Annotated in this window: 37 protein-coding genes, 1 tRNA gene, 1 rRNA gene and 1 pseudogene (1 of these 40 cut by a window edge); 20 read left to right on the top strand and 20 right to left on the bottom strand. The window is 72.5% G+C overall.

All coding sequences use genetic code 11. From position 1 onward, the window contains the following. On the bottom strand, positions 1-13 hold the beginning of the coding sequence (locus ACGFMM_RS28310) for a response regulator transcription factor (protein ID WP_393649290.1). 692 nt of this gene lie to the left of the window's left edge; only the first 13 of its 705 coding nucleotides appear in the window; the start codon lies at positions 11-13; the stop codon falls past the left edge of the window. Between the two features lie 313 nt (positions 14-326). Here ACGFMM_RS28310 and ACGFMM_RS28315 point away from each other — a divergent pair, with 313 nt between their 5' ends. The 8 genes from ACGFMM_RS28315 to ACGFMM_RS28350 all read left to right on the top strand — a co-directional run bounded on the left by ACGFMM_RS28315 (position 327) and on the right by ACGFMM_RS28350 (position 6,814). Further along, complete coding sequence (locus ACGFMM_RS28315; protein ID WP_393649291.1) at positions 327-1,112, top strand: amino acid ABC transporter ATP-binding protein; 786 nt, start codon at positions 327-329, stop codon at positions 1,110-1,112. Positions 1,113-1,162: 50 nt separating this feature from the next. After that, positions 1,163-2,086, top strand: coding sequence for a glutamate ABC transporter substrate-binding protein (locus ACGFMM_RS28320; RefSeq protein ID WP_393649292.1), 924 nt, complete (start codon positions 1,163-1,165; stop codon positions 2,084-2,086). Positions 2,087-2,186: 100 nt separating this feature from the next. Continuing rightward, positions 2,187-2,834: an amino acid ABC transporter permease gene (locus tag ACGFMM_RS28325; protein ID WP_393649293.1), complete on the top strand. Its 648-nt coding sequence runs from the start codon at positions 2,187-2,189 to the stop codon at positions 2,832-2,834. Next, the gene (locus tag ACGFMM_RS28330) at positions 2,831-3,757 is read left to right on the top strand and encodes an amino acid ABC transporter permease (RefSeq protein WP_393649294.1); all 927 of its coding nucleotides are present in this window, start codon (positions 2,831-2,833) and stop codon (positions 3,755-3,757) included. Before ACGFMM_RS28325 ends, ACGFMM_RS28330 begins: the two co-directional genes overlap by 4 nt. Positions 3,758-3,920: 163 nt before the next feature. After that, complete coding sequence (locus ACGFMM_RS28335; RefSeq protein WP_393649295.1) at positions 3,921-5,645, top strand: FAD-dependent monooxygenase; 1,725 nt, start codon at positions 3,921-3,923, stop codon at positions 5,643-5,645. Positions 5,646-5,677: 32 nt separating this feature from the next. Continuing rightward, positions 5,678-5,764 (top strand): putative leader peptide, encoded by an 87-nt coding sequence (locus ACGFMM_RS28340; protein ID WP_341873998.1) that lies wholly within the window; start codon positions 5,678-5,680, stop codon positions 5,762-5,764. A gap of 82 nt (positions 5,765-5,846) precedes the next feature. Next, positions 5,847-6,419, top strand: a complete 573-nt coding sequence (locus ACGFMM_RS28345; protein WP_393649296.1) for a cysteine dioxygenase — start codon at positions 5,847-5,849, stop codon at positions 6,417-6,419. After that, complete coding sequence (locus ACGFMM_RS28350) at positions 6,410-6,814, top strand: rhodanese-like domain-containing protein (protein ID WP_393649331.1); 405 nt, start codon at positions 6,410-6,412, stop codon at positions 6,812-6,814. Before ACGFMM_RS28345 ends, ACGFMM_RS28350 begins: the two co-directional genes overlap by 10 nt. A gap of 63 nt (positions 6,815-6,877) precedes the next feature. On the opposite strand, the gene recX is transcribed toward ACGFMM_RS28350, so the two are convergent. From recX to ACGFMM_RS28365, 3 genes are all read right to left on the bottom strand, one after another. Continuing rightward, a complete protein-coding gene (recX, locus tag ACGFMM_RS28355) occupies positions 6,878-7,447 on the bottom strand; it encodes a recombination regulator RecX (protein WP_393649297.1) in 570 nt (189 codons plus the stop codon). A 4-nt stretch (positions 7,448-7,451) separates the two neighbouring features. Then, on the bottom strand, positions 7,452-8,588 hold the full coding sequence (gene recA, locus ACGFMM_RS28360; protein WP_393649298.1) for a recombinase RecA: 1,137 nt from the start codon (positions 8,586-8,588) through the stop codon (positions 7,452-7,454). 174 nt (positions 8,589-8,762) lie between these two features. Continuing rightward, a complete protein-coding gene (locus ACGFMM_RS28365) occupies positions 8,763-9,746 on the bottom strand; it encodes a GlxA family transcriptional regulator (protein ID WP_393649299.1) in 984 nt (327 codons plus the stop codon). Positions 9,747-9,822: 76 nt separating this feature from the next. On the opposite strand from ACGFMM_RS28365, the gene ACGFMM_RS28370 reads away from it, so the two are divergent. From ACGFMM_RS28370 to ACGFMM_RS28400, 7 genes and pseudogenes are all read left to right on the top strand, one after another. Next, the gene (locus ACGFMM_RS28370; RefSeq protein WP_393649300.1) at positions 9,823-10,740 is read left to right on the top strand and encodes a dienelactone hydrolase family protein; all 918 of its coding nucleotides are present in this window, start codon (positions 9,823-9,825) and stop codon (positions 10,738-10,740) included. A 107-nt stretch (positions 10,741-10,847) separates the two neighbouring features. Then, positions 10,848-12,851, top strand: a complete 2,004-nt coding sequence (locus ACGFMM_RS28375) for a calcium-binding protein (RefSeq protein ID WP_393649301.1) — start codon at positions 10,848-10,850, stop codon at positions 12,849-12,851. Between the two features lie 81 nt (positions 12,852-12,932). Then, positions 12,933-14,138, top strand: a complete 1,206-nt coding sequence (locus tag ACGFMM_RS28380; protein WP_393649302.1) for a sensor histidine kinase — start codon at positions 12,933-12,935, stop codon at positions 14,136-14,138. Then, positions 14,135-14,800: a response regulator gene (locus ACGFMM_RS28385; protein WP_393649303.1), complete on the top strand. Its 666-nt coding sequence runs from the start codon at positions 14,135-14,137 to the stop codon at positions 14,798-14,800. The genes ACGFMM_RS28380 and ACGFMM_RS28385 overlap by 4 nt, the downstream gene beginning before the upstream one ends. A gap of 164 nt (positions 14,801-14,964) precedes the next feature. After that, the gene (locus ACGFMM_RS28390; RefSeq protein ID WP_393649304.1) at positions 14,965-16,248 is read left to right on the top strand and encodes a cytochrome ubiquinol oxidase subunit I; all 1,284 of its coding nucleotides are present in this window, start codon (positions 14,965-14,967) and stop codon (positions 16,246-16,248) included. A gap of 12 nt (positions 16,249-16,260) precedes the next feature. Beyond that, the gene (locus tag ACGFMM_RS28395; RefSeq protein WP_393649305.1) at positions 16,261-17,040 is read left to right on the top strand and encodes a cytochrome d ubiquinol oxidase subunit II; all 780 of its coding nucleotides are present in this window, start codon (positions 16,261-16,263) and stop codon (positions 17,038-17,040) included. A 190-nt stretch (positions 17,041-17,230) separates the two neighbouring features. After that, positions 17,231-19,135, top strand: a pseudogene (locus ACGFMM_RS28400) (MMPL family transporter); the annotation flags it as partial. Between the two features lie 163 nt (positions 19,136-19,298). Here the strand turns inward: ACGFMM_RS28400 and ACGFMM_RS28405 are convergent. Together ACGFMM_RS28405 and ACGFMM_RS28410 are read right to left on the bottom strand one after the other, a co-directional pair. Beyond that, positions 19,299-20,432, bottom strand: coding sequence for an AI-2E family transporter (locus ACGFMM_RS28405; protein WP_393649332.1), 1,134 nt, complete (start codon positions 20,430-20,432; stop codon positions 19,299-19,301). A gap of 251 nt (positions 20,433-20,683) precedes the next feature. Further along, positions 20,684-20,878 (bottom strand): DUF3046 domain-containing protein, encoded by a 195-nt coding sequence (locus ACGFMM_RS28410; RefSeq protein ID WP_393649306.1) that lies wholly within the window; start codon positions 20,876-20,878, stop codon positions 20,684-20,686. A gap of 80 nt (positions 20,879-20,958) precedes the next feature. Between ACGFMM_RS28410 and ACGFMM_RS28415 the strand changes: the two genes are divergently transcribed. Then, positions 20,959-21,912, top strand: coding sequence for a hypothetical protein (locus ACGFMM_RS28415; RefSeq protein ID WP_393649307.1), 954 nt, complete (start codon positions 20,959-20,961; stop codon positions 21,910-21,912). 71 nt (positions 21,913-21,983) lie between these two features. Here ACGFMM_RS28415 and ACGFMM_RS28420 read toward each other — a convergent pair whose 3' ends face one another. From ACGFMM_RS28420 to ACGFMM_RS28430, 3 genes are all read right to left on the bottom strand, one after another. Beyond that, entirely contained in the window at positions 21,984-22,301 is a 318-nt protein-coding gene (locus tag ACGFMM_RS28420; RefSeq protein ID WP_393649308.1) for an AzlD domain-containing protein, read from the bottom strand. After that, the gene (locus ACGFMM_RS28425) at positions 22,298-23,035 is read right to left on the bottom strand and encodes an AzlC family ABC transporter permease (protein WP_393649309.1); all 738 of its coding nucleotides are present in this window, start codon (positions 23,033-23,035) and stop codon (positions 22,298-22,300) included. The genes ACGFMM_RS28420 and ACGFMM_RS28425 overlap by 4 nt, the downstream gene beginning before the upstream one ends. A 65-nt stretch (positions 23,036-23,100) precedes the next feature. Next, positions 23,101-23,940, bottom strand: a complete 840-nt coding sequence (locus tag ACGFMM_RS28430; RefSeq protein WP_393649310.1) for an AraC family transcriptional regulator — start codon at positions 23,938-23,940, stop codon at positions 23,101-23,103. Positions 23,941-24,037: 97 nt separating this feature from the next. Here ACGFMM_RS28430 and ACGFMM_RS28435 point away from each other — a divergent pair, with 97 nt between their 5' ends. The 3 genes from ACGFMM_RS28435 to ACGFMM_RS28445 are packed head-to-tail and all read left to right on the top strand — an operon-like array spanning position 24,038 to position 30,300. Beyond that, positions 24,038-28,690 (top strand): ATP-dependent helicase, encoded by a 4,653-nt coding sequence (locus ACGFMM_RS28435; RefSeq protein WP_393649311.1) that lies wholly within the window; start codon positions 24,038-24,040, stop codon positions 28,688-28,690. A gap of 18 nt (positions 28,691-28,708) precedes the next feature. After that, positions 28,709-29,503, top strand: a complete 795-nt coding sequence (locus ACGFMM_RS28440) for a DNA-formamidopyrimidine glycosylase family protein (protein ID WP_393649312.1) — start codon at positions 28,709-28,711, stop codon at positions 29,501-29,503. Between the two features lie 32 nt (positions 29,504-29,535). After that, on the top strand, positions 29,536-30,300 hold the full coding sequence (locus tag ACGFMM_RS28445; protein ID WP_393649313.1) for an SDR family NAD(P)-dependent oxidoreductase: 765 nt from the start codon (positions 29,536-29,538) through the stop codon (positions 30,298-30,300). Here ACGFMM_RS28445 and ACGFMM_RS28450 read toward each other — a convergent pair. From ACGFMM_RS28450 to ACGFMM_RS28490, 9 genes are all read right to left on the bottom strand, one after another. Then, a complete protein-coding gene (locus ACGFMM_RS28450; protein WP_393649314.1) occupies positions 30,248-30,517 on the bottom strand; it encodes a hypothetical protein in 270 nt (89 codons plus the stop codon). The two genes, ACGFMM_RS28445 and ACGFMM_RS28450, sit on opposite strands and share 53 nt — an antisense overlap. A 203-nt stretch (positions 30,518-30,720) precedes the next feature. Beyond that, positions 30,721-31,104 carry a helix-turn-helix transcriptional regulator gene (locus tag ACGFMM_RS28455; protein ID WP_318102754.1) on the bottom strand — a complete coding sequence of 128 codons (384 nt, stop codon included), beginning with the start codon at positions 31,102-31,104 and terminating at the stop codon, positions 30,721-30,723. A 109-nt stretch (positions 31,105-31,213) separates the two neighbouring features. Further along, complete coding sequence (locus tag ACGFMM_RS28460; RefSeq protein WP_393649315.1) at positions 31,214-31,723, bottom strand: CinA family protein; 510 nt, start codon at positions 31,721-31,723, stop codon at positions 31,214-31,216. Next, a complete protein-coding gene (pgsA, locus tag ACGFMM_RS28465; RefSeq protein WP_393649316.1) occupies positions 31,720-32,397 on the bottom strand; it encodes a CDP-diacylglycerol--glycerol-3-phosphate 3-phosphatidyltransferase in 678 nt (225 codons plus the stop codon). Before pgsA ends, ACGFMM_RS28460 begins: the two co-directional genes overlap by 4 nt. Continuing rightward, positions 32,394-33,878, bottom strand: coding sequence for a 30S ribosomal protein S12 methylthiotransferase RimO (rimO, locus tag ACGFMM_RS28470; RefSeq protein WP_393649317.1), 1,485 nt, complete (start codon positions 33,876-33,878; stop codon positions 32,394-32,396). Before rimO ends, pgsA begins: the two co-directional genes overlap by 4 nt. 95 nt (positions 33,879-33,973) lie before the next feature. Beyond that, positions 33,974-34,816 carry a RodZ domain-containing protein gene (locus tag ACGFMM_RS28475; protein ID WP_393649318.1) on the bottom strand — a complete coding sequence of 281 codons (843 nt, stop codon included), beginning with the start codon at positions 34,814-34,816 and terminating at the stop codon, positions 33,974-33,976. Positions 34,817-35,030: 214 nt separating this feature from the next. After that, positions 35,031-37,823 carry a DNA translocase FtsK gene (locus ACGFMM_RS28480; RefSeq protein ID WP_393649319.1) on the bottom strand — a complete coding sequence of 931 codons (2,793 nt, stop codon included), beginning with the start codon at positions 37,821-37,823 and terminating at the stop codon, positions 35,031-35,033. 126 nt (positions 37,824-37,949) lie between these two features. After that, positions 37,950-38,618 carry a two-component system response regulator gene (locus ACGFMM_RS28485; protein WP_393649320.1) on the bottom strand — a complete coding sequence of 223 codons (669 nt, stop codon included), beginning with the start codon at positions 38,616-38,618 and terminating at the stop codon, positions 37,950-37,952. A 327-nt stretch (positions 38,619-38,945) separates the two neighbouring features. Beyond that, positions 38,946-44,432 (bottom strand): HAMP domain-containing protein, encoded by a 5,487-nt coding sequence (locus ACGFMM_RS28490; protein WP_393649321.1) that lies wholly within the window; start codon positions 44,430-44,432, stop codon positions 38,946-38,948. Positions 44,433-44,715: 283 nt separating this feature from the next. Here ACGFMM_RS28490 and ACGFMM_RS28495 point away from each other — a divergent pair, with 283 nt between their 5' ends. Next, the gene (locus tag ACGFMM_RS28495) at positions 44,716-47,370 is read left to right on the top strand and encodes a SpoIIE family protein phosphatase (protein ID WP_393649322.1); all 2,655 of its coding nucleotides are present in this window, start codon (positions 44,716-44,718) and stop codon (positions 47,368-47,370) included. A gap of 128 nt (positions 47,371-47,498) precedes the next feature. On the opposite strand, the gene ACGFMM_RS28500 is transcribed toward ACGFMM_RS28495, so the two are convergent. Continuing rightward, positions 47,499-47,571 (bottom strand) — tRNA-Thr (locus ACGFMM_RS28500). A gap of 5 nt (positions 47,572-47,576) precedes the next feature. Beyond that, positions 47,577-47,669 (bottom strand): 5S ribosomal RNA (rrf, locus tag ACGFMM_RS28505); the annotation flags it as partial.

Below are 47,669 nucleotides of genomic sequence, written 5' to 3' on the forward strand. Positions count from 1 at the left end.
GCAGCAGTCTCATGGCCCCCCTCCGGTGGCGTGGCAGTGGTCGGTGATCAGGTGCCGGTGATCATGTGCCGGTGATCGGCAAGTGCATCAGCGGATGCATACCTATGTATCAGGCATGAACGCCGATCGTCGGTGTCACAGTCAAGTCTCCCCCTGTCAAGCCCGGCTTTCTGTTATGCACCCGGTACGCCGCCGGCCGCGCGGTTCACGCAGTGTGTCCGGTTGCGGCCGGATCGTTATGCTCAATTTCCGCTCAGATGTGATGACGCTCGTCGCACCGGGTCTCTAGTGTCCTCCCCAACCGAGGAGGACGGAGCAAAAAGCCGATGAGCGGAGTGTCAGTGACGAAGGGTTCGGCCGACGCCGTGCCGGCGGCCGACGACCTGGTCGTACTGTCCGACGTGAACAAGCACTTCGGCGCGCTGCATGTGCTCCAGGACATCGACCTGACCATCGCCCGTGGCGAGGTCGTGGTCGTGATCGGGCCCTCCGGGTCCGGCAAGTCCACGCTGTGCCGCACCATCAACCGCCTGGAGACCATAGATTCCGGAGCCATCACGATCGACGGAAAGCCGCTGCCCCAGGAGGGCAGGGAGCTGGCCCGGCTTCGCGCCGACGTCGGCATGGTGTTCCAGTCGTTCAACCTGTTCGCGCACAAGACGGTGCTCGAGAACGTGATGCTGGGTCAGGTCAAGGTCCGCAAGGCCGACAAGGCCGCCGCCGAGGCCAAGGCCCGCACCCTGCTCGACCGGGTGGGCGTCGGGACCCAGGCGGACAAGTACCCGGCGCAGCTCTCCGGCGGACAGCAGCAACGCGTCGCGATCGCACGGGCGTTGGCGATGGACCCGAAGGTCATGCTGTTCGACGAGCCGACTTCGGCCCTCGACCCCGAGATGATCAACGAGGTGCTCGAGGTGATGCAGCAGCTGGCGCGCGACGGGATGACGATGGTCGTCGTCACCCACGAGATGGGCTTCGCCCGCTCCGCCGCCAACCGCGTCGTGTTCATGGCCGACGGAAAGATCGTCGAGCAGGCGACGCCGGACGAGTTCTTCAGCAACCCGCGCAGCGACCGGGCCAAGGACTTCCTGTCGAAGATCCTGCACCACTGACGACGGTCCCCGAGAATGACCAACGACCTACGACACAAGGGATGTTCACCATGAAGCTCCGCAAGACCGCGGCCGTGGCCGCCGTTGCCGTGCTCGCGCTCACCGCGACCGCCTGTGGTGGCAAGGAGGGTTCGGCCGGCGACAAGCCGACGAACGTGAAGCCGGGCGAGTCGGGCGCCCCGCAGCTCCCGACCTACACCGTCGCCAAGGACGTGAAGCTGGAGTCCACGGTCTTCAAGGAGGCCCAGAAGCGCGGCAAGCTGATCATCGGCTCCAAGGCCGACCAGCCGTACCTCGGCTTCGAGGACCAGGCCACCAAGAAGCGCTCCGGCTTCGACATCGAGATCGCCAAGATGATCGCCGCCGACCTGGGCTTCTCCGAGGACAAGATCGAGTGGAAGACGGTCGACTCCAAGCTCCGTGAGACCGCGATCTCCACGGGCCAGGTCGACTACTACGTCGGCACCTACACGATCAACGACAAGCGCAAGGCACAGGTCGGCTTCGCGGGCCCGTACTACAAGGCCGGCGCCGACCTCCTGGTCCGCAAGGACGAGACCGCGATCACCGGCCCGGAGACCCTGAAGGGCAAGAAGGTCTGCTCCATCACGGGCTCCACCCCGCTGCAGGAGATCAAGAAGCCGCAGTACGGCGCCCAGACCACCGAGCTGGCGAAGTACTCGGACTGCGTGCAGCAGCTGCTGACCAAGCAGGTCGACGCGGTCACCACCGACGACTCGATCCTCAAGGGCTACGCGGCCGCCAACGCCGGCAAGCTCAAGGTCGTCGGCAAGCCGTTCACCGAGGAGCCGTACGGCGTCGGCATGAACAAGGACGACAAGGCGCTCCGCGACGCGATCAACACCTCGCTGGAGAACCACATCAAGGACGGCACGTACAAGAAGATCTACGAGGCGACCCTGGGCCTGTCCGGCTCCGCCTTCGTCGAGCCGCCGGCGATCGTCCGCTACTGATCACCGCCTCTGTGGAGCGCCCCGCACGACCGTGCGGGGCGCCCCTCCCCCTGCCCGCAAGCGTTGCCCGTAGGCCGCTGACCGCCGACGCGGAGTCCTCATGAACGTACTGCTCGACCATTTCCCGGAGTTCGTCGACGGGTTCATAGGAACCGTGTCGATCACCGCCGTGAGCACGGTCATCGCGCTGGTCCTCGGCGTCGTCGTGGCCGGCTTCCGGGTCTCGCCCGTGCCGCCGCTGCGCTGGTTCGGCACCGCGTGGGTGACGCTGCTGCGCAACACCCCGCTCACGCTGCTCTTCCTGGTGGCGATGTTCGTCGTCCCGGAGATCCTCTTCCCCGGCATGAGCGCCTTCGTGCTCGGCTCGCTCGCGCTCGGCTTCTACACCTCCGCCTTCATCTGCGAGGCGGTCCGCTCCGGCATCAACACGGTGCCGCTCGGGCAGGCCGAGGCCGCCCGCTCCCTCGGCATGACGTTCTCGCAGACGCTGCGCCTGATCGTGCTGCCGCAGGCCACCCGGACCGTGCTGCCGCCGCTGAGCTCGATCCTCATCGCGCTCACCAAGAACTCCGCCATCGCGGGCGCGTTCAGCGTCGCCGAACTCTTCGGCTGGCAGACCCTGATGAGCGAGCAGGGCTACGCGATCGCCCCGATCTTCCTCTGGGTGGCCGCCGCCTACCTGGTCATCACCTTCACCATCAGCGGCGTCTTCCGCCTGCTGGAGCACCGCCTGGAGGTCGCCCGATGAGCGCCAGCGTTCTGTACGACGCACCCGGCCCCAAGGCCCGGATCCGCAACCGCGTCTTCGCCGTGGGCGGCTCCGCCGTGATCCTCGCGCTGATCGCCGTCAGCATCATGCGCCTGGAGGAGAAGGGCCATCTCGCGTACGAGATGTGGGACATCTTCAACTACGCGGGCATCCGGCAGAACATCGCCGACGCCATACTCGCGACGCTGAAGGCGTTCGGCATCGCCGCGGTCGGCTCGCTGGTGCTCGGCGTGGTGCTGTGCGTCGGCCGGCTCTCCGACCACAAGGCGGTCAGCTGGCTGGCCACCGGCTTCATCGAGCTGTTCCGCTCGATCCCGCTGCTCATCACGATCTACGCGGTCTGGGTCGGCTTCCTCACCGACTACTCGATGTGGGCGCTGGCCATCGGCCTGTCGATCTACAACGGCTGCGTGCAGGCCGAGGTGCTGCGCGCCGGCATCAACTCGGTGCCCAAGGGGCAGCGCGAGGCGGCGTACGCGCTCGGCATGAGCAAGACGCAGGTCATGACGCACGTCCTGATGCCGCAGGCGATCCGGGCGATGCTGCCGACGATCATCAGCCAGCTGGTGGTGACCCTCAAGGACACCTCGCTCGGCTTCATCATCCTGTACCCCGAGCTGCTCCAGACCGCGCGTCTGATCGCCTCCAACACGCAGGTCAACGGTCAGTACCCGTACGTCTCGACGATCGTGGTGATCGGCTCCATCTACATCGCGATGTGTCTGGCGCTGTCGGGGCTCGCGACGTGGATCGAGAAGCGGGGGCGGCGGGCGAAGACGGGGATAGCCGTCGCGGACGCGACGCCGCCGGCCGCCGACGGCGCGGCGAACGCGGCGGGCACCGGAATCCTGCTGGCGAACGCCGACGCTCCCGGTGACGGGGGCGGCACAGCCGGGAACTGACGGCATGTGACATCATCCGGGGGCAGTGGCGGTCGCGCCGCTGCCCCCGTCGCTTGACGCATGCTTCCGCACTGGGTTGCATACGTTCTGTGACCAGACACCGGGCTCGCGCCACTCGCCTTCGTGCATTCCGCCTGACCGTACGGGCTTCTGGAGCAGCGCCGTGGACCCGGTGATCATCGTCGGCGCAGGGCCCGTGGGCCTTGCGCTCTCCCTTTCCCTGGCCGCCCAGGGCGTGCCGAGCGTCGTCCTGGACGAGGGCGACGGCACGGAGGAGCCGCGTCCGGCGCGCACGGTGGTGCTCCGCCCCGACATGGCCGCGCTGGTGGAACGCCTCGGCTGTGCCACCGTGCGTGACGAAGGGGTCAGGTGGGCCGGCTGGCGTTCCCTGCGGCGCAAGCAGCAGATGCGGCGGATCGAGCTCACCGGGGACAGCGGTCTGCTCGGCCCGCTGCACCTCCCGCAGCACGCCCTCGCGCGCGGGCTGCGCGCCGCGATCGCGGAGCAGCAACTGGTCCAGCTCGTCACCGGGGCGCGGCTCGACACGATCGAGCAGGACGGCGGCGGGGTGATCGCGCACACCCGCGGGCCCGGCGCGACCTGGTGGCGCGGCAGCCACCTGGTGGGCTGCGACGGCGCCCGCTCGACGGTGCGCAAGCTGCTCGGCATCCGGTTCCCGGGACGGACGGCGGTGGAGCGGTACGCGGTCGCCGCGCTCCGCACCGAACTGCCGTGGCACGGCGAGGCCCTGTTGCACCGGCAGCCGCCGTGGCGGGGCGGCGGGGAGGAGATCACCGCCCGTCCGCTGCCGGACGGGGTGTGGCGGATCGACTGGCTGCTGCCGCCGCGCGGCGAGCTGGTGACCCCGGAGACCCTGGTGTCGCGGGTCCGGGACACGCTGTCCGGCTGGTGCGACGACACGACGCCGCTGTACGAGCTCCTCGACACCGGCGTGCACACGCTGCACCACCGGCTGGCCCGGCGCTGGCGGGTGGACCGGGTGTTCCTGGCCGGCGACGCGGCGCATCTGCTGGGCGCGGTCGGCGCCCAGGGGGTCGACGAGGGGCTGCGGGACGTGGACAACCTGGCCTGGAAGCTGGCCCTGGCCTGGCACCAGGGCGGTTCGGAGGTCCTGCTCGACAGCTACCAGAGCGAGCGGCGGACGGCGGTGGCGTCCCGGCTGCGGGCGGCGGACCAGTCGCTGCCCGTGCTGCGGGGCGGCGGCGGGCTGCGCACGTATCTGCCGGGCAGCGCGCGCGGGCACGACAGTCTGCTGACGGACGGCCATCTGGGGCGCGGTCCGCTCGGCGCGCCCCCGTCCTACCCGCACTCCCCGCTCGCGCCGCAGGGCGATCTGGAGGGGCGGATCGCGGTGGGCACGGCCGACGGGGCGCCGGTGGACGACATCCGGGTGACGGCGCCGGACGGCACGACGGTACGGCTCCGGGACCGGCTCGGGCGCGGGCGGCTGCTCGTGGTGCTGGTCGCGCCGGGGACGGCGGTGTGGGACCGGCGGCACTGGCAGTCGGCGGGCGTGATGCCGCAGTTGGCGGCGGCGGTGGACGGGCTGCCGGCGCGGGCGGAGCTGCTGGTGACGGAGGCGTACCCGGGGGCGGCCGCGCACAGTGTGCTGCTGGTGCGGCCGGACGGGCATCTGGTCGCGGCGTTCTCGGGCGTGCGGTCCGAGGCGCTGCACGCGGCGGCGGACGCGGCGCGCGGCGGGGCGGGGCAGGGCGGTGCGGGACAGGGCGGTTCGGGGCAGGACGGTGCGAAGGAGTCCGGGCGGCCGGCGCTGGTGGCGAAGCAGGAGCGGGCGGAGCAGGACCCGGCGAAGCCGGAGGGGGCGGGGGCGCGGCGGGGCAGCGACCGTACGGCGGACGTCAATTGACCGTCGCGGGCGCGCGTGGTGTACTCCGGACCATGACCGGCACCGATGTGCGCCTGTGGCGGAGGGTCCATATGGACCTCGTCCGCTACGCGGGCTGCGTGTGTCGCCGTTCCTGCTGAATTCGCCCCTTCCCCTGCGTGCGCGCCCGGCCGTCGGCCGCTGCTGTCGCGCGCGTTCCCGCGAACTCCAGGACGGTTCTCCGTGTCCCCGCACACCTCTGCGCCCGCGCATTCATCGGCGTCTGCGCATACCTCGGCGTCTCCGCACGCCTCCGGGCCCTCGCGTCCCTCCGCGTCCGAACTCCTCGACTTCGTCCGCCGCACGGCCGCGGACTCCGCACTGATCGACTCGTTGCCCCTCGATCCGCAGGGCCGTACCTGGGTGCGGCTCGACGGGCCCGGCGGCAGCGAGGCCTGGCTGATCGGCTGGCCGCCCGGCACGGGCACCGGCTGGCACGACCACGCCGAGTCGCAGGGGGCGTTCGCCACCGCGCGCGGCGCGCTGCGTGAGAACGCGCTCGCGGCACGGCTCCCGGCGAGCGGCTGGAAGACCCTGGAACTGGCCGAAGACCTCGACCGGCAGCGCGAGTTGACGGTGGGCCAGGGCCGCGCGTTCGGTCGGCATCATGTGCACGAGGTGTACAACGCGTCGGAGACGGAGCATGCGGTGTCGGTGCACGCCTACCACCCGCCGCTGCCGCTGCTGCGGCGTTTCAGCCGGACGGGCGCGGTGCTCCGTCTGGAGCAGATCGAGCGGCCGGAGGACTGGCAGTGACCGGGATCGACGAGCGGCTGGAGCAGGTCCGGGCGGGCTTGAAGCGGATCGGACCGCAGGAGGCGTACAAGGCGTACGAGGCGGGTGACGCGCTTCTGGTCGACACCCGGTACGCGGCGCAGCGCGAGCGGGACGGGCTGGTCCCGGGCGCCCTGCTCGTCGAGCGCAACGAGCTGGAGTGGCGGCTCGACCCGCTGGGCAGCCACCGCCTTCCGGAGGCGGTCGACCACGACGTACGGGTCGTGGTGTTCTGCAACGAGGGCTACGCCTCGTCCCTGGCGGCGGACTCCCTCCAGCGCCTGGGTCTGCACCGCGCGACCGATCTGATCGGCGGCTTCCAGGGCTGGCGGGCGGCGGGCCTCCCGGTTCGGCTGCCGCAGGGCACGGCGGACTGAACCCGCGGGGCGCGTACGGCACGTGGCGCGCCGGACGCCGCGGGGTGCGCGCCCACGCCCGCCTCACCCGTACGGCTCGTCCAGGCCCTCCGGGTCCTCGCCCTCGGCCTCCAGGGCCTGGCGGACCACCCGGAGGGCCAGGCCCTCGGGGTACCCCTTGCGGGCGAGCATGCCGGCCAGGCGCCGCAGGCGGCGGTCCCGGTCGAGGCCGCGGGTGGCGCGGAGCTTGCGGTCGACGAGCTCGCGCGCGGTGGCCTCCTCCTGCTCGGAGTCCAGCCGGCCGACCGCTTCGTCGATCAGCTCCGCGTCGACGCCCTTGGTGCGCAGCTCCCGGGCCAGGGCGCGGCGGGCCAGACCGCGGCCGTGGTGCCGGGACTCCACCCAGGCGCCCGCGAACGCGGCGTCGTCGATCAGGCCCACGTCCTCGAAGCGGGAGAGGACCTCCTCGGCGACCTCGTCCGGGATCTCGCGCTTGCGCAGGGCGTCGGCGAGCTGCTTGCGGGTACGCGGGGTCCCGGTGAGCAGGCGCAGGCAGATCGCCCGCGCCCGCTCAGCCGGATCCTGGGGCGACAGCTCCTTCTCGGCCCTCGACGAGTCGGGGCTGTCACCCGGCCATTCGGTGCGACCGGTCACCGGGTCAGCTCTTGGCCGCGGTGGCCTTGGTCGCCTTGACGGCCTTGGTCGCCGGGGCCGGGACGGACTTGGCCGCCTCGTCCGCGGTCGCGGCGGGCGCCGTACCGGCTTCCGCGGCGGCGGGCTCGGCCGCGGGGGTCTCCGGGCGGACGCCGACGCCGAGCTTCTCCTTGATCTTCCGCTCGATCTCGTTGGCGAGATCGGGGTTGTCCTTCAGGAAGTTGCGCGCGTTCTCCTTGCCCTGGCCGAGCTGGTCGCCCTCGTAGGTGTACCAGGCGCCGGCCTTGCGGACGAAGCCGTGCTCCACGCCCATGTCGATCAGGCCGCCCTCGCGGCTGATGCCCTGGCCGTAGAGGATGTCGAACTCGGCCTGCTTGAAGGGCGGCGCGACCTTGTTCTTGACGACCTTGCAGCGGGTCCGGTTGCCGACCGCGTCCGTGCCGTCCTTCAGGGTCTCGATGCGGCGGATGTCGATACGCACCGAGGCGTAGAACTTCAGGGCCCGGCCACCGGTCGTGGTCTCCGGCGAGCCGAACATCACGCCGATCTTCTCGCGGAGCTGGTTGATGAAGATCGCGGTGGTCTTGGACTGGTTGAGCGCGCTGGTGATCTTCCGGAGCGCCTGGCTCATGAGGCGGGCCTGGAGACCGACGTGCGAGTCACCCATCTCGCCCTCGATCTCCGCACGCGGGACGAGCGCGGCGACGGAGTCGATGACGATGAGGTCGAGGGCGCCGGAGCGGACGAGCATGTCGACGATCTCGAGCGCCTGCTCGCCGTTGTCCGGCTGGGAGAGGATGAGATTGTCGATGTCGACGCCGAGCTTGCGCGCGTACTCGGGGTCGAGGGCGTGCTCGGCGTCCACGAAGGCGACCTGGCCGCCGGCCTTCTGCGCGTTCGCCACGGCGTGCAGGGTCAGGGTCGTCTTGCCGGAGGACTCCGGGCCGTAGATCTCCACCACACGGCCGCGGGGGAGGCCGCCGACGCCGAGGGCGACGTCGAGCGCGGTCGATCCGGTCGGGATGACCTCGATCGGCTCCTGGGTGCGGTCGCCCATGCGCATGACGGCACCCTTGCCGAATTGCCGTTCAATCTGTGCGAGCGCGGCGTCGAGCGCCTTCTCGCGGTCGGTTCCTGCCATGGGTTCCACCCGGGTTGCTTGAGTCGATCGCTTCATGGGAAAGACGCTAACCCCTGCCACTGACAATGGGCCCCGGCGTCTCTCCGACCTGTGGACAACGCGGCTTCGAGCCCGTGATTCCAAGGGCCGGCATCCCACCGGAAAATCCATGAGAATGGATGTTCGATTTTGGTGTCAAGCGCGCCACGCGCGGCGCCGGAACCGGGCCCGGTAGTCCCTCGGCCGCTGGCCGGTGTGCCGGACGAAGACGCCGCTGAAGGCCCCGGGGTCGCGGTAGCCGACGTCGGCGGCGATGCGCGCGACGGTCCGGTCGGTGGTCTCGAGCAGGTGCCGGGCCCTGCGCACCCGGGCGGTCTGCAGGTACCCGAGCGGCGTCTCGCCGGCCTCGTCGCCGAAGCGGCGGAGCAGGGTGCGCGTGCTGACGTGGAACTCCCGGGCGAGGGCGGACAGGTCGTATCGCTCCGCGAGGTTCCGGTCCAGCCACCGCTTGACGCCCAGCGAGAACTCCTCGCCCGCCGCCGGGACGAGCGCCGGGTCGGCGTACGGGGTCTGGCTGGTACGCGCGTCGTCGACGAGGGCGATCCGCGCGGTGCTTCGGGCGACGCGGGGGCCGTGCTGCTCGCCGATGAGCCGGAGCGCGAAGTCGTACATGGCGCTGAAAGCCGCCGTGGTGGTCACCCCCCGGTCAGACACGACCAGCTTCTCGGGGCGCAGCCGCACATCGGCGTACCGGCGGGCGAACCGGTCCGCGAACAGCCAGGACGTGGTCGCCTCCCGCCCGCCGAGCAGCCCGGCCTCGGCGACCAGGAAGGCGCCCACGCAGATCGAGACGACGGCGGTCCCCGCCGCCGTCAGGGCGCGGATCGCCGCCACCTCCGGTCCGAGGCGCGCGAGCGTCGCGTCGAGGTCGACCGCGGGCGAGAGTTCGAAGCCCGGCACGATCAGGACGTCCACCGGCCGCACCGCCGAGACGTCGAGGACCGGTCCGGCGGCCGCGACCACCCGCCGCCGGGGCGAGAGCACCGTCACCTCGTGGACCGCCGGAGCCGCCTGCGCCGCGGCGACGTGGGCCGCCATGGCCAGCAGGTCGGGAACCCCGTACACCTCCGACGCGAAGCAGCCGGGGTAGGCCAGCACACCGACGCGCAGCGGATCCATGGATGGCGAGATTACCCCCGTACCTGGCGATCTCGCCGCTTCTCGCCGGTGCCCGCCGCTCGCCATCATCCCGGTCATGACCACCACACGAGGGCAGCGCGACGACCACGACCCGACGGACGACACGCGGGACGACCCGATGGACGACTTCGTGCGGCGCACCGTCACCGTCGACGGCGCCGACAAGACCGTGTACGTCACCGGTTCGGGACCTGCGGTCGTCCTCATGCCCGAGATGCCGGGCATCAGCCCGGACGTCGCACGGTTCGGGCGCTGGCTGCGCGAGGCCGGCTTCGCCGTGTACCTGCCGTCCCTCTTCGGCGTCGACGGCGCCTATCCGCGCGCCGGGGCGGGCGAGGCCGTGGCGCGGCGCGCCTGCGTGAGCGAGGAGTTCCGGGCGTTCGCCGGCGGCGGGACCAGCCCCGTCGTCTCCTGGCTGCGCGGCCTCGCCCGCCTGGCGCACGCGGAGTGCGGCGGGCCGGGCGTCGGCGCCGTCGGACTGTGCTTCACCGGCAACTTCGCCCTGGCCATGGCCCTGGAACCCGCCGTCATCGCGCCGGTGGTCAACCATCCGTCGCTGCCGCTCGACGACCCCGGCGGTCTGGAGCTCGGCGCGGAGGACGCCGCCGCCGTGGCCGCACGCGTGGCCCGGGACGGTCTGAAGGTGCTCGCGTACCGCTTCGAGAACGACACCTGGTGCACGGGCCGGCGCTTCGCGGCGTACCGGGCGCTGCTCGGGGACGCCTTCGACGGCCGGGTGCTCGCCGCCGAGACGGGGAACACGAGCCCGCCGCCCTTCTTCCGGGACGTCGTCGGCTGCGCCCACAGTGTCGTCACGGCGCATCTGGTCGACGAGGCCGGTCACCCGACCGTGCGGGCCCGCGACGAGATCCTCGCCTTCCTGGCCGAACGGCTCCAGACCGGACGAGGACCCGGACCCGGACCCGGCCGGAACGGGGCTCACTCACCTGAGTGGCATCCCCTCACCCAGTAAGTCCAGTGCTGCGAGCCGCACCGCTCGCGCGCCGACGGCGGCCCGAAGCTGTAATCCGTCACTGACAGTGGTCGACTCCGGGCGGCCCGATGCGGAGAGTGAGCAGCATGTCCACCATCATTCGCGGTCGCGGAGGGCCATGGGGAGCCGCGCTCGTCGCGGGCGTCACGGGCCTCGCCCTGTCTCTCGTCCTGAGCCTGCCGGGCCTGGCGTCGGCCGCGCCGGGCGACCTGGATCCGACCTTCGGCGGGGACGGCAAGGTCACCGTCGACGTGGCCAACGCCGAGGGCAACACGGACGTGGTCGTCCAGGCGGACGGCAAGATCATCATGCTCGGCAGCGGCTCCGACTTCGAGAGCCCGTACGACTTCATCCTCGTGCGGCACAACGCCGACGGCAGCCGGGACACCACGTTCGGCGGCGACGGCGTCGTCTTCACCGACTTCGGCGAGGGCACCCAGGACGAAGCCCGGGCCCTGATGCTGGACGGCCGCGGCAAGATCGTCGCGGTCGGCAGCAGCGCCGCGATCGACGGCCCGTCCCAGGTCGCACTGGCCAGCTACAACCTGGACGGCTCGCTGGACACCACCTTCAGCGACGACGGAAAGCTCGTCACCGGACTCGGGGAGACCGCCGCGAGCGTCGCCAACACGGTGATCGCGGGAACCGACAACCGCATCATCATCGGCGGCTCGCTGGGCGGCAACGCGATGGTGGCCGGCTTCACCCCCACCGGGGTCTCCGAGAGCCCCTGGGGCGACGACGGCTCGGGCAAGACCGTCTTCACGTACGCGGGCGGCAACTCGGCGGTCTACGACCTGACGCCGTCGGGCGGCGGGTTGTACCTCGCGGCCGGCCGCAGCCCCGCCGGCTTCGGGCTCATGCGCTTCGACCAGGAATTCGGTGCCACAGACGCGGGGTTCGGCGACAACGGCAAGGTCGCCACCCCGTTCGGCAACGAGATCGTGAGCATCGAGCAGGTGGTCGGCGGGTTCGTCGCCGCCGGATCCAGCGGCAGCGGGACGGGGTCCCGCTTCGCCGTGGCCCGCTACGACGGGGACGGAACCCTGGACCCGGCGTTCGGCGGCGGCGACGGCACCGTGACCACCGCCTTCGGCGCGAACAGCGCCATCGCGCACGACATGGCCCTCCAGGAGGACGAGAAGATCGTCGTCGTGGGCGGCGCCGCCCTCGACTTCGCGGTCGCCCGCTACAACACCGACGGCTCCCTGGACACCACGTTCCACGGCGACGGCCTGGTGACCACCGACATCTCGACCTTCTTCGACGAGGCCTACGCCGTGGCGCTGCAGACCGACGGCAAGATCGTCGTGTCCGGCCAGGACGGCGACAACCAGGCCGTGGTCCGCTACCAGGTCGCCGGCACCCCGCCGCCGCCCACCGTGGACCTCTCCGTCGCCAAGACCGGTTCGACCACCGTCAGCCTCGGCGACCAGGCCACCTACACGATCACGGTGACCAACACCAGCACCACGACCACCGCCACCGGCGTCTTGGTCGCCGACAGCATCACCGGCGGATCAGGCACGATGATCGCGGCCACGCCCAGCCAGGGCGGCCCCTGCACCCTCACCGCCACCACCGCCACCTGCCCCCTCGGCACCATCGCCCCGGGCGCCTCGGCCTCCTTCACCCTGCGGGTCGAGCCCCGGGCCACCGGCACCCTCTGGGACGGAGCCGCGATCGGTGCGGTGGACCAGGACGACACCGACCCCTCCGACGACAGCAGGGTCTTCGCCACCACCGTCAACAACGCCCGCGGCTGCACGATCGTCGGCACCAGCGGCTTCGAGACGATCAACGGCACCTTCGGCAACGACGTGATCTGCGCGCTCAGCGGCCACGACACCGTCAATGCCGGCGGCGGCAGCGACACCGTGTACGCCGGACCCGGCAACGACCTCGTCAACGGCGGCAACGGCAACGACCGGCTGATCGGCCAGACCGGCAACGACCGCCTCAACGGCGACGCCGGCAACGACAACCTCGACGCCCGCGACGGAGTCGCCTCCAACGACGCCGCGTACGGCGGCTTCGGCTTCGACACCTGCTCCACCGACCCGGGCGACTTCCGCAACAGCTGTCCGTGACCCTTCCCCACGCGTGAGCGCCGAGGCCCGCCCGGGCCGCGGCGCTCACCTGTCTCACCGGCCCGGCCTATCCTTCGTGGCATGGCCCTCCCCTCCCGTCCCCGCGGCGGCCGTGTGTCCCCGCGGGCGGCCGACGCCGCCGTGGCGCTCGTCGTGGCACTCGTGGTGGTGGTCTGGACGCTGGTCCGGATGCGGTACGAGACCGAGTCGACGGCCCGCGCCTCGCTCGGCTGGGCCCTGACCGCGGTCGGCTGCGGCGCCCTGTACTTCCGCCGCCGGGCGCCCGTCACGGTCGCCGTCGTGACGCTGGCGGTCTGCGCGGTGTACTACCCGCTGAGCGCGTACGACGGACCGCTGATGATCGCCTTCGCGATCGCCCTGTACACCACGGCCGCCGAGGGCCGCTTCGCCGCGGCCGTGGCGCTGGCCGCCGTGACCCTGCTCGCCGTCGGCCTCGGCGAGATCCGGCAGCAGCCCGGCCACCGGCAGATCGACGACACCTCGATGGCGATGCTGGCGGGCTGGCTGATCAGCCTGGTCGCGGTCGGCCGCGCGCAGCGCACCCGGACCGCCTATCTGCACGAGGTGGAGCAGCGGGCGCTGGCCGCCGAGCGCGAGCAGGAGGCGCGGGCCCGGCAGAGCGCGACGGAGGAACGGCTGCGGATCGCCCGCGAGGTGCACGACGTGCTCGGGCACAGCATCAGCCTGATCAACGTCCAGTCCGGGGCGGTGCTGCACCGGATGGGCAAGAAGCCGGACCCGGAGATCGCGCTGGCGGCCGCCGAGGAGGCGCTGCAGGCGGTCAAGGCGACCAGCAAGGACGCGCTGCGCGAACTGCGGGCCACGCTCGGGGTGCTGCGGCAGGCCGACGAGGCCGCGCCGACCGCGCCCGCGTCCGGGCTCGGGCTGCTCGGGGAGCTGGTGGCGCGGGCCGGAGCGGCCGGCATCGACGTACGGACGGAGGTGGCGGGCACGCCCGTGCCGCTGCCGCCGCCCCTTGACCTGGCGGCGTACCGGATCGTGCAGGAGTCGCTGACGAACGTCGCCCGGCACTCCGGGGCCCGTACGGCGCTGGTGACGGTCGGCTGGGCGCCGGGCGAGCTGCGGCTGCGGATCGAGGACGACGGCGGGGGCGCGCCGGAGGACGAGCCGCTGGGCAGCGGCATCCGGGGCATGGCCGAGCGGGCCCGCGCCTTCGGCGGCGAACTGACCGCCGCGAACACCGACGGCGGCTTCCGGGTGGACGCCCGGCTGCCGCTCACCGTTTCCGAGGGGGACCTTCGATGATCCGTGTCGTGCTCGCCGACGACCAGACGCTCGTCCGGGCGGGCTTCCGTTCCATCCTGGCCGACGAGGACGACATCGAGGTGGTCGGCGAGGCGGCGGACGGCGAGCAGGCCGTCGCGCTGGCCCGCGAACTCCGCCCGGACGTCGTCCTGATGGACATCCGGATGCCCGGTCTGGACGGTCTGGAGGCGACCCGCCGGATCACCGCCGACGAGCGGCTCGAAGGGGTCCGGGTGGTCATCCTGACCACCTTCGACGTGGACGACTACGTGTACGGGGCGCTGCGCGCCGGCGCGTCCGGCTTCCTGGTGAAGGACACCGAGCCGATGGAACTCCTGCACGGCGTACGGGTGGTGGCGCGCGGCGACGCGCTGATCGCGCCGGGCGTGACGCGCCGTCTGATCGCGGAGTTCGCGGGCCGCTCCAAGCAGCCCGACCCGAGCCCGCGGCTGAACGCGCTCACGGACCGGGAGCGCGAGGTGATGGGCCTGGTCGGGGCGGGGCTGTCCAACGACGAGATCGCGCAGCGGCTGGTGCTGTCCCCGGCGACCGCGAAGACGCATGTCAGCCGGATCATGACGAAGCTGGACGTGCGCGACCGGGCGCAGCTGGTGATCCTGGCGTACGAGTCGGGGATGATCACCCCGGGCTGGCTGGCCTGAGCGCCGGGGCACCCTGAGACGGCGGCCCCGGGCCCGTAGGGGTACGGGGGCCCGCGCCGCAACTCCCGGGGTACGTCCGGGGCGGCCGGCGCAACCGCCGGGGTACGCACGCTGACCGCTGCGGGCCGACGCGGCGCCCGGAGTCGTACGCCGACGCTGGCAGCGTGAATGACGACGTCCTCGATCTCGCGCGGCTGCAGTTCGCCCTCACCGCGGGCGGCCACTTCCTCTTCGTCGCCCTGACCCTGGGGCTCGCGACGGTGGTGGCCGTGCTGCAGACCAGGGCCACCGTGAGCGGCAAGGCCCTCGACGCCCGGCTGGTGCGGTTCTGGGGCCAGCTGTACGTGATCAACTACGCGGTCGGCATCGTCACGGGCATCGTGATGGAGTTCCAGTTCGGGATGAGCTGGAGCGGGCTGACGCACTACGCCGGCAATGTCTTCGGCGCCTCGCTCGCGGTGGAGACGATCGTCGCCTTCTTCGTCGAGTCGACGTTCCTGGGGCTCTGGATCTTCGGCTGGCACCGTTTCAACCGCTGGGTGCATCTGGCGGCGATCTGGGTGGTCACGCTCACCGCGTACCTCTCCGCCTACTGGATCCTCGTCTCGAACGGCTTCCTCAACCACCCGGTGGGACACCGGACCGAGGACGGCGTGCTGGTCCTGGACGACCCGGTCGCGGTGCTGACCAATCCGTCGGCGCTGCTCGCCTTCGGGCACATCCTGGGCGGCGCGCTGCTGACGGCGGGCTTCTTCATGGCCGGGGTCAGCGCGTACCACCTGTTCCGGCGCTCCCCCGAAGAGGAGTTCTTCGGGCGGAGTCTGCGGATCGGGGTGTGGCTGTCGGCGCCCGCGCTGATGGTGACGGCGGTCCTGGGCGGGCTGCAGTTCTCGGTGCTCCGTGACTTCCAGCCCATGAAAGCAGCCATGTTCAGTCAGAAGACGACTGAAATAGCGCAGATCCAGGCGGACATGGTCGCCCGCTTCGGGCCTGGGGACTATGTGCCCTCCGAGGCGTGGACCCGCGGCGGCGGTCTGGTCATGCTGATCGCCTTCGCGCTGATGATGTACCTCAGCCTCGGCGGCGCGGTCCTGGCCTGCTTCAGGAAGGTCGTCCACCGCTTCCGGCTCTGGCACCTGATCCTGATGGCCGCGGTGCCGCTGCCGTACCTCGCCATGATCGGCGGCTGGGTGTTCCGCGAGGCGGGCCGGCAGCCCTGGGTGGTGTACGGGCTGCTGCGCACCGAGGACGCCGTCTCCGACCTCTCCCCCGGCACGATGCGCGTCTCGCTGACCGTCTTCACCACGCTCTTCGCGCTGCTCGCCGTCCTCAACGCCTGGCTGCTCGCCCGGCACGCCCGGCGCGGCCCGGTCGACGCCGGACTCGGCCACGACGACCGCGCCGAGGACGACGACCCCGCCGACGCCCTGCCCGCCGCGCGCTACTGAGGAGCGACCACCGTGGAGACCCTTGCCCTCGCCCTGCTCGCTTTCTTCGCCACCGGCTACTTCGTGCTCGCCGGAGCGGACCTCGGCACCGGGATGCTCCTGCCGTACCTCGGCCGGGGCGACCGCGAACGGCGGCTGGTCATCGCCTCGTTCGCGCCGTTCTTCCTCGGCAACGAAGTGTGGCTGATCGCCACGGCCGGCGTGCTCGTCGGCTGCTTCCCGGACCTGGAGGGGGAGTTGCTGACCGGCCAGTTCCCGGTCCTGGTCCCGCTGCTGACCGGCTGGATCGTCCGCGACCTCGGTCTGTGGTCGCGCGGCCGCGGGCCGGGCCCGCGCTGGCGGGCGCTCTGCGACGGGGCCGTGGTGTGCGGCAGCTGGACGGTGGCCCTGGCCTGGGGCCCGCTGCTCGCCGGACCGCTCACCGGGACGCCGTACGCCCCCGCCGGCGGGCTCGCCGCCGTACTGACCGCCCTCGCCACGGCCGCGCTGTTCGCCGCGCACGGCCTCGGTTTCGCCGCGCTGCGGCTGACCGGAGCGCCGTACGGGCGGGCCCGCCGGCTCGTCGGCCGCACCGGCGGCTCCTGGCAGTCCTTCGCCTTCACCGGCGTGCTGCTGGCCGTGCCGCCCCTGCTCGCCGGGGCGGCCCTCTCCCCCGCGGAAGCCTCGGCCGACGGGGCGACCCTCGCGCTGCTCGTGCCCACGCTGCTCGTCGTCACCCCGCTGCTGGTCGCCGCCCAGGCGTGGACCTGGTGGACGTTCCGGCACCGGGTCACCCGCCCCTCCTACCTGTAACCCCCCACCTCTATCCCTCACTGCCGAAGGAGTACCGATCATGACCGTCACACGGGAAACGGGCCGCGCGCCCGAGGCGGACGCACGGCGCGGAAGCGTCTTCGAACGCCTGGCGGCGTTCTCGTACCGCCGGCGCTGGGGCGCGGTGCTGCTGTGGATCGTGGTGGTGGCCGGGATCACCGCCGCCTCCATGGGCGTGGGCAGCGCGTACCACAACGACTTCTCGCTGCCCGGCACCGATTCCCAGGCGGCGCTGAGCGTGCTCGAACGGCACGGCTCGGCCCAGGCGGACGCGACCCTCCAGATCGTCGTCCGCGACGAGGACGGGGTACGCGCCGCGCCGGTACGGGAGCGGGTCGAGGGCCTCCTCGACGAGGTGGCCGGCCTCCCCGGCGTCACCGCCGTGCGCAGCCCGTACGAGGACGGTGCCGCGGTCTCCGCGGACGGCGCGGTCGGCTATGCGACCGTCACGCTCGACGGACAGGCCGAGGACGTCCCCCGCGAGGACGTCCTGAAGATCATCGACACGGTGCGGGACGCGCGGGGCGACGGTCTGACCGCGGCCGTCGGCGGGGAGGCGGCCCGCGGCGCGGAGGAGGGCGGCGGCGGGGCCGCCGAGGGCGCGGGCATGCTCGGCGCGCTGGTGATCCTGGTCTTCCTGTTCGGCTCGCTGGTGGCGGCGAGTCTGCCGGTGGTCACCGCGGTGTTCGCGGTCGCCGGGTCGATCGGCCTGATCGCCCTGGCCTCGCACCTGGCGGACGTCGCCGACTTCACGCCGCCGGTCATGATGCTGGTGGGACTCGGCGTGGGCATCGACTACGCGCTGCTGATCTTCTCCCGCTACCGCGGCGAGCTGCTGGGCGGCGCGGAGCCCGAGCGGGCGGCCCGGACCGCCCTGGACGCGGCGGGCCGCACGGTCTTCTTCGCCGGCTGCACGGTGATCATCGCGTTGATGGGCCTGGTGGCGCTCGGCCTCGGCTCGCTGCAGGGCGTGGCGCTGGCCGTCGCGCTGACCGTGCTCGTCACGATGGCCGCCTCGCTGACGCTGCTCCCCGCGCTGCTGGCCCTGTTCGGGCGGCGGATCCGGCGCCAGGTGGTCCGGCGGGCGGCGCGGTCCGGACGGGTCGAAGGGGCGCGCTGGCGGCGCTGGGCCACCGGCGTGCAGCGGCGGCCCTGGGCGGCTCTGCTGGTGTCCCTGGTGGCGCTCGGCGCGCTCGCGGCCCCGGCGCTCGACATGCGGCTCGGCTTCGCGGACGCCGGCAACGACGCGCCGGCCACGTCCAGCCGGCAGGCGTACGACCTGCTCGCCGAGGGCTTCGGACCGGGCTTCAACGGCCCGCTGATCGTGGTCGTGGACGGGGCGGAGGCGGCCGGCGCCCAGGCTGCGGCCAAGGTCCGGGCGACGCTGGAGGCCACCGACGGCATCGCCGCCGCGACCGGGCCGATCCCCACGAAGGACCCGTCCGTCGCCACCGTGATCGCCTTCCCCGAGTCCGCCCCGCAGGCCGAGGCGACCTCCGGGCTCGTCGACCGGCTGCGCGACGGCGTGCTGCCGCCGCTGGAGCGGGAGACCGGGGCGGAACTGCTGGTCGGCGGCCCGACGGCGGCCACCGAGGACTTCGCGGCGACCGTCTCCGAGCGGATGCCGCTGTTCGTGGCGATCGTGGTCGGACTGTCCGCCCTGCTGCTACTCCTGGTGTTCCGCTCGGCGCTGATCCCGCTCAAGGCGGCGCTGCTCAACCTGGTCAGCATCGGCGCGGCACTCGGCGTGGTCACGCTGGTGTTCCAGCACGGCTGGTTCGGTGTGCAGCCCGGCCCCGTCGAGGCGTTCATCCCGGTGATGATCTTCGCGATCGTCTTCGGGCTCTCGATGGACTACGAGGTCTTCCTGCTCTCCCGGATCCATGAGGAGTGGGAGGCGACGAAGGACCCGCAGGGTGCGGTGCGCGAGGGGCTGGCCGCGACCGGCAAGGTGATCACGGCGGCCGCGGCGATCATGATCGTCGTGTTCGCGGCCTTCGTGCTCAGCCCGGACCGGATGCTCCAGCAGTTCGGCCTCGGTCTCGCGGTGGCGATCCTGCTCGACGCGGTGGTGATCCGCTGCCTGATCGTGCCCGCGGTGATGCAGCTGCTCGGCCGGCGCGCGTGGTGGCTCCCGGGCCCCGCTGGCCCGGCTGCTGCCGGCCGTCCGCCTCGAGAAGCACTGAGCGGACACCCGTACGGCACGGGGCGTACGGCCCGGGGCCGTACGGGACGGATCAGGCGTCGTCCGGCGGCGGCGCCTGGTTCCGGCTGTTCAGCGCCCGCTGGAGCCGGGCCACCACCGCCTCGCCGTAGCCGCGGTGGCCGTGCACCCGCGGATCGTCGGTCACGTCGTACCGCTTGACGTACGCGCCCAGGAACGCCTGGAGCGTGGCCACCGCCGGGATCGCGATCAGCGCGCCGACCGCGCCGAGCAGGGCCGTGCCGGCGACCACCGAGCCGAAGGCCACCGCCGGGTGGATGTCGACGGTCTTGGCGGTGAGCTTGGGCTGCAGCACGTAGTTCTCGAACTGCTGGTAGAAGACGACGAAGGCCAGCACCCACAGCGCGTACCAGGGGTCCACGGTGAACGCGATCAGCATCGGCAGCGCGCCCGCCAGGTAGGTGCCGATGGTCGGGATGAACTGCGAGACCAGACCCACCCACACGGCGAGGGCAGGCGCGTACGGCACGCCGAGGATCTCCAGGAGCACGTAGTGCGCGACGCCGGAGATCAGCGCCATCAGTCCGCGCGAGTAGAGGTAGCCGCCGGTCTTGTCGACCGCGATCTCCCAGGCCCGCAGCACCTCGGCCTGGCGGGCCGGCGGCAGCACGGAGCACAGGGCGCGGCGCAGCCGGGGGCCGTCGGCGGCGAAGTAGAACGAGAACAGGAAGATCGTCAGCAGCCGGAACAGCCCGCCGAGGACGGTCGCGGAGACGTCGAGGACGCCGGTCGCGCTGTTCTGGACGTACTTCCGCAGCCAGTCCGAGCGCAGCACGCTGTCCTGGACCTCGACCCGGGACAGCTCGGTGTGGAAGGTCTGGTTGATCCAGTTGATCAGCGAGTCGAGGTACTGCGGGAAGTCCTCGACCATCTCGACGATCTGGCCCGCCAGCATGGAGCCGAGCAGCACGACGAAGCCGATGCCGACGACCGCGACGCCGATGAAGACCAGGAAGGTCGCGAGGCCGCGCCGCATGCCGCGGGCCGCCATCCGGCCGACCGCCGGCTCTATGGCCAGCGCCAGGAAGAAGGCGATCAGGATGTTGACGAGCAGCCCGACGAGCTGGTGGAAGGCCCAGCTGCCGAGCTGGAAGCAGGCGTAGAGGGCGAGCGCGAGGAGCATGGCCCGGGGCAGCCAGCGCGGCATCCGCGCGGACACCGCCGGGGCGGGCGTCGGCGGTGCCGCGGCCGGCGGGGCGGCCGGCCGCGGGGACGTCCGATCCGTCGCGGGTCTCGTGCCGTCGTCGACGACGACGGGCGCGCTCACGCCCGCGTCGGTGCCGTGGGGGTTCTCGGGGGTCTGCCGTTCGTTCCGGTCGGTCTCGTCAGTCGGGGCCACCACGCCAGTCTCGCGCACCGCTCGGACATTCGGCCGCCGCCCCCGCGGACCGTCCGGGATCAGCGCTTGTCGGCGGGGACGTCCATGGCGGTGCAGACCGCCCGCCAGACGTCCTTGGCCTCCCAGCCGGCGTCCAGCGCCTCGCGCACCGTACGGCCGCCCAGTTCGGTCATCACATGGTCCCGGGAGAAGGAGTCGGCGTACGACGCACCGAAGTGGTCGGCCATCCGCTCCCAGAAAATCGTCAACCGCATGCCACCAGTATCCCGCTCCTGAGAGTGCAGCCTGCGACGCAAAGGGGTCGCCGGGGGTCGATCGGTCCTACGGTCGGACCATGGCTGGAAATCCCTCCGCGGCTCCGCTCGGCACTGCGCCCGGCGTCCCCCTCGGCACCCCGCTCGCCCGCGCCGAGCAGTTCGTCTGGCTGACCGCCCGCGTGCTCGAACAGCGGCGGTTCGCCTACCACTTCCTGCGCGGCGGCGCCGAGCCGGTCGAGGCCGCGCTCAACGCGTACCTCAACGAGGACGGCGGCTTCGGCCACGCCCTCGAACCCGATCTGCGGGGCCCGGTCAGCCAGCCGCTGCACACCGCTCACGCCCTGCGCGTCCTGGACTCGGTCGGCCGCTGCGGCGGGCTGCGGGTGGAGCGGATGTGCCGGTACCTGACCGACGTGTCCACCCACGACGGGGCGCTGCCCGCGGTCCACCCGTCGCAGCGCGGCTACCCGGCCGCGCCGTTCGTCCCCGTGACCGACCGTCCGCCGAGCTCGCTGCTCGCCACCGGGCCGGTGGTCGGGCTGCTGCACCGCAACCAGGTCTGGCACGCCTGGCTGTTCCGCGCCACGGACTTCTGCTGGGCCGCCGTCGAGAACCTCCGGTCCTCCCATCCGTACGAGGTACAGGCCGCGGTCGCCTTCCTGGACGGAGTCCCGGACCGCTCCCGCGCCGAGAGGGCGGCCGACCGGCTGGGCCGGCTCGTACGGGAGCAGCGCCTGGCCGTGCTCGACCCGGAGCGCCCGGAGGCGTACCCGGTGGCCCCGGGCTACGCGCCGGGCGAGCACCACTACCCGCACGACTACGCGCGGGTGCCCGACTCGCTGGCCCGGCGCTGGTTCACCGACGAGGAGCTGAGCCGCTCGCTGGACGTCCTGGAGGCGGCCCAGCAGGACGACGGCGGCTGGCCGCTGCTGTGGCGGGAGTGGGCGCCGGGCTCGGCCCTGGAGTGGCGACCGGTGGTCACGATCGAGGCGCTGCGCACCCTGCGGGCGCACGGCCGGAAGGTGGACTGAGAGGGTTTGGCCGCGGCGCGGCCACTGAAGGCACGCGCCGCGGCCGGGTCACTGAAGGCACACACCGCGGCTCAGCCGCCCAGGGCGCGCACCCCGGCGGTGACGGCGACGGCCGCGGCGACCACGACCAGGAACGGGGCCCGCAGCACCAGCGCCACGGCCGCCGCGCCGACCCCGGCGGCCCGGGCGTCGAGCACCAAGGCGCCCTCGGCGCTGAAGGTCTGCTGCGCGGTCAGGGCGGCGAGCAGCGCGACCGGCATCAGGGCGGCCAGCCGGCGGACCAGCGGCCGCTCCAGGGTGTGGGCGGGGACGAGCAGGCCGAGCAGCTTGACCAGGTAGCAGCCGGCGACGGTCAGGCCGATGGCGATCCAGACGGTCGTGGGATTCATCGCGCGTCCTCCCGCTTCTCCCGGGCCGCCGCGCGGCGGCCCTGCGCCCACAGCACCGCCGGCGCGGCCAGCGCCGCGACCAGGACCGGCACGCCGGCCGGCAGCACGGGCAGCAGCCCGAGGCCCAGCAGCACGGCGAGCCCGGCGGTGGCGCGCTCGGTGGTGGTGCGCAGCATCGGCGCCAGCAGCGCCAGGAAGACGGCCGGGCCCGCGGCGTCCAGGCCCCAGGCGGCGGTGTCGCCGATCGCCTCCGCGCCGAGGGCGCCGAGCAGGGTGGTGAGGTTCCACAGCACGTACAGGGCGAGGCCGGTGACGGTGAAGCCGAGGCGGGCGGTCCGCCGGTCGGGCTGGGCGAGGGAGACGGCGGTGGTCTCGTCGATGACCCAGTGCGCGGCCAACGGCTTCACGGCGCGCGGCAGGGCGAGCAGCTGGGAGAGCCGCAGCCCGTAGAAGGCGTTGCGGGTGCCGAGGAAGAAGGCCCCGGCGGCCGCCGTGAACGGGTTGCCGCCCGCGGCGAGCGCGCCGACCAGCGCGAACTGGGACGCCCCGGTGAACACCAGAAGGCTGAGCGCGCAGGTCTGGAGCAGGGTGAGTCCGGCGCCGGCCGAGGTCACGCCGAAGGCGAAGCCGGAGAGCCCCACGGCCACGCCGACGCCGAGGGCGTCGCGGACGACCGCGGAGTCCGGCTTGGTCTGCTGCTCCCGTATGACGGGGGGTGCTGTCTGTTCTGCCACGCCGGCGACGTTACGGACCCGTCCGGCCCGTGGTCTTGTACGTTCTTGCGCCCCGGCCCGGCCTCTCAGCCGCGTGCGCTCCTGATGCCGCGCTCCCGCTGGTACGCCCCCGGCGGGACGCCGACGCTGCGCGCGAAGTGCCGGTTCAGATGCGGCTGGTCGGTGAAGCCGACGGCGACGGCGGCCTCCGCCGGCGGCGTGCCCGCGTCGAGGAGCCGCCGGGCGCGCCGTACCCGGGCGTCGGTGAGCCAGGTGTGCGGCGGCATGCCGTACGTCTCGCGGAAGGCCCGCAGCAGCGCGAAGGGGCTGGTGCCGAGTTCGGCGGCGAGCCGCTCCAGGGTCGGCGGTTCGGTCATCCGCTCCTCCAGGAGCGCCCGGGCGCGGGCCGCGTCGCGGGCCCCCGCGGAGCGCGGCGGGCGCAGCGGCTGCGCCAGGCCGCCGTGGCTGCGCAGCATCCGGGCGGTGACAAGCCGCAGCAGGCTGTCCGCGGCGAGGGCGTTGCCCTCCTCGGCGGCCCGGTGGACGCCGACGACGAGCTGGGCGGCGTACGGGTCGTCGACGACGGGCTGGGTGAAGCCGACCGCGCCGCGCACGGGCAGGATGTCCGCGGCGATCGACTGGACGAGGCCGGCGTCCGGGTAGATCGTCCGGTACGTCCAGCCCTCGGGGACGCCGGCGTGGCCGGTGTGCGGGGTGTCGGGATTGACCAGGGCGAGCTGGCCGGGACCGGCGCTGACCAGCTGGTCGCGGTAGTGGAAGTCCTCCACGCCCTCGGTGATCGCGGCGTAGACGAAGGTCTCGTGGGTGTGCCGGGAGAACGTCTTGCGGATGTAGTGGGCGTGCAGCAGGTCGACGCCGGGCAGCTCGGCGTACTGCCAGTACCGTGCCCGCTCGCGTGCCGCCATGCCTCCATTCTGCGCCACGGGGCCGCCCGCGAGCCTGGCGGCCCGGCGTTTGCGCAGGTCCGGACGGTTGTCGGTGGCGGGGTGCAGGATGGGGGGCATGGCCGGCTCTGCGCTCGACTCGTTCTCTCCCGCGACCCGCGGTTGGTTCACGGGGGCGTTCCACGCGCCCACCGCGGCGCAGGAGGGCGCCTGGAACGCGATCGGCGAGGGCTCGGACGTGCTGGTCGTCGCGCCGACCGGTTCGGGCAAGACGCTGGCCGCGTTCCTGGCCGCCCTCGACCGGCTGGCGTCCACGCCGCCTCCGGCGGAGTCGAAGAAGCGCTGCCGGGTGCTGTACGTGTCGCCGCTGAAGGCCCTCGCCGTCGACGTGGAGCGCAATCTGCGCTCGCCGCTGACGGGGATCCGGCATGAGGCGGTCCGGCTGGGGCAGCCGGAGCCGGAGGTACGGGTCGGGATCCGGTCCGGCGACACCCCGGCGGCGGAGCGGCGGGCGCTGGCGACGCGGCCGCCGGACATCCTGATCACCACGCCCGAATCGCTGTTCCTGATGCTGACCTCGGCGACGCGGGAGGCGCTGGCCGGGATCGAGACGGTGATCCTCGACGAGGTGCACGCGGTCGCCGGGACGAAGCGCGGCGCGCATCTGGCCCTGTCCCTGGAGCGGCTCGACGAGCTGCTGCCCCGCCCGGCCCGCCGGATCGGCCTGTCGGCGACGGTCCGGCCGGTCGACGAGGTGGCCCGCTATCTGTCGCCGCAGCGCCGGGTGGAGATCGTCCAGCCGCCGTCCGGCAAGGAGTTCGACCTGTCGGTGGTCGTCCCGGTGGAGGACCTGGGCGAGCTGGGAGGCTCGCCGGCCTCCGAGGAGCGGGAGGGCGGCGAGAAGCCGTCGATCTGGCCGCATGTCGAGGAGCGGATCGCCGACCTGGTGCAGTCCCACCGCTCGACGATCGTGTTCGCCAACTCGCGCCGGCTCGCCGAGCGGCTGTGCAACCGGCTCAACGAGATCGCGTACGAGCGGGCCGTCGGTACTGCGTTTGATTCGCGCGGCTCCGCCACGACACTCCCCGAGGGCACGCCGCCCGCCGAGATCATGGCGCAGTCCGGGGCGGCGCAGGGCGCGCCCCCGCTGCTGGCCCGGGCGCACCACGGCTCGGTGTCCAAGGAGCAGCGGGCCCTGGTGGAGGAGGACCTGAAGGCGGGTCGGCTGCCCGCGGTGGTGGCCACGTCCAGCCTGGAGCTGGGCATCGACATGGGTGCGGTGGATCTGGTGGTCCAGGTCGAGTCGCCGCCGTCGGTGGCCTCGGGCCTGCAGCGGGTGGGCCGCGCCGGCCACCAGGTGGGTGCGGTGTCGACGGGCGTGGTGTTCCCGAAGTACCGGGGCGACCTGGTGCAGGCGGCGGTGGTGACGGAGCGGATGCGGACGGGCTCCATCGAGTCGCTGCGGATCCCCGCCAATCCGCTGGACGTGCTGGCGCAGCAGCTGGTGGCGATGGTCGCCCTGGACTCCTGGCAGGTGGACGACCTGCTGGCGCTGGTCCGTCGGGCCGCGCCGTTCGCCGCGCTGCCGGAGTCGGCGTTCACGGCGGTGCTCGACATGCTGGCCGGCCGCTATCCGTCGGACGCGTTCGCGGAGCTGCGGCCGCGGGTGGTGTGGGACCGGGTCACGGGGACGGTCACGGGGCGGCCGGGCGCGCAGCGGCTCGCGGTGACCTCGGGCGGCACGATCCCGGACCGCGGCCTGTTCGGGGTGTTCCTCGCCGGGGCCGACCCGAAGAAGGGCGGGGGCCGGGTCGGGGAGCTCGACGAGGAGATGGTGTACGAGTCCCGGGTCGGGGACGTGTTCACCCTGGGCACCACCTCGTGGCGGATCGAGGACATCACGCGTGACCGGGTGCTGGTGTCGCCCGCGCCCGGGGTGCCGGGACGGCTGCCGTTCTGGAAGGGCGACCAGCTGGGCCGGCCGCTCGAACTGGGGCGCGCGGTGGGCGCGTTCCTGCGCGAGGTCGGTTCGCTGAGCGAGGAGGACGCGCGGCTGCGGCTGCTCGCCGCGGGCCTGGACGCCTGGGCGGCGGACAACGTGATCGCGTACCTGGACGAGCAGCGCCGGGCCTGCGGCCATGTCCCCGACGACCGGACGATCCTGGTGGAGCGGTTCCGCGACGAGCTGGGCGACTGGCGGGTGGTGATCCACTCCCCGTTCGGGGCGCAGGTGCACGCCCCGTGGGCGCTGGCGCTGGGCGCCCGGCTGTCCGAGCGGTACGGCATGGACGCCCAGGTGATGCACGCCGACGACGGCATCGTGCTGCGGCTGCCGGACGCGGATCTGATGGGCCTGGACCTGCTGGACCAGGACCCGGTGCACCTGGACTCCACGTACGACTCCGAGCAGGCCCCGGTCGGGGCGGCGGACGTGGTGTTCGACAAGGGCGAGGTCTCGCAGATCGTCACCGACCAGGTCGGCGGCTCGGCCCTGTTCGCCTCCCGGTTCCGGGAGTGCGCGGCGCGCGCCCTGCTGCTGCCCAAGCGGAACCCCGGCAAGCGGACGCCGCTGTGGCAGCAGCGCCAGCGGGCGGCCCAACTGCTCCAGGTGGCGAGCGAGTTCGGCTCGTTCCCGATCGTCCTGGAGGCGGTGCGCGAATGCCTCCAGGACGTCTTCGACGTGCCCGGACTGACCGAGCTGATGGGCGACCTGGAGTCGCGCCGGGTCCGCCTGGTCGAGGTCACCACCCCGGAGCCCTCCCCGTTCGCCCGTTCGCTGCTCTTCGGGTACGTCGCCCAGTTCCTGTACGAGGGCGACTCGCCGCTGGCCGAGCGGCGGGCGGCGGCCCTGTCGCTGGACTCGCGGCTGCTCGCCGAGCTGCTCGGCCAGGCAGAGCTGCGCGAGCTGCTCGACGCGGACGTGCTGGCCGAGCTGGAGCGCGAGCTCCAGTGGCGCACGGACGACCGCCGGGTCAAGGACGTGGAGGGCGTCGCCGATGTGCTGCGGGTCCTCGGGCCGCTGACCGACGCCGAACTGGCCGAGCGGGGAGCGGAGTCGGACTGGGCCACGGAGCTGTCCCGGGCCCGCCGGGCGATCCGGGTGCGGATCGCGGGCGAGGAGCACTGGGCGGCGATCGAGGACGCGGGCCGGCTGCGGGACGCGCTGGGCACGGCGCTGCCGGTCGGCGTGCCGGAGGCGTTCACGGAGCCGGTGAAGGACCCCCTCGGCGACCTCCTCGCCCGGTACGCCCGGACGCACGGCCCGTTCACCTCCGCGGCGGCCGCGGCCCGCTTCGGCCTGGGCGCGGCGGTCACCGACGGGGCGCTGCAGCGGCTGGCCGGCTCCGGCCGGGTGGTCCAGGGCGAGTTCCATCCGTCCGGGATCGGCCAGGAGTGGTGCGACGCGACGGTGCTGCGCCGGCTGCGCCGCCGTTCGCTCGCGGCGCTGCGGCACGAGCTGGAGCCGGTGCCGCCGGCCGCGCTGGCGACGTTCCTGCCGCAGTGGCAGCATCTGGGCGGCGGGGGGCTGCGCGGGATCGACGGACTGGCCCGCGCGATCGAGCAGTTGCAGGGCGCGCCGGTGCCGGCCTCCGCCCTGGAGAAACTGATCCTGCCGTCCCGGGTCGCCCGCTACGACCCCGGGATGCTGGACGAACTGACCACCACCGGTGAGGTGCTGTGGGCGGGCGCGGGCGCGCTGCCCGGCAAGGACGGCTGGATCTCGCTCTATCTCGCCGACGCGGCCCCGCTGCTGCTCCCTCCGCCGCATCCGCTCGAACTCACCGGGCTGCACGAGTCGGTGCTCACCACGCTGGCCGGGGGCTACGGCCTGTTCTTCCGGCAGATCGCAGACCAGGTGCGGGCCACCACGCATCCGGACGCCACCGATCCGCAGCTGGCCGACGCCCTGTGGGACCTGGCCTGGTCCGGCCGGCTCACCAACGACACGCTGGCCCCGCTGCGTTCGCTGCTCGGCTCCGGGCGCACGGCCGGCTCGACGGCGCACCGCGCCCGGCGCACGGTGCCCCGCGGCCGGTACGGCACGCTGACCGCGGCCGCCCGCCCGGCCTCGCGGTCCGGCCCGCCGACGGTCAGCGGCCGCTGGTCGCTGCTGCCGCCCGCCGAGCCCGATCCGACGCACCGCGCCCACGCGCTGGCCCGCACCCTGCTCGACCGGCACGGCGTGGTCACCCGTGGCGCGGTGGCGGCCGAGGGCGTCGAGGGCGGGTTCTCGGCGACGTACCGGATCCTGTCCGCCTTCGAGGACAGCGGCCAGGCCCGCCGCGGCTATGTGGTGGAGGGCCTGGGCGCGGCCCAGTTCGCGATGGACGGCGCGGTGGACCGGCTGCGGGCGGCAGCCACGGCCCGCGACCGCGGCGCGGAGGCCGGCGACGGCCCGCGCGCGGTGGTCCTGGCGGCCGCGGACCCGGCCAACGCGTACGGGGCGGCCCTGTCCTGGCCGGAACAGCCGACCGGCGCGGGCCACAAGCCGGGCCGCAAGGCCGGCTCGATGGTGGTGCTGGTGGACGGCGAGCTGACGCTCTACATGGAGCGCGGCGGCAAGAGTCTGCTGTCCTGGCCCGCGGAACCGGACGACCCGGCGCTGACCGCCGCCGCGCAGGCGCTGGCGGCGTCGGCGCTGGCCGGGGCGCTGGGCACGGTCACGGTGGAGCGGATCAACGGGGCGGCGGCCCTGACGTCGCCGCTGGCCCGGGCGCTGGAGGCGGCCGGTTTCCACGCCACTCCGCGCGGCCTCCGGCTGCGCCCTTAGCGGGGACGGGAGGAGGCAGTGCCTGAGGGAGACACCGTCTGGCAGACCGCCCGCCGGCTGCACGAGGCGCTGGCCGGCCGGGTGCTGACCCGGTCCGACCTGCGCGTCCCCCGGTTCGCGACGGCCGACCTCACCGGCCGCGAGGTCCTCGACGTGACCCCGCGCGGCAAGCATCTGCTGACCCGGATCGACGGCGGCCTGACCCTCCACTCGCATCTGCGGATGGACGGGGCGTGGCAGGTGTACGCCCCCGGGGAGCACTGGCGCGGCGGCCCGTCCCACCAGATCCGGGCGATCCTCGGCAACGCGGAGGCGGTCGCCGTGGGCTACCGGCTGCCCGTCCTCGCGCTGCTCCGCACCGCCGACGAGCCGGAGGCGGTCGGCCATCTCGGCCCCGACCTGCTGGGCCCGGACTGGGACCCGCGGGAGGCGGTGCGCCGGCTCACCTCGGACCCGGCCCGCCCGCTGGGCGAGGCCCTGCTGGACCAGCGCAATCTCGCCGGGATCGGCAACGTCTACAAGTCGGAGCTGGCGTTCCTCGCCGCGACGAGCCCGTGGCTGCCGGTCGGCGAGCTGGACCCGGACGTACCGGCACGGCTGGTCGCCACCGCCCACCGCCTCCTGGAGGCGAACAAGGACCGCCCCGACCGCCGCACCACGACGACCCGCTCGGGCAGGACGCCGCTGTACGTGTACGGCCGCGAGGGCCGCGCCTGTCTGCGCTGCGGCGGGGCCGTCCGCAAGGACGAGTCCGGCGAGCGCGTCACGTACTGGTGCCCCGGCTGCCAGCCGGGCCCGCCACCGACCAATTGACGATCCGTCAGATCCGGTCGTACGGTCCGCTCATGTCCCTCTCCGCGTACGACCTCACCGGCCGCACCGCGTTCGTCACCGGCGCCGCGAGCGGCATCGGCCGCGCCACCGCCGTCCTGCTCTGTGAGGCCGGGGCGGTGGTGCACTGCGCGGACCTCGACGAGGTCGGCCTGCAGAAGACCGCCGCGCTCGTCTCCGGCCGGGGCGGCACGGCGGCCGTACACGTCCTGGACGTCACCGACGCCGCCGCCGTGGACGCGGCGGTCCGCTCCGCCGGTCCGCTGCACGTCATGGCCGCGATCGCGGGCATCATGCACACCAGCCCGGTCCTGGAGACCCGCGAGGAGGACCTCGACCGGGTGCTCGCCGTGAACTTCAAGGGTGTCTTCCACGCCGCCCGCTCCGCCGCCGCCTCGATGATCGACACGGGCGTCCGCGGCTCCGTCGTCACCATGGCCTCCGGGGCCATGGACACCGCGAGCCCGGGCCTGCTCTGCTACAGCGTCGCCAAGGCGGCCGTCGTCCAGCTGACGAAGACCCTGGCCGCCGAGGTAGGCCGGCACGGCATCCGCGTCAACGCGATCGCGCCCGGCTGGATCCGCACGCCGATGACCGACCGTCACGAACCGGCCGCCCAGGAGCAGGCCGAGGCGGCCATGGTCCGGGTCTCCCCCCTGGGCCGGGTCGGCGAACCGGAGGACATCGCGCACGCGGTCCTCCACCTCGCCTCCGACGCGTCGTCGTTCACGACGGGTCAGATCCTCCGCCCCAACGGCGGCGTCGCGATGCCGTGGTGACCCGCCCCCGCGCGGCCCGGCCCCCCGGCCGCGCACGCTCCTCAGGCATTCCCGCCACATGCACCGGCAGCAGACTCAGCCCCCAGCCGCCGGCCGCGACAGCCCCCTCCACGAGCCCCGCCTGACCCGGCGCCAGCAGCAGCCGCAGCACCGCCCAGAACCACAGGCAGCCCAGCGTCACCGCGAGCACCGTCAGCGGAACCCGTCGCCGTACCATGGCCGCCTCCTCCGGACGACGCTAAACCGCCCCGCCCGCCCGGGGGCAGGGCGCACCGGAAGCACCCACGGGCGCACTACCGGCACACTGCGGGCTTCTCAAGGCCAGTCTCGCCCGGGTCCGCACACGCCGCACGTCCGAAGAGAAAAGCCCCGGCCGCGGCCCTGTTCGGGCGGCGACCGGGGCGAATCCCCTGTCACGGATCAGGCGGCGACGACGTCCACCGCCTCGGCGGGCGCCTTGATGGTCACCCGCTCGGTCGGCACACCTGTCACCGACGTCACCGACACGGAGTTCAGCATGGGGCGTACCGGTGCGGGCACCGGCTCGCTCGACGCCGCAGACTCGGCCAGTTCGGCCAGCGACAATTCGTCGCTCACTTCCCGCATGAGCTCGGACATCCGTACGTCAAGCGCGTCGCAGATCGCGGAGAGCAGTTCGGAGGACGCCTCCTTCTGCCCCCGCTCCACCTCGGAGAGATAGCCGAGCGATACTCGGGCGGACGAGGAGACTTCGCGCAGAGTACGGCCCTGGCGCTGGCGCTGCCGACGCAGCACGTCACCCAGCAGGCGACGGAGCAGAATCATCGGTGGCTCCCTCCTCGGACCGCGTAGCCGCATCCTTCACGCCCCACCGTACCGCCTTGCGCCGCGGCCGTGCGGGGAGCGATGTCGTGTTCACTCAGGGCTGCAAACATCAATTCCCCCCGTTCTGTTCCGTATCCTGTGCCCGCGCATTTCCGGAGAGTTCGCCGTCGAGCAGTTCCAGCACGCTCCGTACACTCTCTCTACGGATTTCCGCACGATCGCCGTTCAACCGCAACGAGGCCACTTTCCCCGCCCCGAACGGGCCGGCGACGGCCACGTGGACGGTGCCGACGGGCTGTCCGTCCTGCGGCTCCGGGCCCGCGACGCCCGTGGTCGCGATCCCCCAGTCGGCGCCGAGCCGGGCCCGCACACCGGCCGCCATCTGCAGCGCGACCTCGGGGTGGACCGCGCCGTGCTCCGCCAGAAGGGTGCCGTCGACGCCCAGCAATTGCTCCTTCAGGGCCGTGGCGTACGCCGTGACGGACCCGCGGAACGTTCTGGACGCCCCAGGTACCCCGGTGAGCTCCGCGGCCACCAGACCGCCCGTGAGGGACTCGGCGACGGCCAGCGTGCCGCCACGCTCCGCGAGCAGCGCCAGGACCCTCGCGGCCACGCTCACGCCCGCTGTCCCGCCTTCGCGGCGGCCTCGGCGCGCTCCTCGGCCAGTCCCCTGCGGCGCAGCACCACCGCCTGGCGCACGTAATCCAGACCGGTGACGACCGTCAGCAGGACGGCCACCGCCATCACCCAGAAGCGGAGTGTGGCGAGCCCGCCGGTCAGCATCAGGACGTACATCCCGACCGCGGTGCCCTGCGCGAGGGTCTTCATCTTGCCGCCGCGACTGGCCGGAATCACTCCGTGCCGGATCACCCAGAACCGCATCAGCGTGATGCCGAGCTCCCGGAAGAGGATCACGCCGGTGACCCACCAGGGCAGGTCGCCGAGGGAGGACAGGCAGATCAGCCCGGCCGCCATGATCGCCTTGTCGGCGATCGGGTCGGCGATCTTCCCGAAGTCGGTGACCAGGTTGTACGCCCGGGCCAGGTGCCCGTCGAAGACGTCCGTGATCATCGCGACGGCGAAGGCCGCCCACGCCCAGGCGCGCCAGACCGGGTCGTGCCCGCCGTCCTGGAGCAGCAGCACCACGAAGGCCGGCACGAGGACCAGCCGCACCATGGTCAGGATGTTGGCGATGTTCCACAGGCTGGCCTGATCGACGGCCGCAGTGCCCAGCTTGCCGCGGGGCACCGGCCTACCGGTCCCGCCCGCCGCGGATGCCGGCACTCCGGTCATCTGCCCGCCTCCTCGTCAAGACACTCGGCCACCAGGTCGACGCCCTCGGTGTCGACGACCTTGGCCCTGACCATACGGCCGGGCGCGAGATCGACGCTGCCGACTGTGGTGAGCACCACCTGGCCGTCGGTCTCGGGCGCCTGGTGGGCGGCCCGGCCGAGCCAGCCGTCCTCCTCGTCGAAGGACTCCACCAGCACCTCCAGGGTCTCTCCCAGGCGCTCCTCCGCGCGCTGCGCGGTGAGCTCCTCGACGAGCCGGGACAGGTGGGCAAGGCGTGAGTCGACGACCTCCTGGTCGAGCTTGTGCTCGTACGTGGCGGCCTCGGTGCCGTCCTCGTCGGAGTAGCCGAAGACACCGATGGCGTCGAGCCGGGCGTGCGTGACGAAGCGTTCCAGCTCGGCGAAGTCCGCCTCGGTCTCGCCGGGGAAGCCGACGATGAAGTTGGACCGGGCGCCGGCCGTCGGGGCCTTGGAGCGGATGGTCTCCAGAAGCTCCAGGAAGCGGTCGGTGTCGCCGAAGCGGCGCATCGCCCGCAGTACGTCGGGCGCGCTGTGCTGGAAGGACAGGTCGAAGTACGGGGCGACCTTCTCGGTCGAGGTGAGCACGTCGATCAGGCCGGGGCGCATCTCGGCGGGCTGCAGGTAGCTGACCCGGATCCGCTCGATCCCGTCGACGGCCGCCAGCTCGGGCAGCAGCGTCTCCAGGAGACGGATGTCGCCGAGGTCCTTGCCGTACGAGGTGTTGTTCTCGGAGACCAGCATGATCTCCTTCACGCCCTGCTCGGCGAGCCAGCGCGTCTCGCCGAGCACGTCCGAGGGGCGGCGGGAGACGAAGGAGCCGCGGAAGGACGGGATGGCGCAGAACGAGCAGCGGCGGTCGCAGCCGGAGGCCAGCTTCACGGAGGCGACGGGGCTGGTGTCGAGCCGGCGGCGCAGCGGGGCGCGCGGGCCGGAGGCCGGGGCGACGCCCTCGGGGAGATCGGCCGGCGCCTCCGCGGGGGCCTCGACCGCTCCGTGACCGGGCAGGGCCACGTCGGCGGCGGCCTTCTGGCGCTCCACCGGGGACAGCGGCAGCAGCTGGCGGCGGTCGCGCGGGGCGTGGGCCTCGACGCTGCCGCCACTGAGGATGGTCTGGAGGCGGCCGCTGATGTCGGCGTAGTCGTCGAAGCCGAGCACTCCGTCGGCCTCGGGCAGGGCGTCGGCCAGCTCCTTGCCGTACCGCTCGGCCATGCAGCCGACGGCGACGACGGCCTGGGTCTTGCCGTGGTCCTTCAGATCATTGGCTTCGAGCAGGGCGTCGACGGAGTCCTTCTTGGCGGCCTCGACGAAGCCACAGGTGTTGACGACGGCGACGTCCGCATCCTCGGCGTTCTCGACGAGCTCCCAGCCGTCCGCTGCCAAGCGGCCTGCGAGCTCCTCCGAGTCCACCTCGTTACGGGCGCAGCCAAGAGTGACAAGGGCGACGGTACGGCGTTCGGGCATGGACTCAAGACTACTTCGTCCCGGCCGCTCCCCCGCCGCGCAGGGTTCACCCGCGCGACGGGTCGGGACGGTCCGGCGCTCACCCGCGTCCGGACTCAGCCGGCCTCGGGGTCTCCCTTGCTGTACGACAGGCGCTCGACCGCGCCCTCCTCGAAGGAGTCCTCGATCTTCTTGCCGTTCACCCAGAGCTCGATCGGGCCTGCGTTGCCGAGGACCAGATCGATCTTCTCGTCGTCCTGGAAGGTCTTCTTGTCGCCCTTCTCCAGGAAGCCGTCGAAGAGCGTCTTGCCGTCGTTGCCCTTCGCCGAGATCCAGCTCTTGGCGTCGGCGACCAGGATCACGGTGACCTTGTCCGCCGGGACGGCGGCGATGGCGCTCTCGGACGGGACCGGCTTGGGGTCGACGGCGGGCTTGGTCGGGGTGGGCTTGGTGCTGGTCTTCGCCGGGGCCGGGCCCTCGGCGACGGTTCCGCCAGTGGCGCCGCTGTCCTCGCCGCTGAACAGGGTGAAGCCGACGAAGCCGGTGACGGCGACGATGGCCGCGACCATGGCGGCGGTCCAGTTGGGCCGGCGCGGTTCGGGCCGGATCCGCTCCGCCTCGAACAGCGGGGCGGCGGGGGTCGGCGCGGGCCGGCCGCCGTGCCCGGCGTCGTACCGGTCGACCAGCGGGGCGGGATCGAGACCGACGGCGCGGGCGAGCGTGCGGATGTGACCGCGCGCGTACACGTCGCCGCCGCAGCGGGAGAAGTCGTCCTCCTCGATCGCATGCACGATGGGGATCCGGACCCGCGTCGACGAGCTGACCTCGTCGACGGTGAGACCGGCCGCGATACGGGCCTGCTGAAGCACCTGACCGATGGAGGGCCGGTCGTCGACCGCCGGATTCGGGTCGTCTGCCGGCGGGTTCCGGTCTTCTTCGGGGGAGTTGCCGATGGACACGAGAGCGCCTTTCGAGCGTGTAGCCACCTGCTGGACGTTCAGTCTATGGGTGGTACGAAAGGGTGGGGCAACCGGGCGGCCGCGATCTGTACGCCATCGGAATGGCCGAGCGCGCCCGCCTGAACGGTGGTGGGACGGGGGATGAGGGGGTGGCGTTCCTGTCCACCCCTCCAACTGGACGTACGGGCAAGGGAAACGGTTGCCCTGCGAACCCTTACGAGTGAGACTCCCCGCGGATCTCGGCCAGCACTCCGTCCAGCTCGTCCGGTTTGACGAGGACGTCCCGTGCCTTGGAGCCCTCGCTGGGGCCGACGATGTTGCGGGACTCCATCAGGTCCATCAGCCGGCCGGCCTTGGCGAAACCGACGCGCAGCTTGCGCTGGAGCATCGACGTGGAGCCGAACTGCGTGGTGACGACCAGTTCGGCCGCCTGGCACAGCAGATCGAGGTCGTCGCCGATCTCCTCGTCGATCTCCCTCTTCTGCTTGGAGCCGACCGTGACGTCTTCCCGGAAGACCGGCGCCATCTGGTCCTTGCAGTGCTGCACGACGGCGGCGATCTCGTCCTCGGTGACGAACGCACCCTGCATACGGGTCGGCTTGTTCGCGCCCATCGGCAGGAACAGGCCGTCGCCCTTGCCGATCAGCTTCTCCGCGCCGGGCTGGTCGAGGATGACCCGGCTGTCGGCGAGCGAGGACGTCGCGAACGCGAGCCGGGAGGGCACATTGGCCTTGATCAGACCGGTGACGACGTCGACCGAGGGCCGCTGGGTGGCGAGGACGAGATGGATGCCGGCGGCCCGGGCGAGCTGGGTGATGCGGACGATCGCGTCCTCCACGTCGCGCGGGGCGACCATCATCAGGTCGGCCAGCTCGTCGACGATGACCAGCAGGTACGGGTATGGCTGGAGCTCGCGCTCGCTGCCCTCGGGCAGCTTCACCTTGCCGTTGCGGATGGCCTCGTTGAAGTCGTCGATGTGCCGGAAGCCGAAGGCGGCGAGGTCGTCGTAGCGCAGGTCCATCTCGCGCACCACCCACTGCAGGGCCTCGGCGGCCCGCTTGGGGTTGGTGATGATCGGCGTGATCAGGTGCGGGATGCCCTCGTAGGCGGTGAGCTCGACCCGCTTGGGGTCGACCAGCACCATCCGGACGTCCTCGGGGGTCGCTCTTATCATGATCGACGTGATCAGGCAGTTGATGCACGAGGACTTTCCGGAGCCGGTCGCGCCGGCGACCAGGACGTGCGGCATCTTCGCCAGGTTGGCCATCACGTAGCCGCCCTCGACGTCCTTGCCGAGCGCGACCAGCATCGGGTGCTCGTCGCCGGCCGCGTCCGCGAGGCGCAGCACGTCGCCGACGTTGACCATCTCCCGGTCGCTGTTCGGGATCTCGATGCCGACCGCGGACTTGCCGGGGATCGGCGAGATGATCCGCACGTCCGGGGAGGCGACCGCGTACGCGATGTTCTTCGTCAGCGCCGTGATCTTCTCAACCTTCACGGCGGGGCCGAGCTCGACCTCGTAGCGGGTGACCGTCGGGCCCCGGGTGAAGCCGGTGACGGCCGCGTCGACCTTGAACTCGGTGAAGACGTTGGTGAGCGAGTCCACGACGGCGTCGTTGGCGGCGCTGCGGGTCTTGCCCGGCCCGCCGCGCTCCAGCAGGTCCAGGGAGGGCAGCGCGTACGTGATGTCGCCGGAGAGCTGGAGCTGCTCGGCGCGCGGCGGCAGGTCGGTGGGCTCGGGGGCGGGCTTGGTGAGGTCGGGTACGCCGCCGGGGCGCTCGGCCCCGCGGGCCGGCGGCACAGCGCGCTCGGCCCGCCCGGCCTCGGCGTCCGGGTCGGCCTGTGCGGCGGCCTCGGCCTCGGCGGCCATCGCGACGGCGCGCTCCCGGTCGGCGGTGACGTCACGGGTGAGGCCGGCGACCAGCGGGGACGGCGGCATGCCGTTGAGCACGGCCCCGTCGAGCGCGGCGGCCGCGGCGGCGGCGACGTCCACCGCGTCCATGGGCCGGTCGAACGCGGGCTGGACGGAGCCGCGGCGGGTCCGCTTGCGGCTGCTGAGTGCCTCCTCCTCGGCCCGGTCGGCGTCCTGCGCCGTCTCGGAGCCCGCGCCGCGGCGGCGGCCTGGGCGGGCGCGCCGGGCCTCGGACTCGCGCCAGGCGTCCTCGTCGTACGCCTCCGCGTCCTCGGGGGCCGCCTCGGGCTCTGCCAGGCCGAGCCGCTCGCCGAGGGCGCGCAGCCGCTGCGGGATGGCGTTGACGGGGGTGGCCGTGACGACGAGCAGGCCGAAGACCGTGAGCAGCACGAGCAGCGGGACGGCGAGGACCTCGCCCATCATGAAGATCAGCGGCTGGGACGCGGCCCAGCCGATCAGTCCTCCGGCGTCCTGTATCGCGTCGCTGCCCTGGCCTCGGCCGGGCGAGCCGCAGGCGATGTGGACCTGGCCGAGCACGCCGATGACGAGCGCGGACAGTCCGATGACGATGCGCCCGTTGGCCTCGGGCTTCTCCGGGTACAGGATCAGCCGGATCGCGATGGCGCCGACCAGCAGCGGCACGAGCAGGTCGAGCCGGCCGAACGCGCCGGTGACCAGCATCTCGACGAGGTCTCCGACGGGCCCGCGCAGGTTGGACCAGGTGCCGGCGGCGATGATCAGCGCGAGGCCGAGCAGCAGCAGCGCCAGACCGTCCTTGCGATGGGCCGGGTCGAGGCCCTTCGCGCCGCGCCCTATGCCCCGGAACATCGCCCCGACCGCGTGCGCGAGGCCGAGCCAGACGCCGCGGGCGAGCCGGTACACGCCCCCGGTCGGGGACGGGGCGGGCTTGGGCGCGGCCTTTTTCGCCGCCGGCTTGCGGGCGGGCGCCTTCTTGGCCGCGGTCTTCTTCGCGGGCGGTTTCGCGGGGGACTTGGCGGGCGCCGCCTTCTTCGCGGCGCCCGTCGTACGGCCGGCGCGCGGCTTCGCGGTGCCCGCCGTGCCCTGGGAACCCTTGCCGGACGTACGTGAGGCCATGATGCTGAGGTTACCGGTGGAGACGGCGGTGAACACTCCTGCCCACCGCTTCACCCGTCCGTGTCGCCCCTCACCGGGCCGGAAACTGACGCCCGTTCACCGCGGACGCCGCGGAATGACGGAACGTCAGGCCTGTGCGGGAAGGCTGGGCGCTCCGCCCGTGCCCGGCTCCAGCGCGTCGAGCGCCCGGCGCAACCCCGTGAGCTTGCGCTCCAGATGGGCCGCCGTGGCGACGGCGGCCGCGTCGGCGGAGTCGTCGTCGAGCTGCTTGGACAGCGCCTCTGCCTGCTCCTCCACCGCGGCGAGCCGGGCGGACAGCTCGGCGAGCAGCCCGGCGGACTCCCTGGCGGGGCCGGCGCCGCCCTCCAACTGCAGCCTCAGCAGCGCGGCCTGCTCGCGCAGCTGGCAGTTCTTCATGTACAGCTCGACGAAGACCGAGACCTTGGCGCGCAGCACCCACGGGTCGAACGGCTTGGAGATGTAGTCGACCGCGCCGGCCGCGTACCCGCGGAAGGTGTGGTGGGGGCCGTGGTTGATGGCGGTGAGGAAGATGATCGGGATGTCCCGCGTCCGCTCCCGCCGCTTGATGTGCGCGGCGGTCTCGAAACCGTCCATGCCGGGCATCTGGACGTCCAGCAGAATGACCGCGAAATCGTCCGTCAGCAGCGCCTTGAGCGCTTCCTCCCCGGACGATGCCCGCACCAGCGTCTGATCGAGCGCGGAGAGGATGGCCTCCAGCGCCAGCAGATTCTCCGGCCGGTCATCGACCAGGAGGATCTTGGCCTTCTGCACCATGCCCCGTCCTCCTCGCCCCGGCGTGGGCTCTCCCCGGCCGGTCGTGCCGGGGGCCGCACCGGGGGCCGCCCCAGAAGACGACTCCCATGCGCCGTCCGTCCTTGTGCCGGTCATCGTAGCCGCACCCCGCCTGTCGCCACACCCTGTCACCGTGATGTCACTGTGCACGTAGCAGAAACGCTGTGAGAGACGAGAAGGTTCCCCGAACACCGCCGTCCCACACGCCTTCGGGCACATTCGGTTCGCATAGTCCGTCCGCTCACTCGGTCCGCTCGCCCACTCGGCCCGTCCACCCACCCGGTCCGCTCGCTCACCCGGCCCGTCCGCTCACTCCCCGCGCATCCAGTGCTCCATCACCGCCAGCAGGTGATCCGGGTCGACCGGCTTCGTCACGTAGTCGGAGGCCCCGGACTCGATCGCCTTCTCCCGGTCGCCCTTCATCGCCTTCGCGGTGAGGGCGATGATCGGCAGCCCGGCGAACTGCGGCATCCGCCGGATCGCCGTCGTCGTCGCGTACCCGTCCATCTCGGGCATCATGATGTCCATCAGCACGACCGTCACGTCGTCGTGCTGCTCCAGGACCTCGATGCCCTCCCGGCCGTTCTCCGCGTACAGCACCGCCAGACCGTGCTGCTCCAGGACGCTGGTGAGCGCGAAGACGTTACGGATGTCGTCGTCGACGATCAACACCTTCTCGCCGCCGAAGGAGAAGGTGCGCCGCGGCGCCTCCTCTTCCTCGGCCGCCCCGTACGCCTCCTGCCCCGGCACGGCCCCGGCCGACAGCCCGGCGGCCTGGCCGCCCGCGCCCCACCCGGCGGCCTTGCGGCGGTGCCGGAACAGCGCCGCAGCACCCGACCGCGCCTCCACCGGAGCCAGCGTCGGCGTCCGCGGGGCGGCCTCCAGGGCCGGCGGCGCGGTCTCGTCCGCAAGCGCGTCCATGCCGTCGGCCTGACCGTCGGGCGCGCCGGTCTGCGGGTAGCCGTGCGGCGGCAGCTCGATGGGGTGCAGCGGCAGGTACAGCGTGAACGTCGAGCCGCGGCCGGGCTCGCTGGCCGCGTAGATCTCGCCGCCGAGCAGCCGGGCGATCTCCCGGCTGATCGACAGGCCGAGTCCGGTGCCGCCGTACTTGCGGCTGGTCGTGCCGTCGGCCTGCTTGAACGCCTCGAAGATCACCCGCATCTTGCCCGCCGCGATGCCGATGCCGGTGTCGGTCACCGAGAACGCGATCAGGTCGCCGTCCGCCTCGCGCAGCGTGCCGGCCTCCAGGAGCTGCTCCCGGATCGACTGCGGCACGTCCGTGCCGGCCGGCCGGATCACCAGCTCCACCGCGCCGGTGTCGGTGAACTTCACCGCGTTCGACAGCAGGTTGCGCAGCACCTGCAGCAGCCGCTGCTCGTCGGTGTGCAGGGTGGCGGGCAGTTCGGGCGAGACCCGGACGGAGAAGTCCAGGCCCTTCTCCGCGGTCAGCGGGCGGAACGTGGCCTCCACGTAGTCCACGAGCTGGACCAGCGCGATCCGGGTCGGGGAGACGTCCATCTTGCCCGCCTCGACCTTCGAGAGGTCCAGGATGTCGTTGATGAGCTGGAGCAGGTCGGAGCCGGCCCCGTGGATGGTCTCGGCGAACTCGACCTGCTTGGGCGTCAGGTTGGTCTCGGCGTTGTCGGCGAGCAGCTTGGCCAGGATCAGCAGCGAGTTGAGCGGGGTGCGCAGCTCGTGCGACATGTTGGCGAGGAACTCGGACTTGTACCGCATGGAGACGGCGAGCTGCTCGGCGCGCTCCTCCAGGACCTGCCGGGCCTCCTCGATCTCGGTGTTCTTCACCTCGATGTCGCGGTTCTGCTGGGCCAGCAGCTCGGCCTTGTCCTCCAACTCGGCGTTGGTGGTCTGCAGTTCCTTCTGCCGGTGCTCCAGCTCGGCGGACCGCTCGCGCAGCTGCTCGGTCAGCTCCTGCGACTGCTTGAGCAGCACCTCGGTCTTGGTGTTGACGCTGATGGTGTTGACCGTCGTCGCGATCATCTCGGCGAGCTGGTTGAGGAAGTCCCGCTGGATCTGCGTGAACGGCTGGAAGGACGCCAGCTCGATGACGCCGAGCACCTTCCCCTCGAACAGCACCGGCAGCACGATCACATGGGCCGGCGACGCCTCGCCGAGCCCGGAGGAGATCTTCAGGTACCCCGGCGGCACGTTGACCTGGATGGTCCGCTTCTCCTCGGCGGCCGTCCCGATCAGCGTCTCCCCCGGCCGGAACGAAGTGGGCATCGAGCCGGACGAGTAGCCGTAGCTGCCGCGCATCCGCAGCTCGTACCGGCCCTCCTCCCGTCCCCCCACGTCGGCCGCGCCGGACGCCCCGGCCTGCATCGCGACGAAGAACGCACCGTGCTGCGCGGAGACCACCGGGGTCAGCTCGCTCATGATCAGCGAGGCCACGTCGTCGAGGTCCCGGCGGCCCTGCATCAGACCGGAGATACGGGCCAGGTTGCCCTTGAGCCAGTCCTGCTCCTCGTTGGCGAGGGTGGTGTCGCGCAGGTTGACGATCATCGTGTTGATGTTGTCCTGCAGGGCCTGGATCTCACCGGCCGCGTCCACGCCGTCGATCTTCAGGTTGAGGTCGCCGCGGGTCACCGCGGTGGCGACGGCGGCGATCGCGCGCACCTGCCGGGTCAGGTTCCCGGCCATCTCGTTCACCGACTCGGTCAGGTCGCGCCAGGTGCCGTCGACGTCCCGTACCCGGGCCTGGCCGCCCAGCTGCCCGTACGTGCCCACCTCGCGGGCCACGCGGGTGACCTCCTCGGCGAAGTTGGACAGCTGGTCGACCATCGTGTTGATGGTGTTCTTCAGCTCCTGGATCTCGCCCCGGGCGTCGATGTCGATCTTCCGGGTGAGATCGCCCTTGGCGATCGCGGTGGTGACGGTGGCGATCTGCCGCACCTGACCGGTCAGGTTGTCGGCCATGCCGTTCACCGAGTCGGTGAGGTCCTTCCAGGTGCCCGAGACGCCGGGGACGCGGGCCTGGCCGCCGAGGATGCCGTCGGTGCCCACCTCGCGGGCCACCCGGGTCACCTCGTCGGCGAACGACGACAGCGTCTTCACCATGGTGTTCACCGTGTCGGCGAGCTCGGCGACCTCGCCGCGCGCCTCGACCGTGACCTTCTTCGACAGGTCGCCGTTGGCGACCGCCGCCGAGACGCGGGAGATGTTGCGCACCTGGCTGGTCAGGTTGTTGGCCATCAGGTTGACGTTGTCGGAGAGGTCCTTCCAGGTGCCGGTCACGCCGCGGACCCGGGCCTGGCCGCCGAGGATGCCCTCGGTGCCCACCTCGCGGGCCACCCGGGTCACCTCGTCGGCGAAGTTCGACAGCTGGTCGACCATCGTGTTGACGGTGGTGACCAGCTCAAGGATCTCGCCCTTGGCGTCGACGGTGATCTTCTTCGACAGGTCGCCGCGGGCCACGGCGGTGGTGACCTCGGCGATGTTGCGCACCTGACTGGTCAGGTTGTTCGCCATGAAGTTCACCGACTGGGTGAGGTCCTTCCAGGTGCCGGAGACCCCCTGCACCTCGGCCTGGCCGCCCAGGATGCCCTCGGTGCCCACCTCACGGGCCACCCGCGTCACCTGCTCCGCGAAGTTCGACAGCTGGTCGACCATCGTGTTCAGGGTGTTCTTCAGCTCCAGGATCTCGCCGCGGGCGTCCACGTCGATCTTCTGGGAGAGGTCGCCGCGGGCCACCGCGGTGGCGACCCCCGCGATGTTGCGGACCTGGGCGGTGAGGTTCCCGGCCATGCCGTTCACCGAGTCCGTCAGATCGCGCCACACGCCGGCCACACCGGGCACCTGCGCCTGGCCGCCGAGGCGGCCGTCGGTGCCCACCTCGCGGGCCACCCGGGTCACCTGGTCCGCGAAGGCGGACAGCTGGTCGACCATCGTGTTGATGGTGTTCTTCAGCTCCAGGATCTCGCCGCGGGCGTCGACGTCGATCTTCTGCGACAGGTCGCCGCGGGCCACGGCCGTCGTCACCTGGGCGATCTGCCGCACCTGCGAGGTCAGGTTGCCGGCCATGAAGTTGACGGAGTCGGTGAGCTCCTTCCAGGTGCCCGACACGCCCTCCACCCGGGCCTGACCGCCGAGGCGGCCCTCCGTGCCCACGTCGCGCGCCATCCGGGTCACCTGGTCGGCGAAGTTCGACAGCTGCGACACCATCGTGTTGACGGTGTTCTTCAGCTCCAGCATCTCGCCCGCGACGTCGACCGTGACCTTCTGCGTCAGGTCGCCGTTGGCCACCGCCGTCGTCACCTGGGCGATGTCCCGCACCTGTCCGGTGAGGTTGCGGAAGGCGGTGTTCACCGAGTCGGTGAGGTCCTTCCAGGTGCCGGCCGCACCGGGTACGTGCGCCTGGCCGCCGAGCAGACCCTCGACGCCGACCTCCCGGGCGACGCGGGTCACCTCGGAACCGAAGGCGGAGAGCTGGTCCACCATCGTGTTGACGGTGTTCTTCAGCTCCAGCATCTCGCCGTTGACGTCGACGGTGACCTTCTGCGACAGGTCGCCGTTCGCCACCGCCGTCGTCACCTGCGCGATGTCCCGCACCTGCGTGGTGATGTTCCGGAAGACCGTGTTGACCGAGTCGGTGAGGTCCTTCCAGGTGCCGGCCGCGCCGGGCACCTGCGCCTGGCCGCCGAGCACACCGCCGGCGCCGACCTCGCTCGCCACCCGGGTCACCTCGTCGGCGAACACCGCGAGGGTCTCGGTCATCTGGTTGATGGTGTCGGCGAGTTGGGCCACCTCGCCGCGCGCGCTCACCCGGACCTTCTGCGACAGGTCGCCGTTGGCGACGGCCGTCGTGACCTCGGCGATCCCGCGGACCTGGCTGGTCAGGTTGCCCGCCATCGTGTTGACGGAGTCCGTCAGGTCCTTCCACACGCCGGCCGCGCCCGGCACCTCGGCCTGGCCGCCGAGCTCGCCCTCGGTGCCCACCTCGCGGGCCACCCGGGTCACCTCGGAACCGAAGGCGGAGAGCTGGTCCACCATCGTGTTGACGGTGTTCTTCAGCTCCAGCATCTCGCCGTCCACATGGACGGTGACCTTCCGCGACAGATCGCCCTTGGCGACCGCTGTCGTCACCATGGCGATGTCGCGCACCTGCGCGGTGAGCCGGTACGCCATCGTGTTGACGGAGTCCGTCAGGTCCTTCCAGGAACCCGACATACCGCGCACCTGGGCCTGACCGCCCAGCTTGCCCTCGGTGCCGACCTCCAGCGCGACCCGGGTCACCTCGTCCGTGAACGCCGACAGCTGGTCGACCAGGTTGTTCACCGTACGGGCGACCTTCAGGAACTCCCCGCGCAGCGGCCGCACCGATCCCTCGGGCCCCTCCGAGCGCAGCTCCATCCGCTGCTCCAGGTCGCCCTCCGCCACCGCGGACAGCACCCGGCCCACCTCGGAGACCGGCCGTGTCAGATCGTCGACCAGCTGGTTCGCCGCCTCGACCGCGGCCGCCCAGGTGCCCTCGCTCGGCCCGACCTCCAACCGCTCCGAGAGCTTCCCCTCCCGGCCCACCACCCGGCGCACCCGGGAGAGCTCCCCGGTCAGATGCAGCTGCCGGTCGGCGACCTCGTTGAATACGGCGGCGATCTCCGACATCACGCCGTCGCCGTTCACGGTCAGCCGGCGGCGGAAGTTACCGTCCCGCATCGCCGCCAGAGCCACCAGCAGCCGCTGCAGCGCCGCCGCGTCGACCTGCACCGTCCCACTGCTCCGGGACCGTCCGCCTTTCGCGCGCGTACCGCTGCCGCGTCGCGCCGTCACGCCAGACTCCACCGTGTCCCTCCCGCAGGGGTCGACCGTGCCGCTCCGCGCAGCACCGCTTCCGCTGTACCCGGAAGCCTTCCCAGTGTTTCACTGCAGCCGAACCAGGCCATAACAGTTCGGCGACTTCGCATAGCGTCCCCGACTCCGGGGGACGGAAACAGTGACGACCGGCACCCGCCCGGACTGCGAAGGTAAGTAACCTGGCATCCGACTGTCCAACCGCTCCGCGCTGCCCGGCCGGGGCGGTGTGACGCGCAGCACGACCACCGGGCACCGGGAGGGGCAGCCGACCATGGCAGAGCCGGGCGTCGAGACGCGTACGAGGAGTTCTGTGATCACCGCGCGGGCCGCCGCCAGTTTCGACCCCGTAGGCCGGTCCGTGGCGACCGCCCGCGCCTTCGTACGGGACACCCTGCAGGGCTGGGGCCATGCCGACGTCGTCGACGACGCCGTCGTCCTGACCAGCGAACTCGTCACCAACGCGGTCGTCCACGCGGGCACCGCCGCCGACGTGCTGTGCCTGCGCAGCGACCACGGCGTACGGGTCGAGGTGTCCGACCACTACCCCGAGCGGGAGATCCCGCTCCAGGGCGGCCGGACCCTCGCCCATCCCGACCGCGAGAACGGCCGTGGCCTGCTGCTCTGCGCCGCGCTCGCCGGCCGCTGGGGCGTCGAGTACACCGCCACCCGCAAGAAGGTGTGGTTCCAACTCGACCTGCCCGCGCGCCCCGTGGGCACGCGTACGGCCGGCCCCGCGCTCCCCGTGGACCTGCTGCCGGCGACCGAGGACCGGGTCCGCGTCGCCGTCGTCCAGATCGACGGCGACGGGTCCATCACCTCCTGGAACGAGGACTCCGAACACCTCTTCGGCTATTCACCCGAACAGGTACTGGGGAAGCCCCTCGCCGACCTCGCCGCCTGGCCCCACACCCCAGGCATCGGCACCGGCCTCGCCGAGGCCCTCCAGCTCTCCCGCTGGGAGGGCAGCTACGGACTCCGCGGCCACGACGGCCGGGTCGTCCCCGTGTACGCCTCGCATCTCCGCGTCCGCGACACCCACGGCCACCCGTCCACCGTCTGCCTCCTCGTCCGCGACCACGAGCGCGCCGTCCTGCAGACGCCGCTGCGCCCGCCGGTCGCCGACGCCGGCTCCGAGAGCCGTGCCGCCGACCCCTTCGAGGTCTTCATCGGCTCCCCCGCCCCCGACGACCTCGACGGACTGCTCCAGCGCACCGTCGAACGCGCCCGCGACATGCTCGACGGCGACTCCGGCTTCCTGCTCCTCGCCACCGACGACGAGACCGAACTCGAGGTACGGGCCACCACGGGCCTGCCCTCCGCGCGCCAGCGCTTCGCCCGCGTCCCCGTCGAGGCCGGCGCCGGCCGGTACGGCTCCGCCCGCATGCCGGCCGTCCACGAGGACCTCTCCGCCGTCCCCGGAGCCGTACCGCTCCTCGACGGCACCGGGATGCGCTCCGTCGTCACCGTGCCGCTCAAGGTCGAGGGCCGCCTCACCGGCTCGCTCGGCGTCGCCGCCGAGGGCCCGAGCCGGTACTCCAACGAGGAGGCGCTGCGCCTGCAGTTCGCCGCCGACCGGATCGCCCTGGCCGTCGAGTCGGCCCGCCTCGGCGAGCTGGAGCGGCTGCGCCGCGGCTCGCTCAGCTTCCTCGTCGAGGCCTCCGACCTGCTGGCCGGCACCCTCGACCGGGACCAGACGCTGGCCCTGATGGCCCAGATGACCGTGCCGACGCTCGCCACCTGGTGCGCCGTCTACACGATCGCCGACCAGACCTCCGAGCCCAGCCTCTCGTACGTGCTGCACGAGGACGAGGACCGCATCGACGGACTTAAGGCCCTGCTCGCCTCCATCGCCCCGCCGGACCCGGTGCCGACCCCCGGCGCCCGCGTCTGGCACGCACCGGCCGACGCCGCGCACCGCGCCGCGCTCGCCACGTCCATGGCCGAGCTGGGCCAGGAGCACACCGGACCGCTGTCCTCGGGGATCAGCACGACGCTGGCCACCGCCGCCGCCGTCGGCGGCGAGACCGTCGTCCTGCCGCTGTTCGCCCGCAACCGCGTCATCGGCATGCTCACCCTCGGCAGGCCCGCCGACGACCACTTCCGCCAGGAGATCCTGGAGCTCGCGGAGGACCTCTCCCGCCGGGCGGCGCTCGCCCTCGACAACGCGCGCCTGTACTCGGAGCGCATGGCCATCAGCCGCTCCCTCCAGCGCAGCCTGCTGCCGCCGGGCCTGCCGCAGATCCCCGGCGTCGAGGTCGAGGTCATCTACCGCGCCGCCGGCGAGGGCAACGAGGTCGGCGGCGACTTCTACGACCTCTTCCCCATCCGCGACGGCGCGTACGGCTTCGCCATCGGCGACGTCTGCGGCACGGGCCCGGAGGCCGCCGCGGTCACCGGCCTCGCCCGGCACGCCCTGCGCCTGCTGGCCCGCGAGGGCTTCGGCGGCCCGGCGGTGCTGGAGCGGCTGAACGCGGCGATCCTCGACGAGGGCGCCCGCAGCCGCTTCCTCACGCTCCTCTACGGGGAGTTGTGGCCGCAGGAGGACGGCTCGGCGGTCCTCAAGGTCGTCTGCGCCGGCCATCCTCTCCCGCTCCGCCTCCGCCAGGACGGCACCGTCGAACCCGCCGCGGATCCGCAGCCGTTGCTCGGCGTCATGGAGGACCTGGAGCTGTACGAGCAGACGGTCACCCTGGACCCGGGCGACGTGCTCCTGTGCGTGACGGACGGCGTGACCGAACGCCGCGAGGGCACCCGGATGTTGGGCGACGACGGTCTGACGGAGGTCCTGACGACGTGTACGGGCCTGACGGCCGGCGCGGTCGCCGCGCGGGTCCTGCGGGCGGTGGAGCACTTCGCGGTGGAGCCCGCGTCGGACGACATGGCGATCCTGGCGATGCGCCTTCCGGAGCCGCTGAAGGGCGAGTGAACGCGAGAGGCCGGTGCCCGCGAGGGCGCCGGCCTCTTTCCTGTCCCCGTTCTGTGTTCTCCGTTCTCCGTGGAAAGTCCCGGAAAACGAAGAAGGCCCCCGCCAACAGGCGGGGGCCTTCTTTTCTGAGCCCTTTAACGGAATCGAACCGTTGACCTTCTCCTTACCATGGAGACGCTCTACCGACTGAGCTAAAAGGGCGGGTTGTTCGGCGGCGTCCTACTCTCCCACAGGGTCCCCCCTGCAGTACCATCGGCGCTGAAAGGCTTAGCTTCCGGGTTCGGAATGTAACCGGGCGT

This window comes from Streptomyces sp. NPDC048604 (assembly GCF_043199435.1).
Lineage (GTDB): Bacteria > Actinomycetota > Actinomycetes > Streptomycetales > Streptomycetaceae > Streptomyces.

Excerpts from the sequence above, each read along its gene's own strand:
- ACGFMM_RS28405 (WP_393649332.1), bottom strand. The coding sequence starts at position 20,432 with ATGCCGCGCTGGCTGCCCCGGGCCATGCTCCTCGCGCTCGCCCTCTAC.
- recA (WP_393649298.1), bottom strand. The coding sequence starts at position 8,588 with ATGGCAGGAACCGACCGCGAGAAGGCGCTCGACGCCGCGCTCGCACAG.
- ACGFMM_RS28315 (WP_393649291.1), top strand. The coding sequence starts at position 327 with ATGAGCGGAGTGTCAGTGACGAAGGGTTCGGCCGACGCCGTGCCGGCG.
- rimO (WP_393649317.1), bottom strand. The coding sequence starts at position 33,878 with ATGCCCGAACGCCGTACCGTCGCCCTTGTCACTCTTGGCTGCGCCCGT.
- ACGFMM_RS28330 (WP_393649294.1), top strand. The coding sequence starts at position 2,831 with ATGAGCGCCAGCGTTCTGTACGACGCACCCGGCCCCAAGGCCCGGATC.
- ACGFMM_RS28495 (WP_393649322.1), top strand. The coding sequence starts at position 44,716 with ATGGCAGAGCCGGGCGTCGAGACGCGTACGAGGAGTTCTGTGATCACC.
- pgsA (WP_393649316.1), bottom strand. The coding sequence starts at position 32,397 with ATGACCGGAGTGCCGGCATCCGCGGCGGGCGGGACCGGTAGGCCGGTG.
- ACGFMM_RS28450 (WP_393649314.1), bottom strand. The coding sequence starts at position 30,517 with ATGGTACGGCGACGGGTTCCGCTGACGGTGCTCGCGGTGACGCTGGGC.
- ACGFMM_RS28370 (WP_393649300.1), top strand. The coding sequence starts at position 9,823 with ATGACCACCACACGAGGGCAGCGCGACGACCACGACCCGACGGACGAC.
- ACGFMM_RS28380 (WP_393649302.1), top strand. The coding sequence starts at position 12,933 with ATGGCCCTCCCCTCCCGTCCCCGCGGCGGCCGTGTGTCCCCGCGGGCG.
- ACGFMM_RS28435 (WP_393649311.1), top strand. The coding sequence starts at position 24,038 with ATGGCCGGCTCTGCGCTCGACTCGTTCTCTCCCGCGACCCGCGGTTGG.
- ACGFMM_RS28320 (WP_393649292.1), top strand. The coding sequence starts at position 1,163 with ATGAAGCTCCGCAAGACCGCGGCCGTGGCCGCCGTTGCCGTGCTCGCG.
- ACGFMM_RS28415 (WP_393649307.1), top strand. The coding sequence starts at position 20,959 with ATGGCTGGAAATCCCTCCGCGGCTCCGCTCGGCACTGCGCCCGGCGTC.
- ACGFMM_RS28430 (WP_393649310.1), bottom strand. The coding sequence starts at position 23,940 with ATGGCGGCACGCGAGCGGGCACGGTACTGGCAGTACGCCGAGCTGCCC.
- ACGFMM_RS28410 (WP_393649306.1), bottom strand. The coding sequence starts at position 20,878 with ATGCGGTTGACGATTTTCTGGGAGCGGATGGCCGACCACTTCGGTGCG.
- ACGFMM_RS28480 (WP_393649319.1), bottom strand. The coding sequence starts at position 37,823 with ATGGCCTCACGTACGTCCGGCAAGGGTTCCCAGGGCACGGCGGGCACC.
- ACGFMM_RS28385 (WP_393649303.1), top strand. The coding sequence starts at position 14,135 with ATGATCCGTGTCGTGCTCGCCGACGACCAGACGCTCGTCCGGGCGGGC.
- ACGFMM_RS28420 (WP_393649308.1), bottom strand. The coding sequence starts at position 22,301 with ATGAATCCCACGACCGTCTGGATCGCCATCGGCCTGACCGTCGCCGGC.
- ACGFMM_RS28485 (WP_393649320.1), bottom strand. The coding sequence starts at position 38,618 with ATGGTGCAGAAGGCCAAGATCCTCCTGGTCGATGACCGGCCGGAGAAT.
- ACGFMM_RS28365 (WP_393649299.1), bottom strand. The coding sequence starts at position 9,746 with ATGGATCCGCTGCGCGTCGGTGTGCTGGCCTACCCCGGCTGCTTCGCG.
- ACGFMM_RS28340 (WP_341873998.1), top strand. The coding sequence starts at position 5,678 with ATGACCGGCACCGATGTGCGCCTGTGGCGGAGGGTCCATATGGACCTC.
- ACGFMM_RS28325 (WP_393649293.1), top strand. The coding sequence starts at position 2,187 with ATGAACGTACTGCTCGACCATTTCCCGGAGTTCGTCGACGGGTTCATA.
- ACGFMM_RS28445 (WP_393649313.1), top strand. The coding sequence starts at position 29,536 with ATGTCCCTCTCCGCGTACGACCTCACCGGCCGCACCGCGTTCGTCACC.
- ACGFMM_RS28455 (WP_318102754.1), bottom strand. The coding sequence starts at position 31,104 with ATGATTCTGCTCCGTCGCCTGCTGGGTGACGTGCTGCGTCGGCAGCGC.
- ACGFMM_RS28375 (WP_393649301.1), top strand. The coding sequence starts at position 10,848 with ATGTCCACCATCATTCGCGGTCGCGGAGGGCCATGGGGAGCCGCGCTC.